A 55,380-nucleotide genomic window follows, 5' to 3' on the forward strand; every position below is an offset into this window, starting at 1 on the left:
ACCGCCCGGTCGCCGGCGACACCGCGGTCGCCGTCCGGCACGATCTCGACGTGGCCGACGGGCGGTCCCGCGACGGCTGCACCCGCGTCGCGCACCGGCGGCCGCCTCTCGGCGACCTCCGCCGGGACCACGGCGACGGCCACGGCCGTCCACGCACGCGCGGCGGGGTTCCCGGGCCGCATGGCGTCCTCGTCGGTGAACGGCCACGGCGCGTCCTCACCGGCGAACAGGCGGAAGGCCGTCTCGTCGGGCAGCCAGGAGCGCAGGGCCGGCGCGTCGAGCACGGGGTCGAACGGTCGGAGCCGCAGGACGGCGGCGGTGCGAGGATCCACGTCGGCCAATGTATTCCAAACGTAACAAGATCGAAAAGAGAAGGCCCTACTGTAACTTTTGAGACGAGCGCAGCGGAGCGCGGGCGGATCCTCCCCGGAGGTCGGCCGCGATCGGCTCGCCCTCGGATCCGACCCGCGTGCGCCGGCCAGGCGACGCCCGAGACAGTGAGGCCCACCATGATCAGACCCGTCCGAGTCGCGGCCATCGCGCTCGCGACCACCGCGACGCTCGCCCTCGCCGCATGCGGCGGCGGCGGCGGCAGCTCGTCGAGCGACGGCGGCACCGCGACCGGAGGCGACCTCGTCATCGCCCGGTCCGCCGACATCATCGCGATGGACAAGACCACCACCTTCGACAACAATTCCATCCGCGTGATGCAGCAGATCATGGAGCCGCTCTTCATGGTCAGCCAGGACGGGTCGAAGGTCGACCCGTGGCTCGCCACGGGCTACGAGATCTCCGACGACCAGCTCACGTACACGATCGCGCTCCGCGACGACGTGACCTTCTCGACGGGGGAGGAGATGACCGCCGCGGACGTCAAGTTCTCCATCGACGAGGACACGAAGACGGGCGCGAGCGGCTGGGGCTTCGTCAACGCGGCCATCGACACCGTCGAGGCCACCGACGACACGACCCTCACCGTGAAGCTCAAGTACCCGTGGGCGCCGCTCATCGCCGACCTGTCGATCTTCAGCAACGGCATCGTGCCGATCGACTACGGCGGCAAGACGGTCGAGGAGTTCTACGAGGCGCCCGTCGGCACGGGACCCTTCGTCTGGGACTCCTGGACCAAGGGCCAGTCGGTGAAGCTCACCAAGAACGCCGACTACTGGCAGGACGGCAAGCCGACGCTCGACAGCGTGACGTGGACGGTCGTGCCGGACGCGAACACGCGGAAGCTGCAGCTCCAGGGCGGCCAGATCGACATCAACGACACCCCCGACTGGTCGAGCTTCGAGTCGCTCGGGTCCACCGAGGGCGTGGAGGCCGTGACCTTCCCGTCGACGCAGATCGACTACCTCGCCTTCAACCAGCAGCGGAAGCCGTTCGACGACGTGCACGTCCGCCGCGCCATCGCGTACGCGATCGACCGCGACTCGCTCGTCGACGCGGTGCTGTTCGGCAACGGCGAGACGGCCGACTCCCTCCTGTCGCCCGGCACCCCGTACTACGACGGCGACACGGGGGCCCCGGAGCTCGACATGGCGAAGGCGAAGGCCGAGCTCGCGCAGTCGACGATGCCGGACGGCTTCTCCACGGAGCTCCTCATCCGCTCGGGCGACCCGAACCAGACGTCGGTGGCGCAGATCCTGCAGTCCGAGCTCGCCGAGCTCGGCATCACGGTCGAGATCACGCAGCTCGACCCGACCGCCAACAAGCAGGCGCGCCTCGACTCCGACTTCGACATGACGCTGTCGGCCTGGACCATGGACATCCCGGACCCCGACCAGTGGACCTCGTTCGCGGTGGATCCCGAGGGCGGCTCGCACTCGGCGTTCACGTACTACGACGACCCCGAGGTCGTGGCGATCAACAAGCAGGCCCAGCTGGAGACCGACGACGCGAAGCGCGCCGAGCTGTACGCGCAGCTGCAGGAGAAGACGGGGGAGTCCGCCTTCCTCGCCTACCTCTACTACTCGCCGTACGCCTACGCGATCAGCGACCGGATCGACGGCTTCGAGGTGACGCCGCTCGGCAACTACCACCTCGAGGACGTCACGAAGTCGTCCTGACGCTCGTAACAGCGACGTAACACGAAAGCACTACTGTAACGATCAGTACACCGGTGGGGCCGCCGGGCACACGACGCCCGGCGGCCCCGCCGCCACCCGCACCACCCGCCGTCCACCGCATCACGCCTCGAGGAGGAGCAATGCTGCACCGCCTGCGCTTCATCCCCGGCCGGCTCCTCCAAGCCGTCCCGGTCGCCTTCGGGGTGACGCTCATCGTCTTCTTCATGGCGCACCTGCTCCCCGGGAACCCGGCCCTCGCGATCCTGGGGGAGCGCGCGACCGACGCGAGCGTCGCCGCCCTCACCGAGCAGCTCGGCCTCGACCGCCCCATCTGGGAGCAGTACGGCATCTTCCTCGCGCAGCTCGTGCGCGGGGACCTCGGCACGAGCCTCACCTACCAGCTGCCCGTCACGGAGCTCGTCTTCCAGGCGATCCCCGTCACCATGTCGCTCCTCGGCTACGCGCTCGTGCTGTCGCTCGCCATCAGCATCCCGCTCGCCGCCCTCGCCGCCAGCCGTCCCGGATCCTCCCGCGACCTCGGCGTCCGCCTCTTCACGCTCGTCGGGCAGGGCATGCCGCAGTTCTGGGTCGGGATCATGCTGATCCTGCTGCTCGCCGTCGGCCTCGGCGCGTTCCCCGTCGGCGGCTACGGCCGCGACGCCGCGGAGCACGTGCGCTTCCTGTTCCTGCCCGCCCTGACGCTCGCCATCGCGATGAGCCCCACCGTGATCCGGAGCCTCCGCGCCTCGATGATCGACGTGCTCGAGTCGGAGCACGTCGGCACCGCGCGGTCCAAGGGGTCGGCGGGCGTGCACCTGTTCCGCGACCACGTGCTCCGGAACGCCGCCATCCCCACCGTCTCCATCATCGGCGTCAACCTCGGCTACCTCGTGGGCGGCTCGCTCGTCATCGAGAAGGTGTTCGCGCTGCCGGGCCTCGGCTCGCTCATGGTCAACGCGATCTTCAGCCGCGACTTCCCCACCATCCAGGCGGTGACGCTCTTCGTCGCCCTCTTCGTCGTGATCGTCGGCATCCTCACGGACGTCGTCTACACGATGCTCGATCCCCGGGTCACGCTCGGCGGGAAGGACGCGGCATGAGCACGGGCATCACCACCCCGACCGCGGTGCTCGCGGGATTCCAGGCCAGGCGACGCAGCCGGCGCGGCTCCCGGGCGCTGCAGCCCTGGTACCGCAACGGCCCGCTCGTGGCCGGCGGCATCATCACGGGCGCCCTCGTGCTCGTCGCGATCCTCGCCCCCGTCATCGCCCCGTACGACCCGATCGTGCAGGACCTCCCGAACGCGCTGCAGTCCCCGAGCGCCGAGCACTGGCTCGGCACCGACAAGTACGGCCGCGACGTGCTGTCCCGCCTCATCTGGGGCGCGCGCGTCGACCTCCGGGTCGGCTTCCTCGCCGTGCTCCTGCCCTTCGTGTTCGGCACGATCGTCGGCGCCGTCTCCGGCTACTTCGGCGGGCTCCTCGACACCGTCGTCATGCGCATCGTCGACGTGTTCTTCGCCTTCCCGTTCTACGTCATGGTCATCGTCCTGGTGTTCGTCTTCGGCGCCGGCGAGCAGAGCATCTACCTCGCCATCGCGGCGGTCTCGTGGGTCTCCTACGCCAAGATCGTGCGCGGCGAGGTGCTCGTGGCGAAGAAGCAGGACTACGTCGTCGCCGCCCGCCTCGGCGGCATGTCGCACGGCCGCGTGCTCGTCAGGCACATCGGCCCGAACGTGCTGAGCCAGGCGATCATCTACGGGATGAGCGACATCGTCATGGACATCATGGCGATCGTCACCCTCGGCTACCTCGGCCTCGGCATCGCGCCGCCCACCGCCGAGTGGGGCTCGATGATCGTCGACGGCCAGGAGTTCATCACCACCCAGTGGCAGCAGGCCACCATCCCCGGCCTCGTGGTGGTGGTGACGAGCCTCGGCCTGTCCCTCCTCGGCGACGGCCTGTCCGACATGCTCAGCCCGGAGAGAAGGAAGTGACCGTGCAGGACGCGACCCCCGCCCCCGCCGTGCTCCTCAGCGTGGAGCACCTCACGCTCGGCATCCGCCGCCGCGGCGGCCCGCCGACCGCCATCGTGGACGACCTGTCGTTCCAGGTCCTCGAGGGCGAGCGCTTCGGCATCGTCGGGGAGTCCGGATCGGGCAAGTCCCTCACCCTCCGCGCGATCGCGGGGCTCCTGCCGAAGGGCGTCGAGGTGCTCTCCGGCCGCATCCTGTTCGACGGCGTCGACCTCGTGCCGATGCCCGCCGCGAAGCGCCGCCTGCTCATGGGCCCCGGCATCGCGATGATCTTCCAGGAGCCGATGACGGCGCTGAACCCCGTCATGCGCGTCGGCGAGCAGATCGCGGAGGGGCCGCGCCGCCACCTCGGCCTGTCGCGGAAGGCGGCCCTCGAGCTCGCCGTGGAGATGATGGCCCGCACCGGCATCCCGGATCCCGCCCGGCGTGCCCGCGCCTACCCGCACGAGCTCTCCGGCGGCCTCCGCCAGCGGGTGATGATCGCGATGGCGCTCTCCTGCCGACCGCGCCTGCTGCTCTGCGACGAGCCCACGACCGCCCTCGACGTCACCGTGCAGCACCAGGTGCTCCGGCTCCTCGAGCGGCTGTGCGTCGAGACCGGCGCGGCCCTCGCGTTCGTCACGCACGACCTCGCCGTCGTCAACCAGACCTGCACCGACATGGCGGTGATGTACGCGGGCCACGTGGTCGAGGCGGGCCGCGTCCAGGACGTCTTCCGTGACCCGCGCCACCCGTACACGAAGGGGCTGCTGGACTCCGCGCCCGACTTCGACCAGCCGGACCGGGAGCTCGTGGCCATCCCCGGCTTCCCGCCGAACGTCGCGAACCGGCCCTCCGGGTGCCCGTTCGCACCGCGCTGCGCGTTCGCGGTCGACGCCTGCACCGTTGCGATGCCGCCCTTCGAGGTGGTGGCACTCGACCACCGGGCGGCCTGCATCGAGTCGTCGCGCGTGTTCCTGGGGGTGCCGGCGTGAGCGCCGTCGTCGCGGGGTCCGGAGCGGGGCAGGCGGTCGACGCCGCCGCACCGCCGGTCCTCCGCGTCGCCGACATCACCAAGACCTACCGCGTGGGCGGATCCGTGCTGTCGCAGATCACCCGCCGCAGCGAGGCGGGATCCCACCTCACGGCGCTCGACGGCGTGGAGCTGCACCTCGGGAAGGGCGAGATCCTCGCGCTCGTGGGGGAGTCGGGATCCGGCAAGTCCACGCTCGCGAAGATCCTGGTGGGGAGCACCGCGCCCACCTCGGGCGACGTCGAGTACCACGGCGCGCCGATGCCCGCCCGGCGGGACCGCGAGGCCAGCCGGCGCATCCAGATGGTGTTCCAGGACCCGTACTCGTCGCTCAACCCGCGCATGAGCGTGGGGGCGATGCTCGCGGAGCTCCTGACGCTGCACCGCATCGTGCCCCGCCGGGAGGTGCGGGCCGAGAGCGTGCGGCTGCTCAACCTGGTGGGGCTCGAGGAGGAAGCGCTGGACGCGTACCCGAGCCAGTTCTCGGGGGGCCAGCGGCAGCGCATCGCGATCGCGCGCGCCCTCGCGGTCCGGCCGGACATCCTCATCGCGGACGAGCCCGTCTCGGCCCTCGACGTCTCCGTGCAGGCGACGATCCTCGAGCTCTTCGCCCGGCTCCAGCGGGAGCTCGGGCTGAGCATCCTGTTCGTGGCGCACAACCTCGCGGTCGTGCAGCACCTCAGCCAGCGCGTGGCCGTGATGTACCTCGGCCGCATCGTCGAGGTCGCCGACACCGCGGAGCTCTTCCGGGATCCGCGCCACCCGTACACGCGGGCGCTCATCGACTCGATCCCGCGCATGTCGGCCGGCAGCGTCAACGCCGAGGCCGTGCTGGAGGGCGAGCCGCCGAGCCCCTTCGCCGTGCCGAGCGGATGCCGGTTCCACCCGCGCTGCCCGTACGCGGTCGCGGCGTGCCGCACCACCGACCCGGCCCTCGAGGCCGTCACGCCCGGGCACGCGAGCGCGTGCATCCGGGCCCGAGAGCTCGACGCCCCCACGGGCGCCGACGGACAGGAACAGGGGAACGCATGAGGATCTGGATGTCGCTCGACATGGAGGGCGTCGCCGGCGTCGTCGACTGGGAGCAGTGCCGGCCGGACAGCGGCGCCGCCTACGCGCTCGGCTGCGAGCTCCTGCAGGCGGAGGTGAACGCGGCCATCGAGGGCGCGATCGCGGGCGGGGCGACGGAGATCGTCCTCAACGACTCGCACAGCCGCATGGCCAACCTCGACCCGCGCCGCATCGCGGGCGGCGCCCGGTACCTCTCGGGCCGCCACAAGCCGGGCTACATGATGCAGGGCCTCGACGACTCGTTCGACGCGATCTTCCTCGTCGGGTACCACGGCTCCATCTCGGGCCCGCCGTCGACCATGTCGCACACGTACAACCCGGAGGTGTTCTCGGGGGCCCGCGTCAACGGCACCGAGGTGGGCGAGAGCGGGATCAACGCCCTCGTCGCCGACCACTACGGGGTCCCCATCGCGTTCGTCTCCGGCGACGCCGTGACCTGGACGGAGACGGAGCCGTTCGCTCCCGACGCCGTCCACGTGCAGACCAAGGAGTCGGCGTCGCGGTTCAGCGCGCTGAACCTGCACCCCGACGAGTCCTGCCGCCTCATCCGCCTCGGCGCCGAGGAGGCTGTCCGGACCGTGGCCGAGCGCGGCATGCGCCTGCCGGGGATCGCGCGGCCCGCCGTGCTCGAGCTCGACGTCCAGACGGCCGACATGGCCGACGTCGCGTCTTGGGTCCGCGGCGCCGAGAAGTCGACCGAGCGCGGCGTCCGCATCGAGGGCGACGACCTGCTCCAGGTCTTCCGCTCCTTCGTCGCCGTCAACTACATCACCCGGCAGGCCGGGGGCCGCTGATGGGCCTCGCGGAGGAGTCCGCGCAGGCGCCGCGCGCCACGCGCTCGTGGAGCGTCCCGCCCGGACCCGACGGCACGGCGCTCGCGCTGCACGGCGGCGCGGGCGGACGGATCCTCGAGCTGTCCCGGGAGGAGGCCGCCGCCTTCGAGGCGGGCCTCACCCGAGCGCACGACGCCGGTTCCGCGGTGCTGGCGCGCGGCGGATCCGCCCTCGACGCGGTGTGCGCGGCCGTCGAGCGGCTCGAGGACGACCCGCTGTTCAACGCCGGCCGCGGAGCCGCCCTCACCGCCGACGGCGAGGCGGAGCTCGACGCGGCCGTGATGACGGGCGCCGGCCTCGCCGGAGCCGTCGCGGTGTCCCGCCACGCCCGGAATCCCGTGCGGGCGGCCCGCGCGGTCCTCGAGGAGACCGACCACGTCCTCCTCGTGGCGCCGTCGGCCGAGCTCGTCGCCGGCTGGGGCCTCGCCACGGCAGAGCCCGCGTACTTCGTCACCGAGGCGCGCCTACGGCAGCTCGCCCGCGTCCGGGCCGACCTCCTCCAGGGCGCCCGGCACGGCACCGTCGGCGCGGTCGCCCGCGACCGCACGGGTGCGCTGGCGGCGGCGACCAGCACCGGCGGCATGGTGAACCAGCGCATCGGCCGCGTCGGCGACACCCCGGTCATCGGCGCGGGCACGTACGCGCGCGACGGCGTGGCCGCGGTCTCCTGCACGGGGGAGGGCGAGTCGTTCCTCCGCGGCGTGGTGTCGCACGACATCGCGTCGCGCGTCCGCTACCTCGGGTCGACCCTCGAGGAGGCCGTGCTCGCGACCGTCGAGGCCGAGCTGACGGCGCGTCACGCCAGCGGCGGCCTCGTCGCGGTGGGCGGCGACGGCACGCTCGTCATCGCCCACAACTCGCCGACGCTGTTCGCGGCGTTCCCGCGGGACGGACGGCTCGTCGTGCTGACATAGGAGCGCACGATCCCGCCCACCCCCGACGGAAAGACGGAACATGCCCCTCAAGGAAGAGATCTTCGCCCGCATGGACGAGCTCACGCCCGCCGAGCGGAAGGTCGCCCGCACCCTGCTGGCGAGCTACCCGAGCGCCGGGCTCGGCAGCGCCGCCACCCTCGCCAAGGCCGCGGGCACCAGCACCCCCACGGTGCTGCGCCTCGTCACGCGCCTCGGCATCGGCAGCTACCCCGACTTCCAGCAGCGCCTCCGCGACGAGATCACGCACCACATGAACAGCCCGGTGACCCGCACCACGCGGAGCCGGCCGAGCGCGGACGACGGCGAGCTGTTCTCCCGGTCCACGGCGAGCCGGATCCAGCTCGTCGAGGGCCTCCGCGACACGGTGCCGCCGAGCGAGCTGGAGCGCGCCGTGCAGCTGCTCGCCGGGAAGCCCAAGCACGTCGTGGTGTCCGGCGGCTACTTCAGCCGCTTCCTGGCGATGCTCCTCGCGACCCAGCTCGACCAGGTCGTGCCGGGGATCGAGTTCGTGGGGGAGCCGCTCGGGCACGACATCGGCCGGTACCTGCGTCTCGGGCGCGGCTCGGTGGCCATCATCATCGACCTCCGGCGGTACGAGCTCGCGGCGAAGGAGGCCGCGGAGCTCGCGCGCCGGCAGGGCGCCTCGACCATCATCATCACCGACCAGTGGCTGAGCCCCGCCGCGGAGGGCGCCGACGTCGTCCTCCCCGTGAAGGTCGACGGGATCCCGTTCGACTCCATGGCGGCGCTGCTCGTGCTGCTCGAGGCGCTCGTCGAGCAGGTGCTGCAGGCGACCGGCGAGTCCGGGCTCGAGCGCATGCGCCAGTGGGAGGAGTCCGTGCACATCCTCCGCGCCTACCGCGCGGGCGACGTCGAGCCGCCCGCCGACGGCGACGCCCCGTGATCCACTCCCGACGACAGGAACCCGCGTGACCGACACCGCCGCCTCCACCGACACCGCCGCCCCCACCCGCTCCGCCTCCGCGGCGCTCCCGTTCGCCGGCCGCACCGCGGTCGTGACGGGCACCGCGCAGGGCATCGGCCGTGCCGTCGCGGAGGCCCTGCGCGACACCGGCGCCCGCGTCCACGGCGTCGACCGCGACACGGTCGACCTCAGCGTCACCGCCGAGGTGGAGGCGTTCTTCGCCGCCGTCGGCGACGTCGACGTCCTCGTGAACGTCGCCGGGGGAGTCGTCGGCCAGACGCACACCCCCATCGACGAGCTGACGGACGCCGCGTGGGACGACGTCGTGCGCGCGAACCTCACGACCACGATGGCCTGCACGCGCGCCGCGGCCCGGTCGATGAAGGCGCGCGGCACCGGCCGCATCGTCGTCATCTCCTCCGGGGCGGGACGCAGCGTCAGCCTCACGGGGATCCAGGCCTACGCGTCCGCCAAGGCCGCGCAGATCGGCTTCACCCGGCAGATGGCGCACGAGCTCGGGCCCCACGGCATCACGGTGAACGGCATCGCGCCCGGCTTCGTGCTGTCCAACCCCACCACCGTCGCGCAGTGGGAGTCCTACGGCCCCGACGGCCAGCGGGCGCTCCTCGAGCGCATCCCCGTCCGCCGCACGGGCACGCCCGAGGACATCGCGCGCGGCGTGGTGTTCCTCGCCCATCCGGACGCCGGGTGGATCAGCGGCCAGACCCTGTCCATCGACGGCGGCCACTCGCTGTTCTGATCCGCCGCCCGTGCCCGTCACGATCCGCGCCCGAACCGACCCACGCCCAGGAGCACCATGACCGACCCCGTCCCCGCCGACTCCACCGCCGCGATCCCGACGGCCGCCGCCGCCCGCCTCGCCGCGCTCGGCGAGCGCTACTTCCACGTGCAGCACTCGTACGACCCCTACAACGCGACCCTCCTCGGCATCGACGAGTTCGACCACCTGGCCGGCGACCCGGGCGCGGCCGCCAGCGCCGACGCCGCATCCGCCCTCGCCGAGGTCGCCCGGGAGGCCGGGGAGCTCGACGACGCCGAGCTCGACGACGCCCAGCGCACCGACCGCGACGTCCTGGCCGTCCTCGCCCGCGGCGCGTCCGACGACGCGCGCCACTCGCTCTGGGCGGCCAACGCCTCCGCGAAGGGCTACGTGAGCCGGCAGGGCCTCGTCTTCCAGGCGGTGCCGGCCATGACCATCGGGGACGCGCCGGCCGCGGACCGCTACCTCTCCCGCCTCGACGGCATCGCCGGCGTCCTCGACGCGCTGGGGGACCGGTACGCCGAGGAGACGGCCGCGGGGCGGCCGTCGACGCGGATGGGCCTCGAGCACGCGGTCCAGCAGCTCGAGGGGTACCTCGCCCTCCCGCTCGACGAGGACGCCCTCCTCGGCCCCACCCGTGCGGGCACCGCCGCCGCGGTCGCCGCCGGGGACCGCGCCCGCCGCACGGTCGAGGCGTCCATCCGCCCCGCCATGGCCCGCCTCGCCGCGCGCCTCTCCGACGAGCTGATTCCGGGCGCCCGCCCCGACGACCGCGTCGGCATCCAGCACACCGCCGGCGGAGCGGAGGGCTACCTCGACGCCGTCCGCCGCCACACCACCACGGACCTCGACCCCGAGGAGATCCACCGCATCGGCCTCCAGGTGCTCGAGGACATGGTCCCGCGCTGGGCGGAGATCGGCGGGAGGGCGCTCGGCGAGCGGGAGCTGCCCCGCATCGCCGCCCGGATGCGCGACGACCCGGCCCTCCGCTTCGAGACCAGCCAGCAGATCATCGACGTGGCCCAGGGCGCCCTCGACCGCGCGCAGGCGGCGCGCCCGCTCCTGTTCCCGGCCTACGACATCGGCGACTGCGTGCTCGAGGTGATCAACCCCATCGAGGCCGAGCACTCCGCCCTGGCCTACTACCGGCCGCCCGCCGTGGACGGCAGCCGCCCCGGTGCGCACTGCCTCCTCGCGACGGACCCGGAGACCCGGTACCGCTACGAGTACGAGTGCCTCGCGTTCCACGAGTCCGTGCCGGGGCACCACCTGCAGCTCGCCACCGCCCAGACGCTCGACATCCCGCGCTACCGCCGGCACCTCGACGTGGAGGCCTGCAGCTTCAACGAGGGCTGGGGCCTCTACTCCGAGCAGCTCGCCGACGAGATGGACCTCTACATTGACGACGTCTCGCGCCTCGGGATGCTGTCCTTCCTCGCCCTCCGCGCGTGCCGGCTCGTCGTCGACACGGGGATCCACCACCTGGGCTGGACGCGCCAGCAGGGCGTCGACTTCATGTGGGCGCACACCGCCACGACGCGCGCCCACGTGCAGAGCGAGGTCGACCGCTACATCTCCTGGCCGGGTCAGGCGCTCGCCTACATGATCGGCCGCCGCGAGATCCTGCGCCTCCGCGAGGAGTCGCGCCGGGCGCTCGGCGACCGCTTCACGCTGCCGGGGTTCCACGGGGTCGTGCTCGGCGACGGCGCCGTGCCGCTCTCCGTGCTGGAGCGCACCGTCACCCGCTGGCGCGACGCCGTCCCCGCCTGACATCCGACACCCGACCACCCACGCGACGAGAAGGACACATGGACATCACGATCAACGGCTGCCGCCTCAACGTGGAGGTGATGGGCCCGGAGGACGCGCCCGTCATCATCGCCCACCACGGCGGCGGCGGCATCGGCTCCCTCGCGGAGCCCCGCTCGACCTTCGGCCCGCTCGCCGACCGCTTCCGCGTCATCGTCTACGACGCCCGCGGCTGCGGCCGCAGCGAGGGCATCGAGCCCTACTCGCACGCGCAGTGGGCCGCCGACCTCGACGGGATCCGGCAGTGGGCCGGCGTCGACCGCGTCATCGTCGCGGGCGGCTCCTACGGCGGGTTCATCGCGCTCGAGTACGCGATCGCGTACCCGGAGCACGTGAGCGGGATCATTCTCCGCGACACGTCGCCGGACGGATCGAACCTGGAGCTGGCGTTCGAGAACGCGCGGAACCAGGACCGGATCGAGATCGACTGGGAGTCGTTCGACCGCTACTGGTCGGGTCGCATCACCTCCGACGAGGACCTCAAGGCGCGCTGGGCGGAGATCATCCCGCTCTACGACTTCGACTACGACCCCGTCCGGTCGGCGGAGCGCGTGGAGGCCGGCATCTACCGGCACGAGGCGCACAACTGGTGCTTCCAGCACAACTGGGGCGCGTACGACGTGAAGGACCGGCTCCCGGGGATCGCCGTGCCGACGCTCGTGACGGTGGGGCGCCGGGACTGGGTCACGCCCGTCAGCTCCTCGGAGACGATCGCGTCGCTCATCCCGGGCGCCGAGCTCGTCGTGTTCGAGCGCTCCGGCCACTCGCCGCAGACCGAGGAGCCGGAGCTGTTCCAGCAGACGCTCCGCGGGTTCCTCGAGCGCGTCCACCCGAGCGCCGAGGTCGCCTGATGGACGTCGTCGTCATCGGCGCCGGCGCCATCGGCGGGACCCTGGGCGCGCACATGGCCCGGGCCGGCCACCGCGTCCTCCTCTGCGACCAGGACGCCGAGCACGTCGCCGCCATCCGCGAGCACGGGCTCCGCATCGAGGGACCGGTCGAGGAGTTCACCGTCCGCGTCGACGCGGTGACGCCCGACGGCCTGCCCGACCGCATCGACCACGCCATCGTCGCCGTCAAGAGCCTCCACACGGCGTCCGCGGCCGAGCTCCTCCGCGACCGGCTCGCGCCCGACGGCTGGGTGCTCACCGTGCAGAACGGCCTCACCGCCGACGTGCTCGTCGACGTCCTCGGCCCGGAGCGCGTCGTGTCGAGCTTCGTCAACGTCGGCGCCGACCTCCTCGGTCCCGGCCGGATCCTGCAGGGCAACGTCGCCGCGTTCCACGTCGGCGAGCTGGCGGGCGGGGAGATCACGCCCCGGGTCCGCGAGATGGTGGACGCCCTGCCCTACGCCCGGGCGACCGGGAACGTGCTCGGCTACCTGTGGGGCAAGGAGGTCTACGGCGCGATGCTCTGGGCGGGCGCCGTCTCCGACCTGCCCATCGCCGACACGCTCGACCGCCCCGCCTACCGACCGCTCATGGTCGCCCTCGCCCGCGAGGTCCTCGCCCAGGCGCCCGTGCAGGTCGAGGGGTTCGACGGCTTCGAGCCGGACGACCTGGAGGGGTCGCTCGACCGGCTGGCCGCCTTCAACCGCCGGAGCGCCAAGACGCACAGCGGCATCTACCGCGACCTCATGGTGCGCCGGCGGAAGACCGAGGTCGACCAGGTGCACCGCGACATCCAGGGGCCGGTGTTCGACCTGATCGTCGAGATGATCCACGACATCGAGGAGGGCCGCCGCACGTGCGAGGTCCGGAACCTCGACGAGCTGGCCGCGCGCGTCGCCGCCCTCCCGCCGGGAGGGTCCGCGCCGGTACGCTGACCATCCGAGGAGAGACGAGGACGTCATGCAGGCCATCACCCCGTTCATCTGGCTCGACGGGCGCGTGCGGGAGGCCGCGACGCTCTACGCCGAGGTGCTGCCGGACTCCCGCGTCGTCGACCTGCCCGCGGGCGACGGTCCGGCGGGCTCCGCCACGGTGGAGGTCGGCGGACTGCGGATCCTCCTGTTCGACGGCGGACCGATGTTCCCGCAGACCCCGGCGTTCTCGCTCTCGGTGCCCGTCGAGACGCAGGAGGAGCTCGACCGCATCTGGGACGCGCTCATCGCCGACGGCGGCGCCCCGAGCCGCTGCGGCTGGCTCACCGACCCGTTCGGCGTCTCCTGGCAGATCGTCCCGACGATCCTGCCCGCCCTCCTCGGCGACCCCGACCCGGACCGCGCCGCCCGCGCGCAGCAGGCGATGCTCGCCATGGGCCGCCTCGACATCGCGGAGCTCGTCCGGGCGGCCGACGGGCGCTGATGTGGTAGATCCGGTCCAGTGAGGCAGCGATTGGTGATGACGATTCAGCACTGGTAGCGCTGAGTTCGCCTCATCGGCGGCTATCGGGCCCGAACGACCATGGCCCGAAGGGGCATCGACATGCCGGCCAGACGAGGCACAATGTGGTCATGGGGGAGTTAAAGGATTCTGCGGTCGGTAGCGATGCCCTCGCTGTCGGCCTCAGCGGAGTGCGCGTCGACGTGGTAGCCGTGTGGCCGCACTTGGACGCCTGCATCGCGAGTCGGGACATACAGCACTGCGTGCAAGCACTGCAGCGGTCTGGTGCCGAGGTCCGTCTCGTCACGAACGTGGCCTCGACGCGCGAATGGGGTCCACGATTTAGTGAACACGGTGATTCCGCCGTCCCCGACGTGTGCTACGCCCACCTGCCCGAGGCGAGGAATGCTGACGCAAGTACATTCGATCTCGCGAGCTCGCTCGCGGTGAGCATGATGGCGGCGATTCGTGCGAGGAGCGCTGATGTTATGGTGATTCTCGCACCAGGCCGGTTGACTCTGGCAGCCTCGCTACTTGCGTCGAGGGGGAGGCCTCTGGGTGTCCTCACGCTGTCGTCACTGCACATGCACGACGGTCGGCCGACGCGTGCCGGTCGGCAGCGGAGCCTCACGGCGATGCTCAGAAGGGTCGCTCTTGTCGGAGTGCCAACCGCGAGGGACGGCGATCTCCTTCTCGCCCGTGGCGTGGACGAACGCAGTGTGCAGGTCCTCTCTCGTCAGCGCAATGACGCTCCCGTAGACCCCGACTCTCACGGAGATGCCTGCGGCGCACCCACGCTCCACATGGCGTGGTGCCCCATCTGCACTAGCGCGTCCGCGAGGGAATCCCTGCGGACGGCGACTCAGCTTGCGTCGAAAAGAGACCTCGGAATGTCGTTCCGTCGTGTGTCACATGCTCAGTCAAATGATCAGCCCCAGCCTGGGGTCGGCGCCAGCGAGCGCGTACCTCTCTGGCTGACAATGAGGCAAGGGACGTGCGCGCAAACAAGCCTCGGGTTCCGAGGTTCACCTCAGCCTCTCTCCGCCTCAACGCATCTCACCCTCGTAACAGACGGCGGTCGGCTCGGTCGCGGGCACAGCGGCGCCGAAGAACTACTGCGAGTGATTCTCGAATCGGACGAGTATGCGGAGAGCACTGACGAGCAGCAGCGTGTCGGCCCGTCGAGCGTGACCACTGTCTCGGCGCTGCCAACTGCTAATCAAATCTCACGCTTCGTACGAGCGGTCATCGCAGTCCACGGTTGAGCGCGCTAACTCGATGGTGTCCAGCAGCCTGAGGCTGGCCAGCGAAGGACCTTTATCCGGCTGACGCTCTGGCCTGCTCCTGCTGAGCAGCCGCGATCACGGCGAAGAGCAGAGGCCACAGTATGAGGGGTACTCCTGGGTTATTCAGGTGGCTGTGGAGGCTGGAGATCATCAGCAGCCCGCCGAATAAAGTTGCGATCGGTGCCATCGCTGATTTCGGGAACGCGGAACGGCTCTTGAACAGTGCAGTCGCCACGGCTACCAGGAGAATGACCTGGAGAATCAATCCGGCGACGCCCACCGTCACAAGAGTTCGCATCCACTCAGATTCCGGCGAGACCCAGACGAGTGAGGCAGGCGACTCAAACCACCCCTTGGCCTTTGCAGCGTAGACGTCGCTTCCCCAACCCGTGACCGGGCGCTGCAGGATCGCCGGCAACGTTTCCGTCATCCAGATATTCAAACGATATCCGACAGTTTGCGGCAGCCACGCGTATTCCTGTACGGCGTAGACGCTCTGACCGGACTGGTTTGCGACACGCTCGGCGATCTTCTGCCCAAAGACCAGCCACCCACCGGTTGCGACGCCTACACCGACGATGACGAGGCTGGGCCGGACGCGCATCCGCAATACAGTGACCACCACGACGGCGACGGCCACGGCGATGGTGGCGAAGGTGAGGGTGGTCACCTGGCCCGCCAACGAAGCCCCGAGGACGAGGATCGGCCTGAGCTTGACCGTGTGGGAATGGTCAGCCAACAAGAGCTCAATGCATGCGGCCGCGGAGATACAGGCGAGGTATCCGCCGAGTGCCGTCCAGTGACCGATCGTGCTGGTGCCGCGTATGTCCCAACCGGCCAGCAGCCGACTCTCCAACCCTCCCGATTCTGTGAAGCGGGTCAGGAACTCGTTGACACCCGGGATCCGAAGGAGCTGGGCTACTGCGATGACGGAAACCGGCACGCTTGCCAGGGTGAGGCCGCTCATGAACTCACGGAGGCTGTCCACACCGGTGATGACCATGCGGGCCGGCCATGTAGCCAAGTACGCCAGCAGAACCGTCAATCCCACCCCGAGGAACGGCGAGTGATTCAACTGAATCGCGTTTAGCATCTCGAACGTGATCAGGAGCCCATAGAAGGACATGAACGCGAGATCGGCTCCGGTGACTCTGAGAGTACGGAGCGGGACCTTGTGACGCGAGTCGGCCGCTGCAACTAGGGCGAGGATGACGAGTGCGATGCTCACTCCCTGGAAGGAACCGAAGACCGGCAGCCTTACCCCGACCAAGGCGGCCGCGGAGCCAAGCAGCAAACCGACCAACATGATGCGGCGGTCTGCTCGTCTTGGCAGCGCCAATGCCCGTGTGGCTGTGCGCACGTGTGTGGAAGTCACATCGAGGCCTTCCTTTGGCGAGCGCCCTACATGTCGGTCGAGGTCAGCGATCGTGCGCAGCGGATGGATGCAGGGCAGTCTCCTGGATGTCTAGCGGGAGCGCCAGCAACGGGAGTGACGCGAAACACCAGCTCCGGTTGACATAGTATCGCTCCTGTTGCGACTCCACGCAGGACACGTGCGAGGCAATCGACCGGAGTGGGGGCCCCGTGCCGAAGATCGACGTCGTCCATTGGAACCCACGACGGCCGCTCGGCCGAGCCGGTTGGGCGCGGCGCCTACCCGGTTGGGGTCGGATCGGCAACTTCGGCGACCTTCTGGGGCCCGTCATCGTGAAGAAGATGCTCGCCAGACTCGGCATCGATACCAGCTCCGCGACGACGGCGACCCGCCTGGTGACCGTCGGCTCGATCCTCCGCCTTGCACGCACAGGGGACACGATCTGGGGTACGGGCGCGAACGGTAAGTCGCTTAGCGAGACTTTCGACTTCACCGACCTCGACGTTCGAGCGGTGCGGGGGCCGCTCACGCAGGACTTCCTTCGTCGACGAGGAGTGGCAGTGCCGGACGTCTTCGGCGATCCCGGCCTACTGGTCGGGCACCTGTGGTCGCGGGACCAGCTCCGAGGCGGCATGGCCAGAAGACCTCTCACTGTCATCCCCAACTTGAACGACCTGAAGGCCGGTTGGAGCACCGGTCCGAACGACGTGGATCCGCGACGGCCCCTCAACGAGGTACTGGCTACCATCGCGGCGAGCGACCTTGTTGTGGGCTCGTCCCTGCACGCGGTTGTGGTAGCGGAGTCGTTGGGCATTCCAGCGCGCCTCGTCGTCTCCGGCGCTGAGCCCCGATTCAAGTACGAGGACTACTACCGAGGATCAGGACGCCCGTCGTTCCATGCGGCGGAAAGTGTCCGCGAGGCGATTGACCGGGGAGGGGAGTCCCCTCTCGAATGGGATCCGGCGCCCTTGATGTCCGCGTTCCCGGCCGACCTGTGGTGTCAGGAGATCATCTCTTGACGATGGCCGGCGACGCGGCTCGCGGTGCTGCGACGACGGTAGGAGGGCAGTGGATCCGCTTCCTCATCCAACTGCTGACGCTCGCGATCCTGGCGCGCATCCTGAACGCAACGGACTTCGGGATCCTGTCGATGGTCATGGCCATCGCCGGAATAGCCAGCCTGCTCGGCGACTTCGGGCTCTCCATGGCCTCGATCCAAGCTCGGGAGCTCTCCGCCGCCCAGCGCTCGAACTTGTTTTGGATCAACGCGGTACTAGGCGCTCTCCTTAGTGTTAGCGTCTTCAGTCTCGCCGTGCCCATTTCCTTGTTTTATGGACGCCCAGAGCTCATACCAGTATGTCAGGCGCTCTCCGTGGTATTCCTCCTCAACGCTCTGGCGGCGCAGTTCAAAGCAGAGGTCACGCGTTCCCTCCGCTTTCGCTGGCTTGCCGCGACTGACGTGCTAGGGCAGGCCGTCGCGTCCGCCGCGGCGATCGCCCTGGCGCTCATTGGATGGTCCTACTACGCGCTAGTGGCTCAACAGCTCGTGCTCGCCGCCGTCACCCTGATGTCCGTCATCATCGGAGCCCAATGGTTGCCCGGACTTCCGAGCCGCGGTTCCGGGATGCGTGCGCTGATAGGGTTTGGCGCCAACACGATGGGTGTGCAGCTGGTCAACTACGTGAGCGGCAATGCTGATAGTGTCCTCATCGGCCGGGTGTGGGGAGCAGGGGCGCTCGGAGTATACGACCGCGCATATCAGATATTCCGCATGCCCCTGCAACAAATCGCTGCGCCCATGACACGCGTCGTATTCCCGCTCCTGTCCCGCGCGCAGGACAGCCCCAGATTCGACCACTATGTGCAGCGTGCGCAACTCATCCTCGCCTACGGGATGGGGGGCGTCTTCTTCTTCGCAGCGAGTACGGCGGACCCCCTCATCGACCTGCTCCTGGGACCCGGCTGGGACGAGTCCAAAATCATTTTCCGCATCCTTGCGCTGGGGGGTGTCTTCCAAGCCCTCGGCTTCGTGTACTACTGGGTATTTCTCGCTCGCGCACTTACGGGTATGCAATTGAGGTACAGCATCATCACACGGACGGCCATGGTGGTCTTCATGGCCGTCGGAGTCGTATTCGGGCCAGTCGGTGTTGCAGTCGGCAGTACAACCGGTCTCGTCGTCAATTGGGTCGTGCTCAGCATCTTCGCCGCCCCTAGAGCGGGCATCGACATACACGCGTTGCTGCGCCAAGCGGCCCGGCCCGTAGCGCTCGGAACCGGGGTGCTCGCGGTGTCGCTGCCCACATCCGCTATGACGTCAGGCTTAGGAGCGCTCGGTCAGCTCTTGGTCGTCGGGGCAGTCGGCTTGGCGTTCGTGAGCCTGGCATTGGCGGCTGTGCCCGCGATACGTCGTGATTGCCACACGCTCTGGCGCACGGTTCTCTCAATCCGTCGCCGGTAGCCGCAGAGCGCAGCTGATGGGATTCAGGGATTGAGGAAGACAGCTCGAACCTAAGCCCGCAGCGAAGACGACAGGCGATCCAAAGCCACGCGCGCACGACTGAGATCGGCAATCATCAGCTCACGCGCCGACAGGAGCCCCTCAGCCCAATTCATGAGCGCCGGCGCGTCTTGGCTCGAGCGTCGAGCGACGGGGACCGCAGTGACCGCCGCGAACGTGCGTATCACCTTTTCGGGATCTGAAGTGGTCAAACCGATGGGCACCGCACCTTCAGTCAGACCCAGGATGAGTGCGTGGATGCGATCGCTCACAACGGCCACGCTTCGCGCGTACACAGCCCGAATGCGTTGCTCCTGATGGGCATGCGACTCGCCTTCCCATGTCAGCACGTCGCCCCCGAGCGCCGCCGCGAGCTCTGCGCATCGCTGAGCGTCTGCGGTCATCTGATTCACGACGACCACTTTGACCCGGTGGCGCTCCGCGAGCTCCCGTACGACCGCGATCCACACAGCATCCGGCGCAGGACGGTCGCCTCGCATCGTGACCGCGAGGATATCTCGGCCAGCCGCCGGAACCATGTCGGAAGTGGACCCAAGAGCGAAAGCCCAATCTGGCGCCACTGAACCGAGACCTACGGCTCGACAACTCTCAGGGTCGCGCCATGTCACTCGGCTGACGGTTCTGAGCAGCTGACGAAGAGCACGTGTCCGTGCGCCGGCTGCACCCGCTCGGACGGCGATACCGAGCGCCAGAGCGGTGCCTCCTCGGGCTCGAAACACTGCGACCAGAGCTCCCTGCCAGACGGCGTTGACCAGGAAACGGCGATCGAGCACGTATTCTCCGGCGTTTAACGCGAAGACGCCCCCATGAGTCGTACGCGCCAACGCGCGTCGGAGCCACGCGGTCTTGCTGGCATAAGTGACGTCCTCGGCCCTCAGGCCCAGTCCGGATATGTAGGACGCGTCGGTGCCGACGTAGACGTGCAATGCACCTCGACCTCTGAGGGCATTGAGGTAGGCGCGCCGAAGAACGGAGTCCCCGAGATTGTCCCGTTGACCGCTCGGGTTGACAAATATCTGATCGTCATCTTGCACGGGTGCCATCCTTTAATCTTTTGCCGCGTTTCTTGCCTAGTACGGCTCGAAAGGCTTCGGCATATGCCGCTGCCACGGCTTCCCAGTCGCGGTCGTCCAGTCTCGGCTTGGTCACCAACGCTCCACTGGTCGCTTCCAACGCCCCAATAAGATGCCGGGCTTCGAGCGGAGGATCGAACATGAGCAACCACTCCTCGCCGACCTCACGGGCGAGGATCTCATTCGTCGCCGTGCGTGGGACGAGGACGGGCCTTTCCAAGGACAGCGCGACGAGCACGACTCCGCTGTTGTGCATCTCTGTATAAGGAAGGACTACCAATTGCGACGCCGTGATCTCGTGCACCATCTGCGCATCAGATACGAAGTCGAAGTGGAATCCGACTCGCCGATCCTCTGCAGCCGCCTGCCTCAGCTCCTCCGCCATCTGGCTCGAGGCCTTTCCGACGATGCGGAGCTCAGCCGAGGGATCCTGCAATGAAGAGAATGTGCGAATCAGTTCGAGGTTGTTCTTGTATGGCTCGACTCTCCCGAACGCGATCATGCGATGTGTCCTCGCGCGTGCCCGGTCGGCAGTCAGCACTCCCTTGTAATGGCCATGGCGAATGATCTTACGGGGCGCTTCTTCGGTAACAGGAGTCGCCTCGGACAAGGTGACGAACAGCGCGGTGCACCGATCGACGCGTCGTAGGAGAGCCCGCTCCACGGCCCCGCCGGTCTCATGTGGCACGACGTTGTGCATCGTACGGACGACGGGCGTCTTCGTCGCCCAGAGGCGGAGGAGCAAGGCAACCGTCAATGCCGTCCGCACCATACGCACAGGACCACTACGGCCTCGGATTAGGAACTCGGGCCAGTGGATGTGGAACACGTCATACGGGCCGAGCAACGCTCGGGCCCAGGAGAAGTACGTGAAGCGCACATCTGCCGGCGCAAAGCTCACAACTTGATCGACGAACTTCGTCGTGCCATCTGGTGCGCCGACGGATTCCAGCACCGTGATTCGACGATCGCTTGACCGCGACGCACGCCGAGAACCAGCTGTCGTCATCGACGCGACCTCCCTTCGACGAGCCCGTGGATTCCTACGATGAACGCCGCTGCATGCGGGGGTGTGCGCCACATACGGCGGAAGGCGGCTGCGATGCCGGCACCATCGCGCTTCGCGGCTGCCGCGCGAAGAACGTGCGTGGCGACGAAGTCTGCCTTCGCGCGTGGCGAGAGATTAGCGCCGTGTCGGTCCGCCCAGTCGAGGCTCGCTCGCCAGTCGCTGGAGCGGGAGATGGAGCCGGCCGAGCCTTGTTGAACATGGACCAGAGGCTTGTCGACGAAGACGAACTCAGCGCCACTCGCGTCCAGGCGCGCGATGAGATCCCAGTCCTGATGCTTGGGCAGCGCTGGGTCCCACTTGATGCGTTTGAGCAGATCGGTCTCCGCGAGGAGCGAGCTCGTCTGGATGTAACCCTCACCGTGCTTCAGTCGCGGCCGTAGCACGAGATAGTCGGCGATCGACTCGTTCGGGCGGCGCGTTCTGCGAGGCAACAGACGGACATTGCCATGTTCCTCATGGAAGTACGTACTGGAAAAGCTCACCGCTGATGGTACGTCACGAACCGTGTCCAGCTGATCGCGTAGCTTCGTCGGCTCCCACCAGTCATCATCATCGAGAAATGCGACGTAACGCGACTGCGCATGCTCAAGGCCCACGTTCCGTGCGCTAGCTGCTCCGGTCCGCCCAGCCGTCACGATAAGCGTTTCGCCCTCGAGCATCGCACGGACTGGTACTTCTGCTCCCGGATCATCGAGTACGACGATCGTTGTGACATTCGCTTGGTCTTGACGTCGAACTGAGTCTAGTGCCACCTTGAGGGCGTCACGTCCCGTCGTCGGTATTACGACAGTCACATCTGATTGGCATTTCACTGTCTTGGCGATTTCCTAAACTTGTTGGCGGCAAGGATCAGTGCAAGTTTGAACGGTTCGATGAGATACCTAGCCCAAAGGCGCCCGGGGTTGTGCAGCAACCGCCATACCCACTCCAGCCCAAACCGACCTAGCCATCTCGGGCTAAGGCTCGCTGGAGCTGCAATGTAATCGATTGCACCACCGACCGTCGCATAGTGCGCGGCGGGTAGTTCTGTGAGGTGACGACTGATGAATGATTCCTGCATCGGCATGCCCATACCCACGAGTACAAGATCGGGACGATGAGCACGTATAGCCTCGATCACGAGTCCCTCGTCACGCCCGTTGAGATAGCCGGTGTTGCCAGCTACTTCATCTTTAGGGCGTTTCTGCAGCCAGCGATCGACAGCGATTGCACTTACTTCCTTTGATCCCCCTAGGAGGAAGACACGCAACGGTCGCGGTTTGTCTTCGTTCCAAAGACAGGAAATCCAGTCTGTGGATCCGATTCGGTGATCAGGCGAGACGGGTGCGCGTCTCCCTGCCATGCGCAATACAGGCCATCCATCGATGACGATGACTTCACTCGTGGCATACAGCTGACGAAACCAAGGCAGCTTGTGAAAAAGGTAGACGCTGTGCAGGTTGTGGTTGAGTAAGAGAGTGGCAGATGAGGGCGCCCTGTGAATCCGCGCGACCACATCCCGGGCGGACATCGCTGTGACTGCGACGTCAAGAACGGGAACGTGAATGCGTTGTAGACACGGATTTGCGACGGAAGTCAATGCTTCGACATGAAGCTCAGACCGACGCGCGACTTGCGGATCGTCGACACGCCGGGGCCGCGACCGTAGTTCGTCCGGGCGGTCCATTAGTACGCTCCCTCGCGCGCCAGCACTGCTCGCGCTGTCTTCCACAGGATCACGAGGTCCCCGACGATGGACCAGTTCTCGACGTAATACAGGTCAAGGCGCACGCTGTCCTCCCAAGAGAGGTTAGAGCGACCGCTCACCTGCCACAGCCCAGTGATGCCCGGCTTCACCAGGAAGCGACGGTGCACCTTGGTCTCGTACGCCGCGACCTCGCGGACTAGTGGGGGTCGAGGTCCCACGAGGGACATGCTCCCATTTAGCACATTAATTAGCTGCATGAGTTCATCGAGGCTGTAGCGCCGTAGGAAGCGGCCTATAGGGGTGACTCGTGGGTCATCCTTCATTTTAAAGAGTACGGAATTGCCGGCGTCGCGGGCCTGCTTCTCGAGCTCGAGCAGACGTGCCTCGGCGTCGGTGACCATCGTCCGAAACTTCAGCATCTGGAACGGCCTGCCGTTAATGCCAACTCGTTCTTGCCGGAAGAGCACGGGTCCCGGCGTGCTCAGTCGCACTGTCATCGCGACGACGAGAAGGAGCGGCGACGTCACCAGCAGGATCAACGCGCTGGCGAAGATGTCGAACGCGCGCTTGGCGAAGAGCTTGGAGCCCTCGTACCTCGGCGTCTCGACGTGGATGAGCGGAAGTCCTGCCACGGGCCTGGTGTGGATGCGAGGCCCGCCGATGTCGGTGAGGCTCGGCGCTACGACCAGATGCTGTCGGCCCGGTTCAAGCGACCAGCTTAGCTCCCGTATGCGCTCGGGGGAGAGCTCGTCGTTGCTGGCGATGACGATGGTGTCGGCGTCGACTGCTTTCATGGCGGCCTGCAGGTCGTCGAGCTTGCCGAGGACTGGGACACCGGTGCCCGGGAGCGTCGCCGCGATAACTCCGGACGGGATGCACGCTCCCACGACCAGGTATCCGGCGTAAGGCTGACGCGCGAGCTCTCGCGCGAGGAAGTCGGTCGACGACTCGGAGCCGATGAGGAGCACGCGTGACGAGTACTTGCCCCTAGTGCGTTGCATGTTGAGCCACTGCCGCCACATCCAGCGGCTCAGGACGAGGGTTACGACCCCAAGCGGGAGGGCGATGATGATGTAACCGCGTGCGAATTCGATTCGAAACAAGAATGCGACGATCGCGACGATCCCGAAGAGCCTGACCGTCGCGTCGAGGATGAGCCGATACTCCTGGGGCCCGGTACCGAGGACGCGGTAGCTGCGCGTGCCGTACAGGCCGAGCGCCGCCATCCAGCAGGCGATTATGACGATCGAGAGCGTCGTGTAACTGACCGTGAGGCCCTCGACGTTTCCATCGAACGTAATGTCGGAGGTCTCGAACCCGAACCAGGCGATCTGGACACCGAAGACGACCCATACGAGCACGAGCAGGTCCGTGATGACGAGGCCGAGGGCGTACGTGCGGCGCCATGCGTGGGACCGCTCGTCGTGAGCAGACTCACGCTCCGTGGATTCAAAGTTGCCTTGACGAGCGGTCGTCGCGTCGTCGTGCGTCGTCTGCTGTTCGATCATCGTCCCCCCAAGCCGGTGGTGCGTCCCCCTGAGGCACCGTCGACTCCCGAGGGAGAGACTACAGCGGTTCCTCAGCATTCCCGACGCGAGCACGGGTGAGCGCCCGGAACGGGTGCTGACGGGACGACGCCCTCGGGCGGGGGCGGGCTCAGATGCGGGTCCAGGTGCCGCCGTCCCGTCGCGTGATGCTCGCCCTCGGCACGTGCGCCAGCTCGGACGTGCGGGCGCGGACTGCGGCGGCGATCCGCTCGGCCGCGCTGTCGTCGTCGGCGGTGAAGCGCACCGTCAGCCGGGGCTCGCCGCGGACCACCTGGATGTCGTTCGCCTCGAGCGTCGCGATGCGCGCGGCCTCGGTGGCGGCGGCCGGCAGGACGGCGGCAGGATCGGCTCCGGGTCGGAGCACGCCGACGGTCATGGTGATGCGGTAGGAGGGCACGTCCCATGCTCTCGCACGGGGAAGCGCTCGTTAAATGGAAGACGGCCCCGACCACATGGTCGGAGCCGTCCTCGGAAGCTCAGCGTGCGTCGCTCACCAGTGGTGAGCGGGTGGCGTTAGAGCGGGCGGATGTTCTCAGCCTGGGGACCCTTGGGGCCCTGGGCGACCTCGAACTCCACCTTCTGGTTCTCGTCGAGCGACTTGTAGCCGCCCGTCGCGATCGCGGAGTAGTGAGCGAACACATCCGCGGTTCCGTTGTCGGGAGCGATGAAGCCGAAGCCCTTTTCAGCGTTGAACCACTTGACGGTGCCTGTTGCCATGACGAAATTTCCTTCAAAAGAGATGCATCGATCCCGGGACCCGGGACCGCGGGTCGTCTGCCCCTCGTGAACCTCCCGGCGGACCGGGCGGATCGTGAGGACCTGACGACTTGTGACCAACCCTAGCGGGTGAACCGCACGCGAGGGGGGATGCGCGCAGATTCTCGTGGGCGTTTCCCTGCATGACGTGCCGGGAGGGGTCGCGAACGGCGGCGGCGTGAGCCGGCCCGGGTCTCCGGCGTCGGTCGGTGACGGGATGATGAGGGGATGCACATCCTGGTCGCGCGGACGCCGGACGGCGTGCGCCTGATCGACGTCGACGGGACGGGCGCCGTCACGGGGCAGCGCGACGTCGCCTCCGAGGAGTGGCCCGCGATCGCCGCATCCCGCGAGCGGGAGCGGCCCTCCCCGCGCTGGGTGTGGGACGACACGGCCGCCTGGTCCCGCACGCTCCTCCCGGCGGGGGTGCGCGTCGCGCGCTGCCACGACCTCCGTCTCTGCCACGCGATCCTCCGGCTGTCCACCCTGACCGCCGACAGCGCCCTCGCCCGCCAGCCGGTCGGCGCGTGGGACCGTGCCGCACCGGTCGAGCGGGAGCGATCCGCCGCCGCCACCCTGTTCGACGACCTCGACGCCCCGGAGGGCGGGTCGCCCGACGACCTCGTCGCCGAGCTGCGCCTCCAGCTGGAGGCCGTCGCGGGCAGCGCGGAGCCCGGCCGGCTGCGTCTCCTCCTCGCGGCGGAGTCCGCCGGGGCCCTCGTCGCCGCCGAGATGTCGGCCGACGGGCTGCCGTGGGACACCGCCGTCCACGACGCGCTGCTCGTCGACCTGCTCGGCGGACGACCGGCGCACGGCGGCGCGCCGCCCGCCATCCTGCGGCTTGCCGCCCGCATCCGCGAGCTCCTCGACGCGCCGGACCTCAACGTCGACAGCCCGCCCGACATGCTGCGGGCGCTCCGACGCGCGGGCATCGATGCCACGAGCACCCGCCAGTGGGAGCTGCAGGAGATCGACCACCCGGTCATCGCCCCGCTGCTCGAGCACAAGAAGCTGTCCCGCCTCCTCGCGGCCAACGGCTGGACCTGGATGGAGACGTGGATCCGCGACGGCCGCTTCCACCCGGAGTACGTGCCCGGCGGCGTCGTCACCGGGCGCTGGGCTGCCAGCGGCGGCGGCGCGCTGCAGCTCCCGCGCCAGATCCGGTCCGCGGTGCGCGCCGATCCCGGCTGGCGGCTGGTGGTCGCCGACGCGGCGCAGCTCGAGCCGCGCATCCTGGCGGCGCTGGCGGAGGACCGGGCCATGGCCGACGCGGGCCGCGGCACGGACCTGTACCAGGGCCTCGTCGACACGGGCGTCGTCGACACGCGCGCCCACGCCAAGGTCGCGATGCTCGGGGCCATGTACGGCGCGACCTCGGGGGAGAGCGGACGCCTGATGCCGCGGCTCGTCCGCGCGTACCCCCGGGCGACAGGCTACGTCGAGGGCGCCGCACGGGCGGGCGAGAGCGGCGGGGTCGTGAGCACGCGTCTCGGAAGGTCCTCGCCGCCCCCGTCCGATGCGTGGCGGGACGTGCAGCAGGTGGGCCGGGCGGGGGAGGCGTCCGCGGCCGACGCCGCCCGTGCGCGCACCTCCGCCCGCGACCAGGGGCGCTTCACCCGCAACTTCGTGGTGCAGGGGAGCGCCGCCGAGTGGGCGCTCTGCTGGCTGGCGGGCCTGCGGCGGCGCCTGGCCGCGATGGAGCGGCCGCACTCGCGACCCCACCTCGTGTTCTTCCTCCACGACGAGGTGATGGTGCACGCGCCGGACGACCGGGTGGACGAGGTGTGCGCCGCCGTCACGGACGCCGCCGCCGAGGCCGGCCGACTGCTGTTCGGCGGTGCCCCCGTCGACTTCCCCGTCACGATCGCGGTGGTCGACGACTACGCCCAGGCGAAGTGAGGCAGCGGGCCCGCGCACGGCGACGCCCGGCCCCGCAGGGGACCGGGCGTCGCCGACGGCGGGAGCCGGGGATCAGCCGCCGGAGCCGACGTCGCCCTCGTGGTCCTCGCCCTCGCTGGTGTTGCTGCCGGAGCCGTCGGGGGTCGTCTCGTCGGATCCGCTCTCCTCGGTGACGGAGGAGGACGTCTCGACGTGCTCCTCCGTGTGGGTCGTCGTGCCGTTCTCGTCGGTCGAGGTGCTCTCGTGGTCTGTGCTCATGCTCCGAACGTACGCTCGAGCCCCATCCGCGTGAACCCCGGCCGGGGACACGCGGACGACTTGGCGGGGGCCGGGCGGACGGCGAGGATGGGGGGATGACCGATCCCGCCACCGCCGCACCCTCTCCCGCCGATCCCGCGGAGGTGCTCGCCGTCTACCGCTCGCGGCGCGAGCAGATGGTGGTGCTGCCCCAGGGGAACCTCGCGCTCGTCAACACGCAGTGGATCTCGCACGACTCCGCCCCGCAGCCCGTGTACGGGATCCCGGGCGTCTGGTCCCCGCTCGAGCCGGGGGTCTCCGGACTCCGCGTCCAGGCCGAGGCCGCCGACGGGCTCCGCCTCGACGGCGTCCTCGTGGACGGCGAGGCGGTCGTCCGCGGCCGCGACGACCCGCAGCCCTCCGCCGTCGTGGCCAGCGACACCGTCTCGGCGTTCGTCATCGCCAGCGAGGAGGGCACGTACGCGCTCCGCGTGTGGGACGCGCAGTCCGAGGCGATCCGCGACTTCGGCGGCATCGACGCGTTCCCGTACTCCGAGGAGTGGGTCGTGAAGGCCGACTTCACGCCCATCGAGGGCGGCCGCGCGATGGGCTTCGAGCACCTGAAGGACGACGGCGCCACGAAGGACAAGGTCGTGCCGGGGGAGATCACCTTCACGAAGGACGGCGTCGACTACGAGCTGGCCGCATTCCGGGAGGGCCGCGCCCTCCTCCTGGTCTTCTCGGACGCGACGAGCGGCGACTCCACCTACGGGGTCGGCCGCTTCCTGATGGTCGCGCCCTCGCCCGACGGCACGATCACGCTCGACTTCAACCGGGCCTACCTCCCGCCCTGCGCGTTCAGCTACAACTTCAACTGCCCGATGCCGCCGAAGCAGAACCGCTTCGCCGTCCCCATCGAGGCGGGGGAGAAGAACGTGCTCGCGAAGGGCGGCGGGCTGCTCCACTAGCTCAGGCGTCGGCGTCCCCGCCGCGGCGTGCCGGACGTCCACGGCGCGGGGCGACGGCGAGGCCGAGCGGGCCCGCTCCCGTGGCCCGCGCCTCGTCGATGCGACGTTCCGCCGCGTCCAGCCAGGACAGCCGCGCGGCGGTCTGCGCCTCCTGCGCCTCGACGGCGAGCAGGCGCGCGAGCGGGAGCCCGCCCTCGGCTGCCTCCAGCTCGCGACGGAGCCGGGCGAGCGCCGCCGCTTCCCGTCGCGCGCCCTCGCGCTCCACCCGCACGACCTCCCGCGCGTCCGCGTCGGGCAGGGACAGCGCCAGGGTCACCTTCACGAGCAGCTCGTCCCGTGTCCCGACCGCTCCCACGCTCGCGGTGAGCCACGACCCGACCTCCGCGACGCCGGCGGCCGTGATCGTGTACGGCACGTGCCCCGCGTCATCCGTGGCGCCCTTGACGACGAGCCCGTCGCGCTCGAGCCGGTCGAGGGTGTTGTAGATCTGGCCGACGTTGAGCGGCGCGGCGGTGCCGGTGCGTCGGGTGAACTCCGTCCGCAGCTGGTAGCCGTAGCAGGTGCCCTCGGTGAGGACCGCGAGGAGCGCGTGCCGTACCGACATCGACTCCTCGTCTCCCGGCCCGGCGGACCGCCACCTGGAGCCTAGGCATTCCGGGAATGCATTCCCGGGGGACCCGCCGCGTCCGCACGATGCCGCGCGTACCGGCGGCGGCCCGGCGCGTCGTGCGGCCGATGTTGCCGATCCCCAGGATCACCGGGCATGATGAGACCCGTCGGCGCTCGCGCCGGCCGCACCGGCAGGTGTGGAGCTCGTCCATCGCACGCAGATCGTTGGGGAAGACGCATCTGATCGGATGGAGGAGACCCCATGGAAGCACCCGTCGCCAACTCAAGACCGGCTCGAGGAGTGCTCTACGTGCACTCCTCCCCTCGCGCGCTCTGCCCCCATGTCGAATGGGCCGCCGGTCGTGCGCTCGGTCATGCCGTGAACTTCACGTGGGATCCGCAGCCTGTGCTGAAGGGCGCCATGCGCGCCGAGTACTACTGGGAGGGTCCGGAGGGCTCGGGCGCCGCGATCGCCAGCGGCCTCCGCGGCTGGGAGCACCTCCGCTACGAGGTCACCGAGGACGCGGGACCGGGACGGGACGGCGGGCGGTGGATGCACACGCCGGACCTCGGCGTGTTCTTCGCGCAGACCGACACGGCCGGGAACACGGTCATCCCCGAGGACCGCATCCGCTACGCGCTCGACGTCGCCGGGTCGAACACCCTCGAGCTGCACCGCGAGCTCCGGCTCGCGATGGGCCAGGCCTGGGACGACGAGCTCGAGGCTTTCCGCCACGCGAGCGACTTCAGCCCGGTCGTCTGGCTGCACAAGGTCGGCTGACCGCAGCGACCCGGCCGGCGGCTCCTCCTCCCGCCGATGCACGACGAAGGGCCCCGACCGATCGGTCGGGGCCCTTCGTCGTGCGCTCGTCGCTAGACGCTGCGGAACGCGATGACGGCGTTGTGCCCGCCGAAGCCGAACGAGTTGCTGATCGCCAGCAGGTCGCCGTCGCCGAGCGCGCGGGGCGAGGTGACGACGTCGAGCGGGATGTCGGGATCCTGCTCCGTCAGGTTGATCGTCGGGGGAGCGGTGCGCTCCGCCAGCGCCTTGACGGTGAAGACCGCCTCGATCGCTCCGGCGCCGCCGAGGAGGTGGCCGGTGGAGGCCTTGGTCGCGCTGACCGGGATCCCGTGCACCGCATCACCGAAGACGCGCTCGAGCGCCTTGTACTCGGCGATGTCGCCGACCGGCGTGCTCGTGGCGTGGACGTTGATGTGCGACACGTCGGCACGGGAGTAGCCCGCGCCCTCGATGGTCTGCACCATCGCCCGGGCCGCCGCCGTGCCCTCGGGGTCCGGCGCGGTGATGTGGAACGCGTCGCTCGTGACCGCTCCGCCGACGAGCTCGGCGTAGATGCGGGCGCCACGGGCCTTCGCGTGCTCCTCCGTCTCGAGGACGAGGGCGGCACCGCCCTCGCCGAGGACGAACCCGTCCCGCGCGATGTCGTAGGGGCGCGACGCGCGCGCCGGGTCGTCGTTGCGCTTGGACAGCGCCTGCATCGCCGCGAACGACGCGATGGGCAGGGGGTGGATGGAGGCCTCGGACCCGCCGGCGACGATGATGTCGGCGCGCCCGGCCTGCAGGTGCTCGTAGGCGCTGGCGATGGACTCGGTGCTCGACGCGCAGGCGGAGACCACGGTCTGGATGCCGGCGCGAGCGCCGAGCGCCATGCCGACCGCAGCCGCGGGGCCGTTGGGCATGAGCATGGGGACGGTCATGGGGAGGACGCGGCGCGGCCCCTTCTCGCGGAGGGTGTCCCAGGCGTCGAGGAGCGTCCACACGCCGCCGATGCCGGTGGCCCAGTCCACGGCGAACCGCAGCGGGTCGACCTCGGGGGAGCCCGCGTCGGCCCAGGCCTCACGCGCGGCGGTGAGCGCGAACTGGCTGGACGGGTCGAGGCGCTTCGTCTCGATGCGCTGCATGACCTCGGAGGACGGCACCTTCGCCTGACCCGCGAACGTGATGGGGATCTCCCACTTCGCCACCCAGTCCTGCTCGAGGGTGCTGATGCCCGACTCGCCGCGGAGGAGCGCCTGCCAGGTGTCCTCCGCCGTTCCGCCGAGGGGCGACGTGGCGCCGATCCCGGTGACGACGATCTTCTTGGGGGTGGTCATGCGTGGCGTCTCCTCGACGTCGGGAAAGGGGAGGGGAGACGGCCGGCCCCGGCTCCGGGACCGGCCGTCGTCCGCGCGATCAGGACTGCGCGTTGGTGATGAACGTGACCGCGTCGCCGACGGTCTTGAGGTTCTTGACTTCCTCGTCGGGGATCTTCACGTCGAACTTCTCCTCGGCGTTGACGACGATCGTCATCATCGAGATCGAGTCGATGTCCAGGTCGTCGGTGAACGACTTGTCCATCTCGACGGTGTCGGTGGCGATCCCGGTCTCGTCGTTGACGAGCTCGGCCAGGCCGGCCAGGACTTCTTCGGTGGACAGTGCCATGTGTTTCTCCTCGTGGTTCGTGATGACCGGAACAGCTTATGGGGCGGTGGGGCTCAGGGCAGGACGACGACCTGCGCGCCGAAGACGAGTCCCGCGCCGAACCCGATCTGCAGCGCGAGGCCGCCCGAGAGCGACGGGTCCTCGGCGAGCAGGCGGTGCGTCGCGAGCGGGATCGACGCGGCGGACGTGTTGCCCGTGGTCTCGATGTCGCGCGCGATGGCGACGGTGTCGGGGAGGCCGAGCTGCTTCGCGAACTCGTCGACGATGCGCATGTTGGCCTGGTGCGGGATGAACGCGGCGAGCTGGTCGGCGGTGATCCCGGCGCGGTCCAGCGCCTCCTTGGCGACCTTGGCCATCTCCCACACCGCCCAGCGGAAGACCTTCTGGCCGTCCTGGCGCAGGGTCGGCCACGCGGACCCGTCGCGCATGCCCTTCAGCGTGCCGCTCATGCCGACCGCGTCCCAGTTCGACCCGTCGGAGCCCCACACGGTCGGCGAGATGCCGGGCGTGTCGCTCGGGCCGACGATGGCGGCGCCCGCGCCGTCGCCCAGCAGGAAGGAGATGGACCGATCGGTGGGGTCGACGATGTCGGACAGCTTCTCGGCCCCGACCACGAGCACGTACTCGGCGAGACCCGAGCGGATGAACGAGTCGGCCTGCGCGATGCCGTAGGTGTAGCCGGCGCACGCAGCGGAGATGTCGTAGGCCGGCGCGGGGTTCGCGCCGATGCGGTCCGCGAGGAGCGCGGCCATCGACGGCGTCTGGACGGTGTTGCTGACCGTCGAGACGAGGACGATGCCGATCTGCTCCGGGCGGATGCCGGCCTTGGCGATGGCCTCGAGCGAGGCCGTGGTCGCGAGGTCCACGGCGTCCACGTCGGCCGAGGCGCGCTTCCGCGTGATGATGCCGGTGCGCTTGCGGATCCACTCGTCGGACGAGTCGATGGGGCCGATGAGGTCCTCGTTCGGCACGTCGAGCTCGCCGCGCGCGGCGCCGAGGCCCCAGATGCGGGTGAAGCGCTCGACCACGGGCGCGGTCTGGATGGTGGGGCGGGACTGGGCGGTCATGTCTGCCTGTTCGGTGTCGGGTGCGGCGGGATCAGGCATGCGCGTCGAGCATGTCGATGGCCGCCGGGAGGTCGTCGGGCGTCGAGAGGGCCAGCGTGGGCAGCCCCTTGAGGCCGCGCTTGGCGAGGCCGGTGAGCGCGCCGGCCGGGGCGACCTCGATGAGGCCCGTGACGCCCGCCTCGTCGAAGGCCTCCATGCAGAGGTCCCAGCGCACGGGGCTCGCCACCTGGCCGACGACCAGGTCGAGGAAGGCGGCACCCGACTCGACGCGGCTGCCGTCGCGGTTCGTCCAGATGGGGAAGCGCGGGTCGCGGGGGGCGAGCGGGGCGACGGCCTCGCGGAGGGTCGCCACGGCGGGCGCCATGTGGTGGGTGTGGAACGCGCCGGCGACCTGCAGCGGGATGACGCGCGTGCCGCGCAGCGGCTCGGCCTGCAGGGCCGCGAGGGCCTCGGGAGCACCGGCGACGACGATCTGCCCTCCGCCGTTGAAGTTCGCCGGCTCGAGGCCCAGCTCCGCGAGGCGGGCGAGGACCGCGTCCTGGTCGCCGCCCACGACGGCGCTCATGCCGGTCCGGGTGACGGCGGCTGCCTCGGCCATCGCGTCGCCGCGGGTGCGCACGAGCGCCATGGCCTCGGCGTCGGAGACGATCCCGACGCCGGCGGCGGCGGTGATCTCCCCGACCGAGTGGCCGGCGATGCCCGCGACGTACGCGTCGCGGCCGTCGGCGAGGAGCGCGTGCAGGGCCATGATGCCGGCGGCCACGATGAGCGGCTGGGCCACCGCCGTGTCCCGGATCGTGTCGGCGTCCGAGGTCGTGCCGTGCGTGACGAGATCGAGCCCGGCGGCGTCGCCGAGCTCACCCAGACGTCGAGCGTGCTCGGGGTGCTCGAGCCAGGGGGAGAGGAAGCCGGGCTTCTGGGAGCCCTGACCCGGGCAGACGACGATGATCATCCGTCCATCCTCCCGCCCGGCGCGAGGAGCGCCGGAGTCGACGTCCTACAGAGGATCCGGCGCGACATTGTGACGAGGCCACACGCGGCGTCCCTCACCGGGCCGCCTGGCGCTTGGGGCGGGCGCGCCCGGAGCCCTGCTGCTTGGGGACGGCGGTGCCGGCCTCCGCGATGCTGCCGATGATGAGCGCCGCCTGCAGGATGAGCGCCTCGCGGGCTCCCGTGGCGTCCCAGCCGATGACGTCGGACACGCGCTTCAGGCGGTACCTCACCGTGTTCGGGTGCACGAAGAGCTCGCGGGCGGTCGCCTCGAGCGAGCGCCCGGTGTCGAGGTAGCACCACAGCGTGGCCAGGAGCTCGGTGGAGTGCGCCTGCAGCGGCTTGTAGATCCGGTTGATGAGCGTGGACCGGGCGAGCGGGTCGCCCGCGAGGGCGCGCTCGGGCAGGAGATCGTCGGCGAGCGTCGGCCGGGGCGCGTTCCGCCAGGACCGTGCCACCGCGAACCCCGCGAGGGCGGCACGAGCGCTGCGGGACGCCTCGACGAGGCTCGGCACCTCGTGGCCGAGGACCAGGTGGCCGGAGCCGAAGCCGGGCTCCAGCTGCGTCGCGATCTCGAGGAAGGCGACGGGCGGGGTCTCGGGTGCCGGGGCCTCGGGATCGACGACCGCGGGCGACGCCCGGCCGATCACGAGCACCAGGCGGCTGCCCTGCACCCCGATGAGCACGTCCGCGTCGAGGTGCCGCGCCGTGCGGCGCAGCTGGTCCACGTCGAGCACCGCCGGTGCGGTGCCCACGAGCACCGACACCTCGCCGTGCCCGTGCCAGCCCAGCGCCGCGATGCGCGACGGCAGCTCGTCGTCGTACTCGCCGGACAGGATGCTGTCGACCACGAGCGCCTCGAGCCGGGCGTCCCACAGTCCGCGGGCCTCGGCGGCGCGCGCGTAGACGTCGGCGGCGGCGAAGGCGATCTCGCGCGAGTACAGGAGGATCGCGTCGCGGACCGTGCGGTGACGGTCCCGCACCCGGTCCTCGACGACCTCCACCGTCACCCGGATGAGCTGCAGCGTCTGCTGCAGGCTCACCGAGCGCAGCAGCTCGCGCGGCGCGGCGCCGAAGACGTCCGCCGCGATCCACGGCGTGGAGTCGGGGTCGTCGTACCAGTGGATGAACGAGGTGATGCCGGCCTGCGCGACGAGCCCGACGGCGGAGCGCCGCCCCGGCGGCATGTCGCCGTACCAGGGCAGCGTGTCCTCCAGCCGCTGCAGGGTCGCGCTCGCCAGCTCCCCCGAGAGGGACCGGAGCCACGTCAGCGTCTCCGCCTTCGTCTCCCCGGTCTCCACGTCGGTGTCGTGCCGATCGCTCGTGGTCACGTCAGGTCGGCGCAGCTCACGCCTCGCCGCCCGCCGATCCGGTCGTGCCCGCGTTCACGTCGAGCAGGCGGTACTTGTCGATGGCCCACTTCGGCGCGTCCTGGTCGACCTTGCCCTGCTTGGCGAGGCGCTGGAGCGTCTTCACGACCATCGACGGTCCGTCGATCGCGAAGAAGCGGCGCGCGGCCGGGCGGGTGTCCGAGAAGCCGAAGCCGTCGGCGCCCAGGGTCGAGTAGTCCCCCGGCACGAACTGGCGGATCTGGTCGGGCACCGCGTGCGAGAAGTCGGTGACCGCGACGAACGGGCCCTCGGCGCCGCGCAGCTTCTCCTCCAGGTACGGGACCCGGGTCTCGGAGTGCGGGTGCAGGAGGTTGTGCTCCTCGGCCGCCAGGCCGTCGCGACGGAGCTCGCCCCACGAGGTGACCGACCACACGTCGGCGGACACGCCCCAGTCGTCGGCGAGGAGCTTCTGCGCCTCGAGCGCCCACGGCACGGCGACGCCGGATGCCATCAGCTGCGCCTTCGGCCCGTCGATCCAGCCGTCCTTGAGCTTGTAGACGCCGCGGACGATGCCGTCGACGTCCACGCCCTCGGGCTCGGCCGGGTGGATGATCGGCTCGTTGTAGACCGTGAGGTAGTACATGACGTTGGGGTCCTCGTGCTCCCCGCCGTACATGCGCTCGAGGCCCGTGCGGACGATGTGCCCGATCTCGTAGGCGTACGCCGGGTCGTAGGAGACGACCGCGGGGTTCGTCTGCGACAGGACGAGCGAGTGCCCGTCGGCGTGCTGCAGGCCCTCGCCCGTGAGCGTCGTGCGCCCGGCCGTCGCGCCGATGAGGAAGCCGCGCGCCATCTGGTCGCCGGCCGCCCAGATCGCGTCGCCCGTGCGCTGGAACCCGAACATCGAGTAGAAGACGTAGATCGGGATGAGGGGCTCCCCCTGCGTGGAGTACGTGGTGCCGAGGTTGGTGAACGCCGCCAGGGCGCCCGCCTCGTTGATGCCCACGTGCACGATCTGGCCCTGCGGGCTCTCCTTGTAGGAGAGCAGCAGCTCGCGATCGACCGAGGTGTAGTGCTGGCCGTTCGGGTTGTAGATCTTCGCCGTCGGGAAGAAGGCGTCGATGCCGAACGTGCGGGCCTCGTCCGGGATGATCGGGACGACGCGGTTGCCGAAGTCCTTCGACCGGATGAGGTCCTTCAGCAGGCGGACGAACGCCATGGTCGTGGCGATCTCCTGCGTGCCGGATCCCTTCTTGGAGATGCGGTACGCCGAGTCGTCCGGCAGCGAGATGGCCGTGTGCGCCGTGCGGCGCTCGGGCGAGTACCCGCCGAGCGCGCGGCGGCGCTCCTGCATGTACTGGATCGCCTCGTCGTCCTGACCGGGGTGGTAGTACGGCGGCAGGTACGGGTCCTGCTCGAGCTGGGCGTCCGTGATCGGCACGCGCATCTCGTCGCGGAACTGCTTGAGGTTGTCGAGCGTGAGCTTCTTCATCTGGTGGGTCGCGTTGCGTCCCTCGAAGCTCGGGCCGAGGCCGTAGCCCTTGACCGTCTTCGCGAGGATCACCGTGGGCTGGCCCGTGTGCTCGCTGGCCGCCTTGAACGCCGCGTAGACCTTGCGGTAGTCGTGACCGCCGCGCTTGAGGTTCCAGATCTGGTCGTCGCTGTAGCCCTCGACGAGCTTCGCGGTGCGCTCGTCGCGACCGAAGAAGTTCTCGCGGATGTACGCGCCGCTCTCGGCCTTGAAGGTCTGGTAGTCGCCGTCGGGCGTGCGGTTCATGAGGTCGAGGAGCGCGCCCTCGGTGTCGCGGGCGAGCAGGTCGTCCCACTCGCGGCCCCAGACGACCTTGATGACGTTCCAGCCGGCACCGCGGAAGAAGCTCTCGAGCTCCTGGATGATCTTGCCGTTGCCGCGGACGGGCCCGTCGAGGCGCTGCAGGTTGCAGTTGATGACGAAGTTCAGGTTGTCGAGCTTCTCGTTCGCCGCGACCTGGAGCTGGCCGCGGCTCTCGACCTCGTCCATCTCGCCGTCGCCGAGGAAGGCCCAGACCTGCTGGTCGGAGGCGTCCTTGATGCCGCGGTTGGTGAGGTACTTGTTCGCCTGCGCCTGGTAGATCGCGTTGATCGGGCCGAGGCCCATCGAGACCGTGGGGAACTGCCAGAACTCCGGCATGAGGCGCGGGTGCGGGTACGACGAGAGCCCGCCGCCCTGGTGGCTCTTCTCCTGGCGGAAGCCGTCGAGCTGGTGCTCGCTCAGGCGCCCCTCGAGGAAGGCGCGCGCGTAGGTGCCGGGGGAGGCGTGGCCCTGCACGAAGACCTGGTCGCCACCGCCCGCGTGGTCCTGCCCGCGGAAGAAGTGGTTGTAGCCGACCTCGTAGAGCGCGGCCGAGGAGGCGTACGTCGCGATGTGACCGCCGACCGCGATGCCGGGACGCTGGGCCCGGTGCACCGTGACGGCCGCGTTCCAGCGGATCCAGGCGCGGTAGCGGCGCTCGAGGTCCTCGTCGCCCGGGAAGTCCGGCTCGTTCTCCGGCGCGATGGTGTTGATGTAGTCCGTGGTGGGGACCATCGGCACGTTGAGGTGCAGCTCCTTGGAGCGCTTGAGGAGGCTGAGCATGACGTCGCGCGCGCGACCCCGGCCCTGCGTCTCGACGAGCCCGTCGAGGGACTCGTTCCATTCGGCGGTCTCTTCCGGATCCTGGTCGGTGTGGTTCACCGAGTACGGATCCTGGTCGTTGACAGTCACCCTCGACCTCTTCCTGTGGTGTGCAGACATCGTCTTCGGTGCCACGGGGCTCGAAGGGTGCGAGACCGCGCGTACGCCGAGAGCCAGCCTACCCATGCCGACCGCCCGCGACGGACGCCGCGGGGGCGCGCCCGATCCCGGTCCCCGCCGCGCGTCCACGCCCGCCGCTGGACATCGCGGATCCCCGGCGTAGGATCGGTCCTCGTGCCAGACAGGAGACACTCGCCGGCACGGAAGGATCCGCACCCCATGGCCCTGGCCAACGACACACAGGCTCCCGACTTCGAGCTCGCCAACCAGTACGGCGAGCGGGTCCGGTTGAGCGAGTACCGCGGGCACCGCGCGGTCGCCCTCGTCTTCTTCCCCCTGGCGTTCTCCGGGACGTGCACCGGCGAGATGTGCCAGCTCGAGGAGAACCTCGCCCTGTTCGCCGACAGCCGGGTGGAGCTCATCGGCATCAGCGTCGACAGCAAGCACACGCTGCGCGCATGGGCGCAGCAGCAGGGGATCGACTTCCAGCTCCTCGCCGACTTCTGGCCGCACGGCCAGGTGGCGAAGGAGTACGGCGTGTTCCTCGAGGAGAAGGGGTTCGCGAACCGCGCCACCTTCCTCATCGACACGCGCGGCATCATCCGCGGCAGCTTCATCACGGCCCCGGGCGAGGCCCGCGAGCTCGAGGCGTACCGCAGCGCGATCCGCGACCTGGCGCTCGTCCCCGCCTGACCGGACGACCGCCCGGTCCGACGGGGCCTCAGCTCAGGATGTTGACGGCCCGGGCGATGACCAGCGCGAGGATCACGAAGCCGGCGAAGGCCTCGAGCGCCATCAGCGCCTTCGCACGGTGGCTGAGCGGCATGGTGTCGGTGGGGCTGTACGCCATCGAGTTCGTGAGCGAGAAGTACGCGTAGTCGACGAAGCCCGGCACCCAGTCCGCGTGCTCCGACGAGCGGCGGGCGACCTCGGTGACGGCGCCCGCGTCCTCGTCCTGGGGGAAGCGGAAGTCGGCGGGCGCCAGCGCCGCGCGCTCCCGCGTGCGACGCGCGACGGGACCTCCGCGGTCGAGCTCCCAGAACACCAGCGCGAACACCAGGACGTTCGTCGTCCACACCTGGAGCGCCGTGAGGAGGAGCTCCGGACCCGCCTCCGAGGCGTCGACCAGCGCGATCACCAGCACGACGAGGCTCACCTGGTTCGCGACGAGCAGCAGCCCGCCGAGCGCGAGCCCCAGTCCCCGCGACCACGCCGTCTCGCGGGTCAGCCGTCGTGGGTTGAGGGCGACGAGCGGCACGAGCAGCGCCACCGCGATCACGACCACTGCGGCGCGCACCCCGGAGGGCACGGCGGTCGGCGCGACGCCGTACAGGGCCACGGCGACGAGCAGCCCCGCCGCGGCGGGCCAGCGGGGCTCCGCTGCCGCGCGGCGGGACGGGTGGGTGGGCACGGGGAGAGGCTACGACGGGCCGGTGCACCGGAGCGGGGGCGCGCCGACGCCCTCGGCTAGCATGGCCAGGCGCCGGGTCACCGGACGCCAGGGCCCTTAGCTCAGTTGGTAGAGCGCCACGTTTACACCGTGGATGTCGTCGGTTCGAGCCCGGCAGGGCCCACCTCGCCAGGGATGCGGGGCCCCGCGGGGGGCCGGACGGGTGTCGACGGCTCCGCCGATCCGCCCGATGCCTCGCGTCATGCCCGCGTCGTCAGTCCCCGCACGAGCAGGTCGAGGCCGAAGGCGAAGTCCCCGTCCGGATCGTCGCCGTCCATCTCGACGGGCAGCAAGCCCAGGCGCCGGAGCCCGATCCGCTGCTGCTCGTGCGTCACGTGCCCCAGCACGAAGTGCAGGACCGCCGCCGCGGCGCGGGCCGCCTCCCGCTCCCCGAGACCGCCCGCCGCGACGGCCGCGGAGAGCGCGTCACGGGCGGCGGTGGCGCCCAGCCCGAGCGCGGTCGTGCTGGCCACGACCTCGGCCCCGTCGCGGTGGGCGAGGAGCGCCCGGCGGAGGGCGGCGGCCTGCTGCCGGACGCGCTCGCCCCACCCTGCTCCCGGATCTGCCGGCGGCGCGGCGGCCTCGGCCACGATCCGGTCGGCCAGCTCCGCGAGGAGGCTCTGCTTGTCGGGGAAGTGCCAGTACAGGGCGCTGGGCTGCACGTCGAGGGCGGCGCCGAGACGCCGCATGGTGAAGTCGGGGAGCCCGTGCTCGTCGAGGATCCGCAGGGCGGTGCGTGCCACGTCGTCGCGGGTGTGCCTCCCGGAAGCCCCCTGTCGCGCCATGCCCCCACTATAGTGAACGGCGTTCAGGTGAACGCCGTTCAGGCGCCGCCTCCTCGCCTCTCACCCGAAGGACGCCCATGACCTCGACCCGCCCCGTCGCCACCGGCTCCGCGCGCGCGGCCCGGCTCGACGCCACCGACCTCGCTCGCGTCGCCGTGATGGCCGCGGTCGTCGCCGTGCTGGGCCTGCCCGGCAGCATCAGCGTCATGGGCGGCGTGCCCATCACCGCGCAGACGCTCGGCGTCATGCTCGCCGGGGCCGTGCTCGGGCCCGTCCTCGGCGCGCTCGCGCTCACCGTCCTCCTCGCGCTCGTGGCGGTCGGGCTCCCGCTGCTGTCGGGAGGCACCGGCGGCCTGGGCGTGTTCCTCGGGCCCTCCGGCGGCTACCTCGTCGGTTGGATCCTCGGCGCGGCCGTCGTCGGACTCGTCGTGCACCTGGGCGGACGGCGGCCCACGGCCTGGCGCACCGCGCTCGCGATGCTGGGAGGCGGCATCGCGGTCATCTACGCGGTCGGCATCCCCGTGCAGAGCCTCGTCACGCGGCTGCCGCTGGCCGAGACCGCGCTCACGAGCCTCGTCTTCCTCCCGGGGGACCTCGTGAAGGCGGCCATCGCCACCGGGATCGTCATGACGCTCGTCCGCGGGTACCCGCGCGCGTTCCGCCGCGCCGGCGGGTGGCGCTCCTCCCGGCCGGTCGGCGCCACGACCGCGACGCGGTGATGACGCCCGAGGGCGCGTCCCCGGCGGCTCTGCACCTGGACGGCGTCGGCGTCCGCCTCGGCGAGCTCGAGGCGCTCCGCGACGTGACGCTCGACGTGGACGCGCGCACCCTGGCCGTCATCGGCGAGAACGGATCCGGCAAGAGCACCTTCGCCCGGCTCGTCGGCGGCCTCGTGGAGCGCAGCTCCGGTGAGCTGCGCGTCCTCGGCATCGACCCGGCCGGCGGCCCGCGGGAGCTCCGACGCCGCGTCGCGCTGGTCTTCAGCAACCCGGATGCGCAGATCGTCATGCCCACCGTCGCGGAGGACGTCGCGTTCTCGCTGCGTCCGGAGCGGCTGCCCCGCGCCGAGTCCGCGGCGCGCGTCGCCGAGGCGCTGCGGCGGTTCGGCATCGCGCATCTCGCGGAGCGCTCGTCGCACGAGCTCTCCGGCGGGCAGAAGCAGCTGCTCGCCCTCGCGGGCGCCTTCGTCCGTCGACCCGAGCTGGTGGTCGCGGACGAGCCGACGGCGTACCTCGATGCCCGGAACGCGCGCCGGGTCGCCGACCACCTCTTCGAGGAGGGGCACCGGCTCGTGCTCGTCACGCACGACCTCGCCGCCGCCGCCCGGTGCGACGCCGCCGTGCTCTTCGCCGGCGGGCGGGTGATCCGGAGCGGAGGACCGGGTGAGGTCGTCGACGCGTACGAGGCGATGCTCGGGTGACCCTCGGCGATGCGCGGCGCGGCCGGCTCGGTCGCATGCCCGCGGGACGGGAGCTCCTCCTGCTGATGGCCGTCGTGCTGGGCGTCTCGCTCCTGCCCTCCACCTGGTGGGCGGCCGGCGCGGCGGCCGTCGTCACCGTGGGCGCCTACGCGGGAGCCCAGCTCGGGGACGGCGCGCTCGGCCTCCGGCGGCTGGCCGGCCAGGTGCGCGCCGTGCGCTGGGTGATGCTCTTCACGCTCGTCAGCCAGCTCGTCCTGCTCGGACCGGAGCCCGCGGTCGCGAACACCGCGCGCGTCACGGCGGCGATCGCGATCGCGGGCCTGCTCGTGCTCACCACCACCATGACGGAGCTCCTGGACGGCATCGAGCGCGGGCTGCGTCCCCTCCAGCGGATCGGCGTCGACACCGAGCGGGTGTCGCTGCTGCTCACGGTGACCGCGGGGACCGTGCCGGTGCTCGGCCGGCTGGCTCGGGACGTCCGACAGGCCCAGCGGGCCCGCGGCGCCCGCCCGGGCCTCCGCACCTTCGTCGTGCCCTTCCTCGTCGTCGCCCTGAAGCACGCCGACGAGCTCGGCGACGCGCTCACCGCCCGCGGCGTGCGCTGAGTCGGTGCAGCCGAGCCTCCACGGGCCGTCGGCCTCCCCGCGACGGCGCATCCACCCACGGCGCCACCCGTGTCACCGCGGGCGTGTCGCGGTAGCATCGGCCCCATGAGCTCCGACACGGCCGAGGACGCCGCCGCCTGGTCGGTCGTCGACGCCGCGACGCACGGATCCAGCACGCACCGCGGATCCGCCCAGCGGAGCCTGTGGCCGCTCGAGCCGCTCGTCCCGTCGCCGGCCCGGTCCTCCGACGCCGCGGACGACGACGCCCCGTCCGAGCGCGGCGACGCCTCCCGCCGCTCCGCGCGACGCGACTGACCGCACCGCACGGTGACGGGCCGCGACCCCGCCGTCGTTACGATGGGACCGTGATCCCCACCCTCGCCGACGTCGTCCGTGCCGTCGAGGACGCCTGGCCGCCTTCCGGCGCATCCGATTGGGACGCGTCAGGACTCGTGTCGGGGGACCCCGGCCGCCCCGTGCGCCGGATCCACCTCGCGGTCGACGCCGTGCGCGCCACCGTCGACGAGGCCCTGACCGCCGACGCCGACCTGCTGCTGGTCCACCATCCGCTCCTCCTGCGCGGCATCACCTCCGTCGCCGAGACCGGCTACAAGGGCGCGCTCCTCGCCGACCTGATCCGCGGGGACTGCGCCCTGCACGCCGCGCACACCACGGCGGACGTGGTGGAGGAGGGGACCTCGGGCCGGCTCGCCGCGCTCCTCGGCCTCGTCCCCGAGACCGTCCGCCCGCTCGAGCCCGCCGAGGGCGGCGTGCGCGGCATCGGGCGCGTCGGCGACCTGCCGGCGCCCACCACGCTCGGCCGCCTGGCGGGGGAGCTCGCGCGCATCCTGCCCCCGACCGCCACGGGGATCCGGGTCTCCGGCCCCTACGACGCTCCCGTCACGCGCGTCGCGCTCTGCGGGGGCGCGGGCGACTCGCTCCTCGCGTCCGCCGGCGTGACCGGGGCGGACGTGTACGTCACCTCCGACCTGCGGCACCATCCCGCGAGCGAGGCGCGCGAGTCGGCGGCCCTCCGCGGCGGCACGCCCTACCTCGTCGACACCTCCCACTGGGCCAGCGAGTGGCTGTGGCTCGACCAGGCCGCGGACACCCTGCGGTCAGCCCTGCCGGACGTCGAGGTCACGGTCAGCGACATCCGCACCGACCCCTGGGACTTCGTCGTCACGCAGTGACCGCCCACCGCGCGCCCGCGGGCGCGCATCCACGACAGCACCGCGCACCCGCACCGGCCGGCGGCGCCGCACCACGAGAGGGAGAGCATGAAGGCAGATCCGAGCATCCAGAAGGAGCTCCTCGACCTGCAGGAGATCGACACCCGGCTCACGCACCTGAAGCGGCAGCTCGGGCAGCTCCCGCAGCTGAAGGAGATCGACGCGCTCCAGCGGGAGATGGAGCTGGTCCGCCGGCGACTCGGGGAGCGGACGGGCGTCGTCGAGGACGCGCGGACGGAGCTCTCGCGCATCGAGTCCGACGTCGCCGTCGTGCAGGCGCGCATGGACCGCGACCGCACCCGCATCGAGTCGGGCGGCAGCTCGAAGGACGTCCAGGCGCTCGAGCGCGAGCTCGAGTCGCTGCTGCGCCGTCGCGACACCCTGGAGGAGGTCCAGCTCGAGGTCATGCAGCGGCTCGAGGAGGCGCAGGCGGCGCAGGGGGAGGTCGCCGTCGAGCGCGACGGGCTGGCGGAGCGCATCGCCCGGGCCGAGGCGGAGCGGGACGCGGCGGCCGCGGAGCTGCGGGTCCAGGCCGAGCAGGCGCAGAAGGACCGCGACGCGCTCGCGCCCCGGTTCCCGGCCGACCTCATCGCCCTCTACGAGAAGCAGCGCGCCCGCTACGGCGTCGGGGCCGCGATGCTGCACCGCGGGATCTCGCTCGGCAGCAACATCACGCTGAACCAGAGCGACCTGGACGCCCTCCGCAAGCTCGCCCCCGACGACGTGGTGCTGGATCCCGAGTCCAGCGCGATCCTCGTCCGCACGGACGAGTCGGGCCTCTAGGCGCCTCGGCGCGACCATCGCGTCGCGCACCCCTAGGATCGTTCACGCGGATGGGTCGGCAAGACGGTCGCGCCGCGGTCGATCCTCCGGGACCGGCCGCGTCGAGGAACGTCCGGGCTCCACAGAGCAGGGCGGTGGGTAACACCCACCCGGGGCGACCCGCGAGACAGTGCAACAGAGAGCAGACCGCCCGTCGCGCGAGCGGCGGGTGAGGGTGAAACGGCGGTGTAAGAGACCACCAGCGGCCCGAGTGATCGGGTCGGCTATGCAAACCTCGCCCGGAGCAAGGTCGAACAGGGGACGCACAGGCTGCTCGTCCAGTCCCCGGGTAGACCGCTGGAGGGCTGCGGTGACGCAGCTCCGAGATAGATGGCCGTCCATGGTGCTCCGGCACCGGGACAGAACCCGGCGTATCAGCCGGCCCATCCGCACCTCGCGCATCACGACCGGACGGCCGGGACCCCCGAGGGTCCCGGCCGTCCCGCCGTGCGCCCGGCCCGTGGCCCGGTGGCGTCAGTCCTCGGGCTTGGTCTTGTCCACCAGGTCGGACGCGGGGGCGTGGGTGCTCGCGCCGACGGCGTGCGCGGCGAGGGCCGCGGCGCCCATGATGCCCGCGTTGTTGCGGAGCTCCGCGGGGACGATCGGGGTGCGGAGCCGCAGCAGGGGCAGGAAGTGCTTGTGGTTCTTGGACACGCCCCCGCCCACGATGAACAGCTCCGGCCACATGAGCTTCTCGAGCTGCCCGTAGTAGACCTGCAGCCGGGCGGCCCAGCGCTTCCAGTTGAGGTGGGCGCGCTCCTTCGCGGCGTACGAGGCCCGACGCTCGAAGTCGCGGCGTCCGGCGACGTCCATGTGGCCGAGCTCGGCGTTCGGGATGAGGACGCCGTCGTGGATCAGCGCCGTCCCGATCCCCGTGCCCAGGGTGGTCATGATGACGAGGCCCCGCACGTCCTTCGCGGCGCCGTAGCGCGCCTCGGCGTAGCCGGCTGCGTCCGCGTCGTTGACGAACGTGATCTCGAGCCCGAGGCGCTCCTCGAACAGCTTCTCCGCCTCGAGCCCGATCCAGGTCGGGGAGACGTTGGCCGCCGACATGGTCGTGCCGTGCACGATCGCGGCGGGGAAGCAGACGCCGAGCGGTGTTCCCGCGGGGACCTCGCCGAGCGCCTCGATGATCTGCTTCACGGTGGCGACGATGTCCTCCGGCTCGCCGCCCTGCGGTGTCGGCAGCTTGACGCGCTCGCTGCGCAGCTCGCCGGTCGCGACGTCGACGATCGCGCCCTTGATGCCCGTCCCGCCGATGTCGATGCCGATTGCGGTCGTCGCGTCGTCGCTCATGACAGCGACCCTACCGGCTGGCCGACCCCGGTTGGCCCTCCGCGCGACCCGCGGACGGGCCTACCATCGGCAGCATGAGCGACACCGACGAGCAGTACTGGTACGACGACCGCACGGGCGAGGTGGAGAAGGGGATGCTGTCCCCGGCCGCCCACCGCATCGGCCCCTTCGCCACCGCCGAGGAGGCTGCACGGGCACCGCAGCGGCTGCGCGAGCGCGCCGAGCAGTGGGCCGCCGACGAGCGCGACGACGACTAGGCACAGCTCGTGGGGAGGAGCCCACGGCCGCGCCCATGCCGTCAGTCGGAGTAGCTCTCCGCCTCGGCGGGGAACGCGCCGCTGGTGACGTCGTCCCGGTAGCGCGTCGCGGCGTCCAGGAGGACCGCGCGCATGTCCGCATAGCGACGGACGAACCGCGGGACGCGCCCCGCGGTGAGGCCCGCGAAGTCGGTCCACACGAGGATCTGCCCGTCGGTGCCGTTGCCGGCGCCGATGCCGATGGTCGGGATCCGCAGCTCCGCGCTGACGCGGCGGGCGATCTCCTGCGGCACCATCTCCAGGACGACGGCGAAGGCCCCCGCGTCCTCGACGGCGCGGGCGTCGGCGAGCAGTGCCTCGGCGGCGTCGCCGCGCCCCTGGATGATGTGCCCGCCCAGACCGTGCTCGCTCTGCGGGGTGAAGCCGACGTGGCCCATGACCGGGATGCCGGAGGACACCACCCGGCGGATCTGCTCCGCGCTCCGCACCCCGCCCTCGAGCTTCACGGCGTGGGCGCGCGCCTCCTTCATGAAGCGCACCGCGGTCGCCAGCGCCTGGTCGGGACCCGACTCGTAGGAGCCGAACGGCAGGTCGGCGACGACCAGCGCGCGCTGGGCGGAGGCCGCGACGGCGCGGGCGAGCGGGATCAGCTCGTCGACCGTGACGGGGACCGTCGTGTCGTAGCCGAGCACGGTGTTGCCGGCGGAGTCGCCGACCAGGAGGAAGTCGATCCCGGCCTCGTCGAACACGCCCGCCGTGAGCATGTCGTAGCTGGTGAGCCCCGTGATCTTGAGGCCCTGCTCCTTGGCCCGCGCGAAGTGCCGGATGCGGACCCGCTTGGGCGGTGCGGCGGGCTCCGAGGGGAGGCGGGCGGGCTCGGGCGGGGTGGCGGCAGCGTCGGGGGTCTGCATGTCCGGAAGTCTACGGCGGGCCTCCGTGGCGGGCCGTCGCGCCCCTGGTCAGCCGGTAGGTTGGAGACCGACGAGAGGGCAGGTGGATGGACAAGCAGCGTGACTTCGTCCTGCGGACGATCGAGGAGCGCGGGATCAAGTTCGTGCGCCTGTGGTTCACCGACGTGACCGGCACCCTGAAGTCGGTGGCCATCGCCCCGGCGGAGGTCGAGGGCGCGTTCGCCGAGGGCCTCGGGTTCGACGGTTCGGCCATCGAGGGCCTCACCCGCTCGTACGAGGCCGACATGCTGGCCCACCCGGATCCGACGACGTTCCAGATCCTGCCCTGGCGCGGGGAGATCGACCCGACCGCGCGCATGTTCTGCGACATCTCCACGCCGGACGGCCAGCCCGCCATCGCGGATCCGCGCAACGTCCTGAAGCGCACGCTGGAGAAGGCGGCCGACCGCGGCTTCACCTTCTACACGCACCCGGAGATCGAGTTCTACCTCCTCAAGTCGTCCGAGTTCGGCGTCGACGGCCCCGAGCCGGTCGACGCGGCGGGCTACTTCGACAACGTGCCCGGCGGCACGGCGCACGACTTCCGCCGGCGGTCCGTCCGGATGCTCGAGGACCTCGGCATCTCCGTCGAGTTCAGCCACCACGAGGCGGGCCCCGGCCAGAACGAGATCGACCTCCGCTACGCGGACGCCCTCACCACCGCCGACAACATCATGACCTTCCGCACGGTCATCAAGGAGGTGGCGATCGAGCAGGGCGTCTACGCGACGTTCATGCCGAAGCCGCTGGCCGCGCAGCCCGGGAGCGGCATGCACACGCACATGTCGCTGTTCGAGGGCGACGTCAACGCCTTCTACGCGTCCGGAGCCGAGTACCAGCTCTCCACCATCGGACGCCAGTTCATCGCGGGCCTGCTCCGGCACGCCCCGGAGATCACGGCCGTCACGAACCAGTTCGTGAACTCCTACAAGCGGCTCTGGGGCGGCGGTGAGGCCCCGAGCTTCGTCACCTGGGGGCACAACAACCGGTCCGCGCTCGTGCGCGTGCCGCTGTACAAGCCGAACAAGGGCAACAGCTCCCGGGTCGAGTACCGGGCGATCGACTCCGCGGCGAACCCCTACCTCTCCTTCTCGCTCATGCTGGCCGCCGGCCTCAAGGGCATCGAGGAGGGCTACGAGCTCCCGGCGGAGGCGGAGGACAACGTGTGGAGCCTCAGCGACGCCGAGCGCCGTGCCCTCGGCTACGCGCCGCTGCCGTCGAGCCTCGACCACGCCATCCAGCTCATGGAGCGCTCCGAGCTCGTCGCCGAGACGCTGGGGGAGCAGGTGTTCAACTACGTGCTGCTCAACAAGCGGCAGGAGTGGCGCGACTACCGCGCCCAGGTGACGCCGTACGAGCTGCGCTCCAACCTCGAGATGCTCTGACCCGGGCCACCCACCGGCCGACCGGCACCCCGGGCGGCATCCGACGAGTCCGGAGCAGCCGATGAGACGCGGACAGACACTGATCGGCGCGCTCGCCCGCGCCGGCTTCGCCCGGCTGAGCGAGGTCGGGGCGACCCTGGCGGAGGCGGCCGAGCTGTCGGGCTGGGCGGAGGCGGACCTGGTCGACGCGCTCACCCCCAGCGCGGACCCCGACGGCGCCCTCGACGCGCTCGTGCGGCTGCTGCGGACCGACCCGGACCGGACGCGCGCCGTCCTCGACGACGGAGACGCCCGGCACCGCCTCGCCCGTGTCCTCGGCTCGTCGGAGGGGCTGGCCGAGTTCCTGGTCCGGCACCCGGCCGAGCTCGACGCGTTCGCCCTGCCGCTCGGCCACGCGCCTGCGCCGGACGACGTGCGGGAGCAGCTGCTCGCCGCCGTCGGCGCGGACGAGCACGGGGTCGCCGCCCTCACGGGGACCCCGGCGCGGGCGGCGCTGCGCATCCGCTACCGCGCGCTCGTCGCGCGCGTCGCCGCCTGGGACCTCGTGCACCCGGATCCCCTCGTCGCCGTTCGCCCCGTCACCGCCGCCCTCGCCGACCTCGCCGGTGCTGCCCTCGAGGCGTCGCTGGCGGTCGCGCGCGCCGAGCTCTCCGCCCCCGGCACCTTCGGCCGGGCCCGGCCCGAGGAGATCCGCGCTACCCGGCTCGCGGTCATCGGGATGGGCAAGGCCGGGGCCCGCGAGCTCAACTACGTGAGCGACGTCGACGTCATCTTCGTCGCGGAGGCCGCCACGGATGCGGGCGGCGACCCCGTCATCGAGCCGCACCGCGCCGTCGAGCTCGCCACCCGGCTCGCGGTCCTCGCGATGCGGGGGATCGACGAGCACGAGGTCGAGCCGGCCCTCTGGGAGGTCGACGCCAACCTCCGCCCGGAGGGCAAGGCCGGTGCGCTCGTCCGGACGCTCGACTCGCATCTCGCGTACTACGAGCGCTGGGCGAAGGACTGGGAGTTCCAGGCGCTCCTCAAGGCCCGGCCGCTCGCCGGCGACGCGGAGCTGGGGCAGCGCTACGCGGAGGCCGTCGCGCCCCTGGTGTGGTCGAGCGCGAGCCGGGAGGGCTTCGTCGGCCAGGTGCAGCGCATGCGCACCCGCGTGACGGACAACATCCCCGTTGACCAGCTGCACCAGCAGATCAAGCTCGGGCCGGGCGGGATCCGGGACATCGAGTTCACCGTGCAGCTGCTGCAGCTCGTGCACGGGCAGACCGACGAGGAGGTCCGGCACCGGGGCACGCTGCCGGCGCTCGTGGCCCTCGCCGACGCCGGCTACATCGGCCGCACCGAGGCCGGGGACTTCGCCCGCGACTACCGCTACCTCCGGCTGCTCGAGCACCGCCTGCAGCTGGAGCGCCTGCACCGCACGCACCTCATGCCCACGGACGAGGAGCGCCTCCGCGTCCTCGCCCGGAGCACCGGGCTCGACGCCCGGGCCGAGGAGCTCGTGACGCGGTGGACCACGACCAAGACGCGCGTCCGCACGCTGCACGAGCGCCTGTTCTACCGGCCGCTGCTCGCCGCCGTCGCGTCGCTCCCCGAGGAGACCCTCGCTCTCACCAGCGACCAGGCCGCCGCCCGGCTCTCGGCGATCGGGTTCGTCGACGCCCGCGGCGCCCTCGCGCACATCCGGGCGCTCACGCAGGGCGTGTCGCGCAGCTCCGCCATCCAGCGCCATCTGCTGCCCGTGCTGCTGCAGTGGTTCGCCGACGGGCCGGATCCCGACCACGGCCTGCTCGCGTTCCGCCGCCTCAGCGAGGCGCTGGGGGAGGCGACGTGGTTCCTCCGGATGCTGCGCGACTCCGCGGGGGCCGCTCAGCGCCTCGCCCAGGTTCTCTCCGGATCCCGCTACGTCTCCGAGCTCCTCGACCGCGTCCCCGAGGCCGCCGCCTGGCTCGCCCGCGACGAGGACCTCCGCCCGCGCACCTGGGCAGCGCTCGAGGAGGAGGCCGTCGCGACGGTCAACCGGCATCCCACGGCCGACGCCGCCGCAGCCGCGCTCCGGACCCTGCGTCGCCGCGAGATCCTGCGGCTCGCGATCGGCGCGATCGTGGGGGTCACCCACGTCGAGACGCTGGGTCCGTCGCTCGCCGACATCACGACCGCCACCCTGCGCGGCGTGATGCGCGCGATCCGCCGCGAGGACGGGCCGTGGCCCGAGTTCGCCGTGGTCGCCATGGGGCGCTACGGCGGGGCGGAGCTCGGCTTCGGATCCGACGCCGACGTCATGCACGTGTTCCGCCCGATCGCGGGCATGGACCCCGAGCTCGCGCAGCGCCGCGCGCAGCTCATCGTCGCCGAGCTGACGCGCCTCACCGAGGACTCGCGCCTGCCGCTCGACCTCGACACCGGCCTCCGCCCGGAGGGACGCAACGGACCGGTCGTGCGCTCCTTCGCGTCCTACCGCGCCTACTACGAGCGCTGGTCGCTGACGTGGGAGGCCCAGGCGCTCCTCCGGGCGCGGGGCGTCGTCGGCGACAGCGGCCTCATCGCGGACTTCACCGCCCTCGCGGACCGCTTCCGGTACCCGGTCGGCATCGGCGACGCCGACGTCCGCGAGATCAAGCGGATCAAGGCCCGGGTCGAGAACGAGCGGCTCCCGCAGGGCGCGGACCCCACGCGCCACCTGAAGCTCGGCCGCGGCTCGCTGAGCGACGTGGAGTGGCTGGTGCAGCTGATCCAGCTGCAGCACGCGCACGACCACCCCGCCCTGCGTACGCCGACGACCACGGGCGCCCTCGACGCCGCCGTGGACGCGGGCCTCATGGACGCGGAGGACGCGGGGCGCCTGCGGGACGCCTGGGTGCTCGCGTCCCGCGTCCGATCCGCGATGACGCTGTGGACGAACCGCACCGCCGACGTGCTGCCTGCGGACCGGGCGGCGCTCGACGCGATCGCGCGGCTCCTGGAGTACCCGCCCGGCTCCGCATCGGTGCTCGAGGAGGAGTACCTGGGGGTGACGCGCCGCTCCCGGGCCGTCTTCGAGCGGCTCTTCTACGGCATCGACGACCGCCCGGATCCGCGCGGGGCCTGAGGCGTCCGCGGACGACCGGCTCGCGCCCCGGCCCGCGCCGGTCCGACGGCGACGGGCCGCCCTCCCGGAGGAGGACGGCCCGTGGTGCGGACGGCCGGTCAGAGCACGTCCGGGTGGCGATCAGACGCCGTAGTACAGCTCGAACTCGAACGGGTGCGGGCGCTGCGCGAGGGGCTTGATCTCCTTCTCGCGCTTGTACTCGATCCACGTCTCGATGAGGTCGGGCGTGAACACGTTGCCCGCCGTGAGGAAGTCGTGGTCGGCCTCGAGGGCGTCGAGGGCCGCACCGAGCGACGCAGGGACCTGCGGGATGTTCTTCGCCTCCTCGGGCGGGAGCTCGTAGAGGTCCTTGTCGACGGGCTCGTGCGGCTCGATGCGGTTCTTGATGCCGTCGATGCCGGCCATGAGCTGCGCCGCGAACGCGAGGTACGGGTTGCTCGAGGCGTCGGGCGCGCGGAACTCGATGCGCTTGGCCTTGGGGTTCGTGCCCGTGATCGGGATGCGGATCGACGCCGAGCGGTTGCCGGCCGAGTAGACCAGGTTGACGGGCGCCTCGAAGCCGGGGACCAGGCGGTGGTAGGAGTTCACCGTCGGGTTCGTGAACGCCAGGATCGCCGGCGCGTGCTTCAGGATTCCGCCGATGTACCAGCGGGCGAGGTCGGAGAGCCCGCCGTAGCCGGCCTCGTCGTAGAAGAGCGGCTTGCCGTCGTTCCACAGCGACTGGTGCGTGTGCATGCCCGAGCCGTTGTCGCCGAAGAGCGGCTTCGGCATGAACGTGGCCGTCTTGCCCCACTGCTCGGCCGTGTTCTTGACGATGTACTTGAACTTCAGGATGTCGTCCGCCGCGTGCACCATGGTGTCGAAGCGGTAGTTGATCTCGGCCTGGCCGCCCGTGCCCACCTCGTGGTGCGCGCGCTCGAGGATGAGGCCCGCGTCGATCAGCTTGAGGCTGATGTCGTCGCGCAGGTCGGCCTGCTTGTCGACGGGGCTGACGGGGAAGTAGCCGCCCTTGTACGGCGTCTTGTTGCCGAGGTTGCCGCCCTCCTCCTCGCGTCCCGAGTTCCAGGCGCCCTCCTCGGAGTCGACCGAGTAGAAGCTCGTGTGCTGGTTCACCTCGTAGCGGACGTCGTCGAAGATGTAGAACTCGGCCTCGGGGGCGAAGAACGCGGTGTCGGCGATGCCGGACGCGGCGAGGAACTTCTCGGCCTTCTTGGCCACCTGGCGCGGGTCGCGGGCGTAGATCTCGCCGTTGCGGGGGTTGTAGATGTCGAACACCATGATGAGCGTGCGCTCGATGCGGAACGGGTCGACGTACGCCGTCGTCACGTCGGGGATGAGCTGCATGTCGGACTCGTGGATGCTCGCGAAGCCGCGGATAGAGGAGCCGTCGAACAGCTGGCCGACGGAGAAGAACTCCTCGTCGACGGTCGACGCGGGGATGTTGAAGTGCTGCTGCACCCCGGGGAGGTCGGTGAACCGGATATCGAGGAACTTGACGTCGGTGTCCTTGATGAACGCGAGCACCTCGGATGAGTCTCTGAACATGTGGTGTCTCCAAAAGGGGGGCCGGAGCGGATGGGACTGACGGATTCAGCCTCTCCGACCCTAGGGGGAAGGGGTTACCTCGCCATAACCGCCGTGTTTCCGCGATGTTACGCAGACGACCCCGGGCGCGTCGCGAGCCCCCGGCATCCCCAGCGGATCAGGGGATCCGCGGGATGCGCGCCTAGGATCGGGAGGTGCCCGCGACTCCCACGTACCCCGAACTCGGCGATCCGTCCCGCAACCGCTGGCCGGGGGAGCGGCTCGGGCTCCCGGAGCGCGGACGCGGCTCCGTCGCCCGCGCCGGCCGCCGCATCCTGGGCATCTGCATCGACTGGGCCCTCGCCGTGCTCGTCTCCTGGGCCTTCTTCGCCTACGACGCCACGGCCACGCTCGCGGTCTTCGCGGTGATGCAGTACGTCCTGATCGTCACGCTCGGCGGGAGCGTGGGGCACGTCGTGCTCGGCATGCGCGTCCGGCCCCTCAGCGGCGGCTACGTGTCGCTGTGGCGGCCCGCCGTGCGCACCGTCCTCGTCTGCCTCGTCCTGCCCGCCGTCGTGTGGAACGCCGACCAGCGCGGACTCCACGACGTCTTCTCCGGGACGGTGCTCGTCCGCACCTCCTGACCGGCGGAGCGCGGATGCGGCCCGCGGGCCGGCCATCCGCCGGCCCCCGCGACGCGTGCCCCCGATGCCGCCGGGACCTCAGCCGGGCTCGCACCCCAGGTAGACGAGCTCCGGATCGACCCCGCCGAGGACGACGCGCGCCGGGGACCCCGCGCGCACCGCGCCGAGCTCCCGGCTCTCGGTCTCCCGGCCGTCGTCCGACCGCCCGGTCGTGACCTCGAAGCGGACCAGGGCGGCGCTGCAGTCCTCGGGGGCGGTCATGTCGAGGAGGGTGCAGGAGCTCGCGTCGACGCACTCGCTGGCACGGGAGGCGGGATCGAGGACCGCGACGACGGTCGCGCCCTGCGTGAGGTCGGCGCCGACGGTCGTGAACCGGGCGCGCGTGGAGTCCTGGAAGCTCACGAGCACGACGAGCACGCCCGCCAGCGCGCAGACCGCGGCGATGGAGGGTCCGAGGCCGCGTCGCGCCCGCTCGCGCCGTGAGCGCCCGTACGGCGACAGCCGCTCCGTGGTCGGGGAGGGGGACGGCGGACGCGGTGGTCCCGGCGGAGCGCCTGCCGGACGAGTACCGGCGGACGGGGCCGCTCCGGCGTGCGCGCGCTGGCTAAGCAGCAGGGCGTCGCGCGCCAGCGTCAGTTGGACGAACCGCTCGTGCGCAGCCCGCAGCTGCTGGGGGGTGGCCCCGGGGAGCCGGTCGGGATGCGTCTCCCGTGCGCGCCGTGCGTAGGCGCGGCTGATGGTCGGCCGGTCGGCGTCCGCGTCGACGCCGAGCAGCGCCGCAGCGGAGGCCGGATCCATGGGCTCAGTCTGCGCCGGGCGAGGAGCCCGCGCAAACGGCCGACGGGAGCGGGATCAGCGTGCCCGCGACGGGCGGACCTTGAACGGGTCGACGCCCTTGGGGATGGGCATGCTGTTCTGGCCCAGGGAGGTCAGGCGGTTGTTCACGGCCATGACCTCCGCCTTGGTGATCGTGCGGGGGAAGCGCTGGAGGCGTCCGGCGAGCTTGTGGAGCTCCACCGAGTCCGCGTCTGGACCCACGAAGACGAAGTGCACGGGGACGTTGGGGAGCACGCGGGCGATCTTGCGGCGCTCGTCCTCGAGCATGCGCGTCGTGCGGCTCTTCGGGCCCTCGCCGATGAGTGCCACGCCGGGGCGTCCCACCGCGCGGTAGACGGCGTCCTGCGACTTGCCGTTGACGGCGACCGGCATCTCGCTGCCGACCCACCCGCGCTTCAGGGAGCTGCGGAGGACGACGCCGACGGCGCCCGGCTGTCCCTTGATCTGCAGGTAGGCGGCGCGCTCGGCCTTCCGGCCCAGGACGATGAGGAACGCGAGGATGCCGGCGAACACCCCGGCGATGACGAACAGGATGGCGGTGAGCCAGTTGCCACCCGTCGCGAACACCGCGAGCAGGATGCCGACCACGATCGGCCCGGCCAGCGCCAGGAGCATCCACCAGACCGAGCTCTTGTCGTACCGGCGGGTCATCTGGAAGACCTGCCACATCTGCTTGATGCGGCCGGGTTCCTTGGGTGCCTTCGGAGAGGCTGTCTTGCGGGCCATGACGCCCACGATACCGGTGCCGGGGCTGATGCCGGGACCTGCGGCGCCGGTCCGGCGGCTCGGCTCCCCCACACGTCTCCATCGCGCCGGCGCGTCCCGGTTCCGCGCATGTGTCCGGCGGGCGGGCCTCGCCGCCGCACACTGCCGCCGACGCATCCCCGCGCCGTCCGTCCGAGGGCGCCCGCGGCGGGGAGGAGAGGACGAGGAGCGATGCACGGAGGACGCACGCGGCATCACGGTTCGGCCCCCAGGAGCCCGGAGGACCGGTCGGGCGCGCGGGAGGCGCGCCCCGAGGAGCGCGGGGGCACGGTCCGGCGGCGCCGGAGGGACGCCGCCGTGGAGGCCGGCACGACGGTCGCGGGGTACCGGCTCGTGCGGCTCGTGGGGAGGGGCAGCAGCTGCCAGGTGTACCTCGCCCGACCGGCGCATCGGGGGGCGACGCCGGATGCGCGCGCGGAGAGCGTCGCGGTCAAGATCGTGCCGCCTACCGAGCGCAGCCGAGGCGAGGCGGAGGTCCTCGCCCTCCAGGCCGTGGAGTCGGATCACGTGGTCGGCCTCGTCGACGTCGCGACCCTCGCGGACGGCGGTCTCTGCCTCGTGCAGCCGATCGCGTCGCGCGGGACGGCGGCGTCGCTCGTGGCGAGGAGGGGCGGGCTCACGCCGGGGGAGACGGTGACCCTCGTGGCGTCCGTCCTCCGCGGGCTCGGGGACCTGCACGAGGCCGGGATCGCCCATGGCGCGCTCGACCTGGGCCATGTCCTGATCGACGCGTCGGGACGTCCGCTGCTGTGCGGCCTGGGCTCCTCGCGTCCGTCGGCCGGCAGGGACGAGGCCGACGGCCGGAGCGCGGATCCGGTCGGGCAGGACCTCGTCCGTGTCGCGCGGATCGCCGAGGCGCTGCGGGATCCGGCGATCGGATGCCCGCGCGTGTCCGAGG

At 71.0% G+C, this 55,380-nt stretch carries 55 protein-coding genes, 1 tRNA gene and 1 other RNA gene (1 of these 57 only partly in view); 33 read left to right on the forward strand and 24 right to left on the reverse strand.

Annotation, left to right across the window (positions count from 1 at the left end; all coding sequences use genetic code 11):
• Positions 1 to 332, reverse strand: a 332-nt coding sequence (locus Q6969_RS00605) for a hypothetical protein (RefSeq protein WP_317228713.1), incomplete at its 3' end; no start/stop codon positions are given.
• 177 nt (positions 333 to 509) lie between these two features.
• Here Q6969_RS00605 and Q6969_RS00610 point away from each other — a divergent pair.
• The 14 genes from Q6969_RS00610 (at position 510) to Q6969_RS16260 (ending at position 15,059) form a co-directional block, all read left to right on the forward strand.
• Positions 510 to 2,069 (forward strand): ABC transporter substrate-binding protein, encoded by a 1,560-nt coding sequence (locus Q6969_RS00610; RefSeq protein ID WP_317228714.1) that lies wholly within the window; start codon positions 510 to 512, stop codon positions 2,067 to 2,069.
• A 140-nt stretch (positions 2,070 to 2,209) separates the two neighbouring features.
• The gene (locus tag Q6969_RS00615) at positions 2,210 to 3,169 is read left to right on the forward strand and encodes an ABC transporter permease (RefSeq protein ID WP_119382113.1); all 960 of its coding nucleotides are present in this window, start codon (positions 2,210 to 2,212) and stop codon (positions 3,167 to 3,169) included.
• Complete coding sequence (locus Q6969_RS00620; protein WP_317228715.1) at positions 3,166 to 4,065, forward strand: ABC transporter permease; 900 nt, start codon at positions 3,166 to 3,168, stop codon at positions 4,063 to 4,065. The genes Q6969_RS00615 and Q6969_RS00620 overlap by 4 nt, the downstream gene beginning before the upstream one ends.
• 2 nt (positions 4,066 to 4,067) lie before the next feature.
• Entirely contained in the window at positions 4,068 to 5,078 is a 1,011-nt protein-coding gene (locus Q6969_RS00625; protein WP_317228716.1) for an ABC transporter ATP-binding protein, read from the forward strand.
• Positions 5,075 to 6,148: an ABC transporter ATP-binding protein gene (locus tag Q6969_RS00630; RefSeq protein WP_317228717.1), complete on the forward strand. Its 1,074-nt coding sequence runs from the start codon at positions 5,075 to 5,077 to the stop codon at positions 6,146 to 6,148. Before Q6969_RS00625 ends, Q6969_RS00630 begins: the two co-directional genes overlap by 4 nt.
• Positions 6,145 to 6,981: a M55 family metallopeptidase gene (locus tag Q6969_RS00635; RefSeq protein ID WP_317228718.1), complete on the forward strand. Its 837-nt coding sequence runs from the start codon at positions 6,145 to 6,147 to the stop codon at positions 6,979 to 6,981. Before Q6969_RS00630 ends, Q6969_RS00635 begins: the two co-directional genes overlap by 4 nt.
• Positions 6,981 to 7,934 carry an isoaspartyl peptidase/L-asparaginase gene (locus Q6969_RS00640; RefSeq protein WP_317228719.1) on the forward strand — a complete coding sequence of 318 codons (954 nt, stop codon included), beginning with the start codon at positions 6,981 to 6,983 and terminating at the stop codon, positions 7,932 to 7,934. Before Q6969_RS00635 ends, Q6969_RS00640 begins: the two co-directional genes overlap by 1 nt.
• A 40-nt stretch (positions 7,935 to 7,974) precedes the next feature.
• On the forward strand, positions 7,975 to 8,859 hold the full coding sequence (locus Q6969_RS00645) for a MurR/RpiR family transcriptional regulator (protein WP_317228720.1): 885 nt from the start codon (positions 7,975 to 7,977) through the stop codon (positions 8,857 to 8,859).
• Positions 8,860 to 8,884: 25 nt separating this feature from the next.
• Positions 8,885 to 9,640 carry an SDR family NAD(P)-dependent oxidoreductase gene (locus Q6969_RS00650; RefSeq protein ID WP_317228721.1) on the forward strand — a complete coding sequence of 252 codons (756 nt, stop codon included), beginning with the start codon at positions 8,885 to 8,887 and terminating at the stop codon, positions 9,638 to 9,640.
• A gap of 57 nt (positions 9,641 to 9,697) precedes the next feature.
• Positions 9,698 to 11,431 (forward strand): DUF885 domain-containing protein, encoded by a 1,734-nt coding sequence (locus Q6969_RS00655; RefSeq protein WP_317228722.1) that lies wholly within the window; start codon positions 9,698 to 9,700, stop codon positions 11,429 to 11,431.
• Positions 11,432 to 11,469: 38 nt separating this feature from the next.
• Positions 11,470 to 12,321: an alpha/beta hydrolase gene (locus Q6969_RS00660; RefSeq protein WP_317228723.1), complete on the forward strand. Its 852-nt coding sequence runs from the start codon at positions 11,470 to 11,472 to the stop codon at positions 12,319 to 12,321.
• Positions 12,321 to 13,295, forward strand: a complete 975-nt coding sequence (locus tag Q6969_RS00665) for a 2-dehydropantoate 2-reductase N-terminal domain-containing protein (protein ID WP_317228724.1) — start codon at positions 12,321 to 12,323, stop codon at positions 13,293 to 13,295. The genes Q6969_RS00660 and Q6969_RS00665 overlap by 1 nt, the downstream gene beginning before the upstream one ends.
• Before the next feature lie 25 nt (positions 13,296 to 13,320).
• Complete coding sequence (locus Q6969_RS00670; RefSeq protein WP_317228725.1) at positions 13,321 to 13,776, forward strand: VOC family protein; 456 nt, start codon at positions 13,321 to 13,323, stop codon at positions 13,774 to 13,776.
• A 149-nt stretch (positions 13,777 to 13,925) separates the two neighbouring features.
• Positions 13,926 to 15,059, forward strand: a complete 1,134-nt coding sequence (locus Q6969_RS16260; RefSeq protein ID WP_396335496.1) for a glycosyltransferase — start codon at positions 13,926 to 13,928, stop codon at positions 15,057 to 15,059.
• Between the two features lie 52 nt (positions 15,060 to 15,111).
• Here the strand turns inward: Q6969_RS16260 and Q6969_RS00675 are convergent, their stop codons facing one another.
• Positions 15,112 to 16,308 carry an O-antigen ligase family protein gene (locus tag Q6969_RS00675; protein WP_317228726.1) on the reverse strand — a complete coding sequence of 399 codons (1,197 nt, stop codon included), beginning with the start codon at positions 16,306 to 16,308 and terminating at the stop codon, positions 15,112 to 15,114.
• A gap of 488 nt (positions 16,309 to 16,796) precedes the next feature.
• Here Q6969_RS00675 and Q6969_RS00680 point away from each other — a divergent pair, with 488 nt between their 5' ends.
• Both Q6969_RS00680 and Q6969_RS00685 read left to right on the forward strand, forming a co-directional pair.
• Positions 16,797 to 17,474 carry a polysaccharide pyruvyl transferase family protein gene (locus tag Q6969_RS00680; protein WP_317228756.1) on the forward strand — a complete coding sequence of 226 codons (678 nt, stop codon included), beginning with the start codon at positions 16,797 to 16,799 and terminating at the stop codon, positions 17,472 to 17,474.
• A gap of 2 nt (positions 17,475 to 17,476) precedes the next feature.
• Positions 17,477 to 18,916: a lipopolysaccharide biosynthesis protein gene (locus Q6969_RS00685; protein WP_317228727.1), complete on the forward strand. Its 1,440-nt coding sequence runs from the start codon at positions 17,477 to 17,479 to the stop codon at positions 18,914 to 18,916.
• 50 nt (positions 18,917 to 18,966) lie between these two features.
• On the opposite strand, the gene Q6969_RS00690 is transcribed toward Q6969_RS00685, so the two are convergent.
• The 7 genes from Q6969_RS00690 to Q6969_RS00720 form a co-directional block, all read right to left on the reverse strand.
• Positions 18,967 to 20,010: a polysaccharide pyruvyl transferase family protein gene (locus Q6969_RS00690; RefSeq protein ID WP_317228728.1), complete on the reverse strand. Its 1,044-nt coding sequence runs from the start codon at positions 20,008 to 20,010 to the stop codon at positions 18,967 to 18,969.
• Positions 20,000 to 21,004, reverse strand: a complete 1,005-nt coding sequence (locus tag Q6969_RS00695) for a glycosyltransferase (protein WP_317228729.1) — start codon at positions 21,002 to 21,004, stop codon at positions 20,000 to 20,002. Before Q6969_RS00695 ends, Q6969_RS00690 begins: the two co-directional genes overlap by 11 nt.
• A gap of 50 nt (positions 21,005 to 21,054) precedes the next feature.
• Positions 21,055 to 21,930, reverse strand: coding sequence for a glycosyltransferase (locus Q6969_RS00700; protein WP_317228730.1), 876 nt, complete (start codon positions 21,928 to 21,930; stop codon positions 21,055 to 21,057).
• Positions 21,927 to 22,784 carry a WecB/TagA/CpsF family glycosyltransferase gene (locus Q6969_RS00705; protein ID WP_317228731.1) on the reverse strand — a complete coding sequence of 286 codons (858 nt, stop codon included), beginning with the start codon at positions 22,782 to 22,784 and terminating at the stop codon, positions 21,927 to 21,929. Before Q6969_RS00705 ends, Q6969_RS00700 begins: the two co-directional genes overlap by 4 nt.
• Positions 22,784 to 24,313 (reverse strand): sugar transferase, encoded by a 1,530-nt coding sequence (locus Q6969_RS00710; RefSeq protein ID WP_317228732.1) that lies wholly within the window; start codon positions 24,311 to 24,313, stop codon positions 22,784 to 22,786. The genes Q6969_RS00705 and Q6969_RS00710 overlap by 1 nt, the downstream gene beginning before the upstream one ends.
• Before the next feature lie 148 nt (positions 24,314 to 24,461).
• Complete coding sequence (locus Q6969_RS00715; RefSeq protein WP_317228733.1) at positions 24,462 to 24,749, reverse strand: hypothetical protein; 288 nt, start codon at positions 24,747 to 24,749, stop codon at positions 24,462 to 24,464.
• Positions 24,750 to 24,865: 116 nt separating this feature from the next.
• Entirely contained in the window at positions 24,866 to 25,069 is a 204-nt protein-coding gene (locus Q6969_RS00720) for a cold-shock protein (protein WP_012038298.1), read from the reverse strand.
• A gap of 267 nt (positions 25,070 to 25,336) precedes the next feature.
• Between Q6969_RS00720 and Q6969_RS00725 the strand changes: the two genes are divergently transcribed.
• Positions 25,337 to 27,007 carry a bifunctional 3'-5' exonuclease/DNA polymerase gene (locus Q6969_RS00725; RefSeq protein ID WP_317228734.1) on the forward strand — a complete coding sequence of 557 codons (1,671 nt, stop codon included), beginning with the start codon at positions 25,337 to 25,339 and terminating at the stop codon, positions 27,005 to 27,007.
• A 72-nt stretch (positions 27,008 to 27,079) separates the two neighbouring features.
• On the opposite strand, the gene Q6969_RS00730 is transcribed toward Q6969_RS00725, so the two are convergent.
• On the reverse strand, positions 27,080 to 27,265 hold the full coding sequence (locus Q6969_RS00730) for a hypothetical protein (RefSeq protein WP_146081627.1): 186 nt from the start codon (positions 27,263 to 27,265) through the stop codon (positions 27,080 to 27,082).
• Between the two features lie 95 nt (positions 27,266 to 27,360).
• Here Q6969_RS00730 and Q6969_RS00735 point away from each other — a divergent pair, with 95 nt between their 5' ends.
• Positions 27,361 to 28,212 carry a DUF1684 domain-containing protein gene (locus tag Q6969_RS00735; RefSeq protein ID WP_317228735.1) on the forward strand — a complete coding sequence of 284 codons (852 nt, stop codon included), beginning with the start codon at positions 27,361 to 27,363 and terminating at the stop codon, positions 28,210 to 28,212.
• A gap of 1 nt (position 28,213) precedes the next feature.
• Here the strand turns inward: Q6969_RS00735 and Q6969_RS00740 are convergent, their stop codons facing one another.
• A complete protein-coding gene (locus Q6969_RS00740; protein WP_317228736.1) occupies positions 28,214 to 28,816 on the reverse strand; it encodes a PadR family transcriptional regulator in 603 nt (200 codons plus the stop codon).
• 267 nt (positions 28,817 to 29,083) lie between these two features.
• Here Q6969_RS00740 and Q6969_RS00745 point away from each other — a divergent pair, with 267 nt between their 5' ends.
• A complete protein-coding gene (locus Q6969_RS00745; RefSeq protein WP_012038303.1) occupies positions 29,084 to 29,602 on the forward strand; it encodes a DUF3145 domain-containing protein in 519 nt (172 codons plus the stop codon).
• A 92-nt stretch (positions 29,603 to 29,694) separates the two neighbouring features.
• On the opposite strand, the gene Q6969_RS00750 is transcribed toward Q6969_RS00745, so the two are convergent.
• The 6 genes from Q6969_RS00750 to aceE all read right to left on the reverse strand — a co-directional run bounded on the left by Q6969_RS00750 (position 29,695) and on the right by aceE (position 37,395).
• Positions 29,695 to 30,936 (reverse strand): beta-ketoacyl-[acyl-carrier-protein] synthase family protein, encoded by a 1,242-nt coding sequence (locus Q6969_RS00750; protein WP_317228737.1) that lies wholly within the window; start codon positions 30,934 to 30,936, stop codon positions 29,695 to 29,697.
• Positions 30,937 to 31,015: 79 nt separating this feature from the next.
• Positions 31,016 to 31,264 (reverse strand): acyl carrier protein, encoded by a 249-nt coding sequence (locus Q6969_RS00755; protein ID WP_012038305.1) that lies wholly within the window; start codon positions 31,262 to 31,264, stop codon positions 31,016 to 31,018.
• A gap of 53 nt (positions 31,265 to 31,317) precedes the next feature.
• Entirely contained in the window at positions 31,318 to 32,331 is a 1,014-nt protein-coding gene (locus Q6969_RS00760; RefSeq protein ID WP_317228738.1) for a beta-ketoacyl-ACP synthase III, read from the reverse strand.
• A 31-nt stretch (positions 32,332 to 32,362) separates the two neighbouring features.
• Positions 32,363 to 33,283 carry an ACP S-malonyltransferase gene (locus tag Q6969_RS00765; protein WP_317228739.1) on the reverse strand — a complete coding sequence of 307 codons (921 nt, stop codon included), beginning with the start codon at positions 33,281 to 33,283 and terminating at the stop codon, positions 32,363 to 32,365.
• Between the two features lie 94 nt (positions 33,284 to 33,377).
• Entirely contained in the window at positions 33,378 to 34,652 is a 1,275-nt protein-coding gene (locus tag Q6969_RS00770; RefSeq protein ID WP_317228740.1) for a helix-turn-helix domain-containing protein, read from the reverse strand.
• A gap of 16 nt (positions 34,653 to 34,668) precedes the next feature.
• Positions 34,669 to 37,395, reverse strand: coding sequence for a pyruvate dehydrogenase (acetyl-transferring), homodimeric type (gene aceE, locus Q6969_RS00775; protein WP_317228741.1), 2,727 nt, complete (start codon positions 37,393 to 37,395; stop codon positions 34,669 to 34,671).
• A 249-nt stretch (positions 37,396 to 37,644) separates the two neighbouring features.
• On the opposite strand from aceE, the gene Q6969_RS00780 reads away from it, so the two are divergent.
• Positions 37,645 to 38,118 carry a peroxiredoxin gene (locus Q6969_RS00780; RefSeq protein WP_317228742.1) on the forward strand — a complete coding sequence of 158 codons (474 nt, stop codon included), beginning with the start codon at positions 37,645 to 37,647 and terminating at the stop codon, positions 38,116 to 38,118.
• Between the two features lie 28 nt (positions 38,119 to 38,146).
• On the opposite strand, the gene Q6969_RS00785 is transcribed toward Q6969_RS00780, so the two are convergent.
• Positions 38,147 to 38,836, reverse strand: a complete 690-nt coding sequence (locus tag Q6969_RS00785; protein ID WP_317228743.1) for a hypothetical protein — start codon at positions 38,834 to 38,836, stop codon at positions 38,147 to 38,149.
• A gap of 90 nt (positions 38,837 to 38,926) precedes the next feature.
• On the opposite strand from Q6969_RS00785, the gene Q6969_RS00790 reads away from it, so the two are divergent.
• Positions 38,927 to 38,999, forward strand: a tRNA-Val gene (locus Q6969_RS00790).
• Positions 39,000 to 39,075: 76 nt separating this feature from the next.
• Here Q6969_RS00790 and Q6969_RS00795 read toward each other — a convergent pair.
• Positions 39,076 to 39,660, reverse strand: a complete 585-nt coding sequence (locus tag Q6969_RS00795; RefSeq protein WP_317228744.1) for a TetR/AcrR family transcriptional regulator C-terminal domain-containing protein — start codon at positions 39,658 to 39,660, stop codon at positions 39,076 to 39,078.
• 77 nt (positions 39,661 to 39,737) lie between these two features.
• On the opposite strand from Q6969_RS00795, the gene Q6969_RS00800 reads away from it, so the two are divergent.
• The 7 genes from Q6969_RS00800 (at position 39,738) to rnpB (ending at position 44,129) form a co-directional block, all read left to right on the forward strand.
• Positions 39,738 to 40,379, forward strand: coding sequence for a biotin transporter BioY (locus tag Q6969_RS00800; protein ID WP_317228745.1), 642 nt, complete (start codon positions 39,738 to 39,740; stop codon positions 40,377 to 40,379).
• Entirely contained in the window at positions 40,379 to 41,080 is a 702-nt protein-coding gene (locus tag Q6969_RS00805) for an ABC transporter ATP-binding protein (protein ID WP_317228757.1), read from the forward strand. The genes Q6969_RS00800 and Q6969_RS00805 overlap by 1 nt, the downstream gene beginning before the upstream one ends.
• A gap of 35 nt (positions 41,081 to 41,115) precedes the next feature.
• Complete coding sequence (locus Q6969_RS00810; RefSeq protein ID WP_317228746.1) at positions 41,116 to 41,685, forward strand: energy-coupling factor transporter transmembrane component T; 570 nt, start codon at positions 41,116 to 41,118, stop codon at positions 41,683 to 41,685.
• A 105-nt stretch (positions 41,686 to 41,790) separates the two neighbouring features.
• Positions 41,791 to 42,000 carry a hypothetical protein gene (locus tag Q6969_RS00815; RefSeq protein WP_317228747.1) on the forward strand — a complete coding sequence of 70 codons (210 nt, stop codon included), beginning with the start codon at positions 41,791 to 41,793 and terminating at the stop codon, positions 41,998 to 42,000.
• Positions 42,001 to 42,050: 50 nt separating this feature from the next.
• The gene (locus Q6969_RS00820) at positions 42,051 to 42,878 is read left to right on the forward strand and encodes a Nif3-like dinuclear metal center hexameric protein (protein ID WP_317228748.1); all 828 of its coding nucleotides are present in this window, start codon (positions 42,051 to 42,053) and stop codon (positions 42,876 to 42,878) included.
• Positions 42,879 to 42,965: 87 nt separating this feature from the next.
• A complete protein-coding gene (locus Q6969_RS00825) occupies positions 42,966 to 43,700 on the forward strand; it encodes a hypothetical protein (protein WP_317228749.1) in 735 nt (244 codons plus the stop codon).
• Between the two features lie 51 nt (positions 43,701 to 43,751).
• Positions 43,752 to 44,129: RNase P RNA component class A (gene rnpB, locus Q6969_RS00830), an RNA gene on the forward strand.
• Between the two features lie 84 nt (positions 44,130 to 44,213).
• Here the strand turns inward: rnpB and ppgK are convergent.
• On the reverse strand, positions 44,214 to 45,035 hold the full coding sequence (gene ppgK, locus Q6969_RS00835) for a polyphosphate--glucose phosphotransferase (protein ID WP_104290267.1): 822 nt from the start codon (positions 45,033 to 45,035) through the stop codon (positions 44,214 to 44,216).
• Positions 45,036 to 45,109: 74 nt separating this feature from the next.
• Here ppgK and Q6969_RS00840 point away from each other — a divergent pair, with 74 nt between their 5' ends.
• The gene (locus Q6969_RS00840) at positions 45,110 to 45,292 is read left to right on the forward strand and encodes an SPOR domain-containing protein (RefSeq protein WP_317228750.1); all 183 of its coding nucleotides are present in this window, start codon (positions 45,110 to 45,112) and stop codon (positions 45,290 to 45,292) included.
• A gap of 41 nt (positions 45,293 to 45,333) precedes the next feature.
• On the opposite strand, the gene panB is transcribed toward Q6969_RS00840, so the two are convergent.
• A complete protein-coding gene (gene panB / locus Q6969_RS00845) occupies positions 45,334 to 46,203 on the reverse strand; it encodes a 3-methyl-2-oxobutanoate hydroxymethyltransferase (protein WP_317228751.1) in 870 nt (289 codons plus the stop codon).
• Between the two features lie 86 nt (positions 46,204 to 46,289).
• Between panB and Q6969_RS00850 the strand changes: the two genes are divergently transcribed.
• Positions 46,290 to 47,627 (forward strand): glutamine synthetase family protein, encoded by a 1,338-nt coding sequence (locus Q6969_RS00850; protein WP_119381111.1) that lies wholly within the window; start codon positions 46,290 to 46,292, stop codon positions 47,625 to 47,627.
• A gap of 61 nt (positions 47,628 to 47,688) precedes the next feature.
• Positions 47,689 to 50,712, forward strand: coding sequence for a bifunctional [glutamine synthetase] adenylyltransferase/[glutamine synthetase]-adenylyl-L-tyrosine phosphorylase (locus tag Q6969_RS00855; RefSeq protein WP_317228752.1), 3,024 nt, complete (start codon positions 47,689 to 47,691; stop codon positions 50,710 to 50,712).
• 120 nt (positions 50,713 to 50,832) lie between these two features.
• On the opposite strand, the gene glnA is transcribed toward Q6969_RS00855, so the two are convergent.
• Positions 50,833 to 52,257: a type I glutamate--ammonia ligase gene (gene glnA / locus Q6969_RS00860; protein ID WP_094115847.1), complete on the reverse strand. Its 1,425-nt coding sequence runs from the start codon at positions 52,255 to 52,257 to the stop codon at positions 50,833 to 50,835.
• A 194-nt stretch (positions 52,258 to 52,451) separates the two neighbouring features.
• On the opposite strand from glnA, the gene Q6969_RS00865 reads away from it, so the two are divergent.
• The gene (locus Q6969_RS00865) at positions 52,452 to 52,880 is read left to right on the forward strand and encodes an RDD family protein (protein WP_317228753.1); all 429 of its coding nucleotides are present in this window, start codon (positions 52,452 to 52,454) and stop codon (positions 52,878 to 52,880) included.
• Positions 52,881 to 52,958: 78 nt separating this feature from the next.
• Here Q6969_RS00865 and Q6969_RS00870 read toward each other — a convergent pair whose 3' ends face one another.
• Complete coding sequence (locus tag Q6969_RS00870; protein WP_317228754.1) at positions 52,959 to 53,678, reverse strand: J domain-containing protein; 720 nt, start codon at positions 53,676 to 53,678, stop codon at positions 52,959 to 52,961.
• A gap of 54 nt (positions 53,679 to 53,732) precedes the next feature.
• Positions 53,733 to 54,443 carry a DUF4191 domain-containing protein gene (locus Q6969_RS00875; RefSeq protein WP_317228755.1) on the reverse strand — a complete coding sequence of 237 codons (711 nt, stop codon included), beginning with the start codon at positions 54,441 to 54,443 and terminating at the stop codon, positions 53,733 to 53,735.
• Positions 54,444 to 54,779: 336 nt separating this feature from the next.
• Between Q6969_RS00875 and Q6969_RS00880 the strand changes: the two genes are divergently transcribed.
• On the forward strand, positions 54,780 to 55,380 hold part of the coding region annotated (locus Q6969_RS00880) for a protein kinase domain-containing protein (RefSeq protein ID WP_396335497.1) (this coding region is incomplete at its 3' end). 341 nt of the annotated region lie beyond the right edge of the window; 601 of 942 annotated nt are visible.

This window comes from Clavibacter sp. MX14-G9D, from assembly GCF_032917815.1.
GTDB classification, from domain to species: Bacteria; Actinomycetota; Actinomycetes; order Actinomycetales; family Microbacteriaceae; genus Clavibacter; species Clavibacter michiganensis_K.

Bases quoted from the DNA above. Each gene is read 5' to 3' on its own strand.
- Q6969_RS00815 (WP_317228747.1), top strand. From the start codon at position 41,791: ATGAGCTCCGACACGGCCGAGGACGCCGCCGCCTGGTCGGTCGTCGAC.
- Q6969_RS00735 (WP_317228735.1), top strand. From the start codon at position 27,361: ATGACCGATCCCGCCACCGCCGCACCCTCTCCCGCCGATCCCGCGGAG.
- Q6969_RS00720 (WP_012038298.1), bottom strand. From the start codon at position 25,069: ATGGCAACAGGCACCGTCAAGTGGTTCAACGCTGAAAAGGGCTTCGGC.
- glnA (WP_094115847.1), bottom strand. From the start codon at position 52,257: ATGTTCAGAGACTCATCCGAGGTGCTCGCGTTCATCAAGGACACCGAC.
- Q6969_RS00800 (WP_317228745.1), top strand. From the start codon at position 39,738: ATGACCTCGACCCGCCCCGTCGCCACCGGCTCCGCGCGCGCGGCCCGG.
- Q6969_RS00655 (WP_317228722.1), top strand. From the start codon at position 9,698: ATGACCGACCCCGTCCCCGCCGACTCCACCGCCGCGATCCCGACGGCC.
- Q6969_RS00705 (WP_317228731.1), bottom strand. From the start codon at position 22,784: ATGGACCGCCCGGACGAACTACGGTCGCGGCCCCGGCGTGTCGACGAT.
- Q6969_RS00710 (WP_317228732.1), bottom strand. From the start codon at position 24,313: ATGATCGAACAGCAGACGACGCACGACGACGCGACGACCGCTCGTCAA.
- Q6969_RS00760 (WP_317228738.1), bottom strand. From the start codon at position 32,331: ATGACCGCCCAGTCCCGCCCCACCATCCAGACCGCGCCCGTGGTCGAG.
- Q6969_RS00620 (WP_317228715.1), top strand. From the start codon at position 3,166: ATGAGCACGGGCATCACCACCCCGACCGCGGTGCTCGCGGGATTCCAG.
- Q6969_RS00725 (WP_317228734.1), top strand. From the start codon at position 25,337: ATGCACATCCTGGTCGCGCGGACGCCGGACGGCGTGCGCCTGATCGAC.
- Q6969_RS16260 (WP_396335496.1), top strand. From the start codon at position 13,926: ATGGGGGAGTTAAAGGATTCTGCGGTCGGTAGCGATGCCCTCGCTGTC.
- Q6969_RS00640 (WP_317228719.1), top strand. From the start codon at position 6,981: ATGGGCCTCGCGGAGGAGTCCGCGCAGGCGCCGCGCGCCACGCGCTCG.
- Q6969_RS00810 (WP_317228746.1), top strand. From the start codon at position 41,116: ATGCCCGCGGGACGGGAGCTCCTCCTGCTGATGGCCGTCGTGCTGGGC.
- Q6969_RS00875 (WP_317228755.1), bottom strand. From the start codon at position 54,443: ATGGCCCGCAAGACAGCCTCTCCGAAGGCACCCAAGGAACCCGGCCGC.
- Q6969_RS00730 (WP_146081627.1), bottom strand. From the start codon at position 27,265: ATGAGCACAGACCACGAGAGCACCTCGACCGACGAGAACGGCACGACG.
- Q6969_RS00660 (WP_317228723.1), top strand. From the start codon at position 11,470: ATGGACATCACGATCAACGGCTGCCGCCTCAACGTGGAGGTGATGGGC.
- Q6969_RS00610 (WP_317228714.1), top strand. From the start codon at position 510: ATGATCAGACCCGTCCGAGTCGCGGCCATCGCGCTCGCGACCACCGCG.
- Q6969_RS00745 (WP_012038303.1), top strand. From the start codon at position 29,084: ATGGAAGCACCCGTCGCCAACTCAAGACCGGCTCGAGGAGTGCTCTAC.
- Q6969_RS00825 (WP_317228749.1), top strand. From the start codon at position 42,966: ATGAAGGCAGATCCGAGCATCCAGAAGGAGCTCCTCGACCTGCAGGAG.
- Q6969_RS00740 (WP_317228736.1), bottom strand. From the start codon at position 28,816: ATGTCGGTACGGCACGCGCTCCTCGCGGTCCTCACCGAGGGCACCTGC.
- Q6969_RS00615 (WP_119382113.1), top strand. From the start codon at position 2,210: ATGCTGCACCGCCTGCGCTTCATCCCCGGCCGGCTCCTCCAAGCCGTC.
- Q6969_RS00765 (WP_317228739.1), bottom strand. From the start codon at position 33,283: ATGATCATCGTCGTCTGCCCGGGTCAGGGCTCCCAGAAGCCCGGCTTC.
- Q6969_RS00855 (WP_317228752.1), top strand. From the start codon at position 47,689: ATGAGACGCGGACAGACACTGATCGGCGCGCTCGCCCGCGCCGGCTTC.
- Q6969_RS00635 (WP_317228718.1), top strand. From the start codon at position 6,145: ATGAGGATCTGGATGTCGCTCGACATGGAGGGCGTCGCCGGCGTCGTC.
- Q6969_RS00755 (WP_012038305.1), bottom strand. From the start codon at position 31,264: ATGGCACTGTCCACCGAAGAAGTCCTGGCCGGCCTGGCCGAGCTCGTC.
- Q6969_RS00665 (WP_317228724.1), top strand. From the start codon at position 12,321: ATGGACGTCGTCGTCATCGGCGCCGGCGCCATCGGCGGGACCCTGGGC.
- ppgK (WP_104290267.1), bottom strand. From the start codon at position 45,035: ATGAGCGACGACGCGACGACCGCAATCGGCATCGACATCGGCGGGACG.
- Q6969_RS00870 (WP_317228754.1), bottom strand. From the start codon at position 53,678: ATGGATCCGGCCTCCGCTGCGGCGCTGCTCGGCGTCGACGCGGACGCC.
- Q6969_RS00645 (WP_317228720.1), top strand. From the start codon at position 7,975: ATGCCCCTCAAGGAAGAGATCTTCGCCCGCATGGACGAGCTCACGCCC.
- Q6969_RS00805 (WP_317228757.1), top strand. From the start codon at position 40,379: ATGACGCCCGAGGGCGCGTCCCCGGCGGCTCTGCACCTGGACGGCGTC.
- Q6969_RS00685 (WP_317228727.1), top strand. From the start codon at position 17,477: ATGGCCGGCGACGCGGCTCGCGGTGCTGCGACGACGGTAGGAGGGCAG.
- panB (WP_317228751.1), bottom strand. From the start codon at position 46,203: ATGCAGACCCCCGACGCTGCCGCCACCCCGCCCGAGCCCGCCCGCCTC.
- Q6969_RS00840 (WP_317228750.1), top strand. From the start codon at position 45,110: ATGAGCGACACCGACGAGCAGTACTGGTACGACGACCGCACGGGCGAG.
- Q6969_RS00680 (WP_317228756.1), top strand. From the start codon at position 16,797: ATGCTCGCCAGACTCGGCATCGATACCAGCTCCGCGACGACGGCGACC.
- Q6969_RS00670 (WP_317228725.1), top strand. From the start codon at position 13,321: ATGCAGGCCATCACCCCGTTCATCTGGCTCGACGGGCGCGTGCGGGAG.
- Q6969_RS00795 (WP_317228744.1), bottom strand. From the start codon at position 39,660: ATGGCGCGACAGGGGGCTTCCGGGAGGCACACCCGCGACGACGTGGCA.
- Q6969_RS00780 (WP_317228742.1), top strand. From the start codon at position 37,645: ATGGCCCTGGCCAACGACACACAGGCTCCCGACTTCGAGCTCGCCAAC.
- Q6969_RS00850 (WP_119381111.1), top strand. From the start codon at position 46,290: ATGGACAAGCAGCGTGACTTCGTCCTGCGGACGATCGAGGAGCGCGGG.
- Q6969_RS00750 (WP_317228737.1), bottom strand. From the start codon at position 30,936: ATGACCACCCCCAAGAAGATCGTCGTCACCGGGATCGGCGCCACGTCG.